49 protein-coding genes, 1 tRNA gene and 1 riboswitch (2 of these 51 only partly in view) are annotated in these 57671 nt (G+C 67.1%); of the genes, 28 read left to right on the top strand and 22 right to left on the bottom strand.

Annotation, left to right across the window (positions count from 1 at the left end):
- Together HF989_RS08205 and HF989_RS08200 are read right to left on the bottom strand one after the other, a co-directional pair.
- On the bottom strand, positions 1-131 hold the start of the coding sequence (locus HF989_RS08205) for a hypothetical protein (protein WP_084768318.1). 142 nt of this gene lie to the left of the window's left edge; only the first 131 of its 273 coding nucleotides appear in the window; it begins with the start codon at positions 129-131; the stop codon falls past the left edge of the window.
- On the bottom strand, positions 128-1792 hold the full coding sequence (locus HF989_RS08200) for a nitrite/sulfite reductase (protein ID WP_168685527.1): 1665 nt from the start codon (positions 1790-1792) through the stop codon (positions 128-130). Before HF989_RS08200 ends, HF989_RS08205 begins: the two co-directional genes overlap by 4 nt.
- 258 nt (positions 1793-2050) lie before the next feature.
- Between HF989_RS08200 and HF989_RS08195 the strand changes: the two genes are divergently transcribed.
- The 9 genes from HF989_RS08195 (at position 2051) to HF989_RS08155 (ending at position 12255) form a co-directional block, all read left to right on the top strand.
- Positions 2051-3418, top strand: a complete 1368-nt coding sequence (locus HF989_RS08195) for an FAD-dependent oxidoreductase (protein ID WP_168685524.1) — start codon at positions 2051-2053, stop codon at positions 3416-3418.
- A gap of 218 nt (positions 3419-3636) precedes the next feature.
- Positions 3637-5355: an ABC transporter transmembrane domain-containing protein gene (locus HF989_RS08190; protein ID WP_168685523.1), complete on the top strand. Its 1719-nt coding sequence runs from the start codon at positions 3637-3639 to the stop codon at positions 5353-5355.
- Positions 5352-7319 carry an ABC transporter ATP-binding protein gene (locus HF989_RS08185; protein ID WP_168685521.1) on the top strand — a complete coding sequence of 656 codons (1968 nt, stop codon included), beginning with the start codon at positions 5352-5354 and terminating at the stop codon, positions 7317-7319. The genes HF989_RS08190 and HF989_RS08185 overlap by 4 nt, the downstream gene beginning before the upstream one ends.
- Positions 7320-7431: 112 nt before the next feature.
- The gene (locus HF989_RS08180) at positions 7432-8727 is read left to right on the top strand and encodes a Na/Pi symporter (protein ID WP_168685519.1); all 1296 of its coding nucleotides are present in this window, start codon (positions 7432-7434) and stop codon (positions 8725-8727) included.
- Between the two features lie 12 nt (positions 8728-8739).
- Positions 8740-9114: a hypothetical protein gene (locus tag HF989_RS08175; RefSeq protein ID WP_168685517.1), complete on the top strand. Its 375-nt coding sequence runs from the start codon at positions 8740-8742 to the stop codon at positions 9112-9114.
- Positions 9107-10051, top strand: a complete 945-nt coding sequence (locus HF989_RS08170; RefSeq protein WP_168685515.1) for a substrate-binding domain-containing protein — start codon at positions 9107-9109, stop codon at positions 10049-10051. Before HF989_RS08175 ends, HF989_RS08170 begins: the two co-directional genes overlap by 8 nt.
- A gap of 14 nt (positions 10052-10065) precedes the next feature.
- Positions 10066-10326 (top strand): hypothetical protein, encoded by a 261-nt coding sequence (locus tag HF989_RS08165; protein ID WP_168685513.1) that lies wholly within the window; start codon positions 10066-10068, stop codon positions 10324-10326.
- Positions 10327-10386: 60 nt separating this feature from the next.
- Positions 10387-10992: a DUF1707 domain-containing protein gene (locus HF989_RS08160; protein WP_168685511.1), complete on the top strand. Its 606-nt coding sequence runs from the start codon at positions 10387-10389 to the stop codon at positions 10990-10992.
- A gap of 21 nt (positions 10993-11013) precedes the next feature.
- On the top strand, positions 11014-12255 hold the full coding sequence (locus HF989_RS08155; RefSeq protein WP_168685509.1) for a pyridoxal phosphate-dependent aminotransferase: 1242 nt from the start codon (positions 11014-11016) through the stop codon (positions 12253-12255).
- Between the two features lie 29 nt (positions 12256-12284).
- Here HF989_RS08155 and HF989_RS08150 read toward each other — a convergent pair whose 3' ends face one another.
- The 3 genes from HF989_RS08150 to dcd all read right to left on the bottom strand — a co-directional run bounded on the left by HF989_RS08150 (position 12285) and on the right by dcd (position 15962).
- Positions 12285-13823: an FMN-binding glutamate synthase family protein gene (locus HF989_RS08150; RefSeq protein ID WP_210729109.1), complete on the bottom strand. Its 1539-nt coding sequence runs from the start codon at positions 13821-13823 to the stop codon at positions 12285-12287.
- 37 nt (positions 13824-13860) lie between these two features.
- Entirely contained in the window at positions 13861-15201 is a 1341-nt protein-coding gene (locus tag HF989_RS08145) for a UDP-glucose dehydrogenase family protein (protein WP_168685505.1), read from the bottom strand.
- Between the two features lie 197 nt (positions 15202-15398).
- Positions 15399-15962 (bottom strand): dCTP deaminase, encoded by a 564-nt coding sequence (gene dcd, locus HF989_RS08140; protein WP_168685503.1) that lies wholly within the window; start codon positions 15960-15962, stop codon positions 15399-15401.
- A 62-nt stretch (positions 15963-16024) separates the two neighbouring features.
- On the opposite strand from dcd, the gene HF989_RS08135 reads away from it, so the two are divergent.
- Both HF989_RS08135 and HF989_RS08130 read left to right on the top strand, forming a co-directional pair.
- A tRNA-Gly gene (locus tag HF989_RS08135) sits at positions 16025-16095 on the top strand.
- Between the two features lie 181 nt (positions 16096-16276).
- On the top strand, positions 16277-16732 hold the full coding sequence (locus HF989_RS08130) for a hypothetical protein (RefSeq protein ID WP_168685369.1): 456 nt from the start codon (positions 16277-16279) through the stop codon (positions 16730-16732).
- Between the two features lie 22 nt (positions 16733-16754).
- Here the strand turns inward: HF989_RS08130 and HF989_RS08125 are convergent, their stop codons facing one another.
- Entirely contained in the window at positions 16755-17333 is a 579-nt protein-coding gene (locus HF989_RS08125) for a hypothetical protein (protein WP_168685501.1), read from the bottom strand.
- Between the two features lie 16 nt (positions 17334-17349).
- A riboswitch (SAM riboswitch) is annotated at positions 17350-17486 on the bottom strand.
- Between the two features lie 76 nt (positions 17487-17562).
- On the opposite strand from HF989_RS08125, the gene HF989_RS08120 reads away from it, so the two are divergent.
- A complete protein-coding gene (locus HF989_RS08120) occupies positions 17563-18390 on the top strand; it encodes an esterase/lipase family protein (RefSeq protein ID WP_168685499.1) in 828 nt (275 codons plus the stop codon).
- Positions 18391-18411: 21 nt separating this feature from the next.
- A complete protein-coding gene (locus tag HF989_RS08115; RefSeq protein ID WP_168685497.1) occupies positions 18412-19494 on the top strand; it encodes a hypothetical protein in 1083 nt (360 codons plus the stop codon).
- A 21-nt stretch (positions 19495-19515) separates the two neighbouring features.
- Here the strand turns inward: HF989_RS08115 and HF989_RS08110 are convergent, their stop codons facing one another.
- The 4 genes from HF989_RS08110 to HF989_RS08095 all read right to left on the bottom strand — a co-directional run bounded on the left by HF989_RS08110 (position 19516) and on the right by HF989_RS08095 (position 23563).
- The gene (locus tag HF989_RS08110; RefSeq protein ID WP_168685495.1) at positions 19516-20094 is read right to left on the bottom strand and encodes a hypothetical protein; all 579 of its coding nucleotides are present in this window, start codon (positions 20092-20094) and stop codon (positions 19516-19518) included.
- Between the two features lie 181 nt (positions 20095-20275).
- On the bottom strand, positions 20276-20461 hold the full coding sequence (locus HF989_RS08105) for a hypothetical protein (protein WP_168685493.1): 186 nt from the start codon (positions 20459-20461) through the stop codon (positions 20276-20278).
- Between the two features lie 105 nt (positions 20462-20566).
- Positions 20567-22222, bottom strand: coding sequence for a VanW family protein (locus tag HF989_RS08100; protein WP_168685556.1), 1656 nt, complete (start codon positions 22220-22222; stop codon positions 20567-20569).
- 138 nt (positions 22223-22360) lie between these two features.
- Complete coding sequence (locus tag HF989_RS08095) at positions 22361-23563, bottom strand: glycoside hydrolase family 3 N-terminal domain-containing protein (protein WP_168685490.1); 1203 nt, start codon at positions 23561-23563, stop codon at positions 22361-22363.
- A 67-nt stretch (positions 23564-23630) separates the two neighbouring features.
- Between HF989_RS08095 and HF989_RS08090 the strand changes: the two genes are divergently transcribed.
- The gene (locus tag HF989_RS08090; RefSeq protein WP_038614419.1) at positions 23631-23840 is read left to right on the top strand and encodes a DUF2613 family protein; all 210 of its coding nucleotides are present in this window, start codon (positions 23631-23633) and stop codon (positions 23838-23840) included.
- 15 nt (positions 23841-23855) lie between these two features.
- Positions 23856-26762, top strand: coding sequence for an alpha-(1->3)-arabinofuranosyltransferase domain-containing protein (locus tag HF989_RS08085; protein WP_168685488.1), 2907 nt, complete (start codon positions 23856-23858; stop codon positions 26760-26762).
- Here HF989_RS08085 and HF989_RS08080 read toward each other — a convergent pair.
- Positions 26669-27721 carry an acyltransferase family protein gene (locus tag HF989_RS08080; RefSeq protein ID WP_343033576.1) on the bottom strand — a complete coding sequence of 351 codons (1053 nt, stop codon included), beginning with the start codon at positions 27719-27721 and terminating at the stop codon, positions 26669-26671. The genes HF989_RS08085 and HF989_RS08080 overlap by 94 nt on opposite strands.
- A gap of 37 nt (positions 27722-27758) precedes the next feature.
- Between HF989_RS08080 and HF989_RS08075 the strand changes: the two genes are divergently transcribed.
- The 4 genes from HF989_RS08075 (at position 27759) to HF989_RS08060 (ending at position 31019) form a co-directional block, all read left to right on the top strand.
- Positions 27759-28424, top strand: a complete 666-nt coding sequence (locus tag HF989_RS08075; protein WP_168685486.1) for a porin PorA family protein — start codon at positions 27759-27761, stop codon at positions 28422-28424.
- Positions 28408-29817 carry an MmpA family trehalose lipid delivery protein gene (locus HF989_RS08070; RefSeq protein WP_168685484.1) on the top strand — a complete coding sequence of 470 codons (1410 nt, stop codon included), beginning with the start codon at positions 28408-28410 and terminating at the stop codon, positions 29815-29817. The genes HF989_RS08075 and HF989_RS08070 overlap by 17 nt, the downstream gene beginning before the upstream one ends.
- 175 nt (positions 29818-29992) lie before the next feature.
- Entirely contained in the window at positions 29993-30229 is a 237-nt protein-coding gene (locus HF989_RS08065; protein ID WP_168685482.1) for a three-helix bundle dimerization domain-containing protein, read from the top strand.
- A 337-nt stretch (positions 30230-30566) separates the two neighbouring features.
- Positions 30567-31019, top strand: coding sequence for a DIP1984 family protein (locus HF989_RS08060; RefSeq protein ID WP_168685480.1), 453 nt, complete (start codon positions 30567-30569; stop codon positions 31017-31019).
- On the opposite strand, the gene HF989_RS08055 is transcribed toward HF989_RS08060, so the two are convergent.
- The gene (locus tag HF989_RS08055) at positions 30994-32058 is read right to left on the bottom strand and encodes a glycosyltransferase family 4 protein (protein ID WP_168685478.1); all 1065 of its coding nucleotides are present in this window, start codon (positions 32056-32058) and stop codon (positions 30994-30996) included. The genes HF989_RS08060 and HF989_RS08055 overlap by 26 nt on opposite strands.
- A 4-nt stretch (positions 32059-32062) precedes the next feature.
- Between HF989_RS08055 and HF989_RS08050 the strand changes: the two genes are divergently transcribed.
- Positions 32063-32815: a class I SAM-dependent methyltransferase gene (locus HF989_RS08050; protein WP_168685476.1), complete on the top strand. Its 753-nt coding sequence runs from the start codon at positions 32063-32065 to the stop codon at positions 32813-32815.
- A 10-nt stretch (positions 32816-32825) separates the two neighbouring features.
- Here the strand turns inward: HF989_RS08050 and HF989_RS08045 are convergent, their stop codons facing one another.
- Both HF989_RS08045 and HF989_RS08040 read right to left on the bottom strand, forming a co-directional pair.
- On the bottom strand, positions 32826-33071 hold the full coding sequence (locus HF989_RS08045) for a hypothetical protein (protein ID WP_168685474.1): 246 nt from the start codon (positions 33069-33071) through the stop codon (positions 32826-32828).
- Positions 33072-33190: 119 nt separating this feature from the next.
- Entirely contained in the window at positions 33191-35017 is a 1827-nt protein-coding gene (locus HF989_RS08040; protein ID WP_168685472.1) for a phosphoenolpyruvate carboxykinase (GTP), read from the bottom strand.
- A gap of 271 nt (positions 35018-35288) precedes the next feature.
- Between HF989_RS08040 and trmB the strand changes: the two genes are divergently transcribed.
- The 8 genes from trmB (at position 35289) to HF989_RS08000 (ending at position 44399) form a co-directional block, all read left to right on the top strand.
- Positions 35289-36059, top strand: a complete 771-nt coding sequence (gene trmB / locus HF989_RS08035) for a tRNA (guanosine(46)-N7)-methyltransferase TrmB (RefSeq protein ID WP_168685470.1) — start codon at positions 35289-35291, stop codon at positions 36057-36059.
- Entirely contained in the window at positions 36059-36733 is a 675-nt protein-coding gene (locus HF989_RS08030; RefSeq protein ID WP_210729108.1) for an NYN domain-containing protein, read from the top strand. The genes trmB and HF989_RS08030 overlap by 1 nt, the downstream gene beginning before the upstream one ends.
- 10 nt (positions 36734-36743) lie before the next feature.
- Positions 36744-39044 carry an MMPL family transporter gene (locus HF989_RS08025; RefSeq protein WP_168685467.1) on the top strand — a complete coding sequence of 767 codons (2301 nt, stop codon included), beginning with the start codon at positions 36744-36746 and terminating at the stop codon, positions 39042-39044.
- On the top strand, positions 39034-40026 hold the full coding sequence (locus HF989_RS08020) for a lysylphosphatidylglycerol synthase transmembrane domain-containing protein (protein WP_168685465.1): 993 nt from the start codon (positions 39034-39036) through the stop codon (positions 40024-40026). Before HF989_RS08025 ends, HF989_RS08020 begins: the two co-directional genes overlap by 11 nt.
- Before the next feature lie 58 nt (positions 40027-40084).
- Complete coding sequence (locus HF989_RS08015) at positions 40085-41536, top strand: FAD-binding oxidoreductase (RefSeq protein ID WP_168685463.1); 1452 nt, start codon at positions 40085-40087, stop codon at positions 41534-41536.
- 16 nt (positions 41537-41552) lie between these two features.
- Positions 41553-42839 (top strand): SAM-dependent methyltransferase, encoded by a 1287-nt coding sequence (locus HF989_RS08010; protein WP_168685552.1) that lies wholly within the window; start codon positions 41553-41555, stop codon positions 42837-42839.
- 10 nt (positions 42840-42849) lie between these two features.
- Positions 42850-43200 carry a DUF3054 domain-containing protein gene (locus tag HF989_RS08005; protein WP_210729107.1) on the top strand — a complete coding sequence of 117 codons (351 nt, stop codon included), beginning with the start codon at positions 42850-42852 and terminating at the stop codon, positions 43198-43200.
- Positions 43201-43313: 113 nt separating this feature from the next.
- Positions 43314-44399, top strand: coding sequence for an HNH endonuclease (locus tag HF989_RS08000; protein ID WP_168685461.1), 1086 nt, complete (start codon positions 43314-43316; stop codon positions 44397-44399).
- Positions 44400-44527: 128 nt separating this feature from the next.
- Here HF989_RS08000 and HF989_RS07995 read toward each other — a convergent pair whose 3' ends face one another.
- From HF989_RS07995 to HF989_RS07960, 8 genes are all read right to left on the bottom strand, one after another.
- Positions 44528-46069 (bottom strand): acyl-CoA carboxylase subunit beta, encoded by a 1542-nt coding sequence (locus tag HF989_RS07995; protein WP_168685459.1) that lies wholly within the window; start codon positions 46067-46069, stop codon positions 44528-44530.
- Positions 46066-50775: a type I polyketide synthase gene (locus HF989_RS07990; protein WP_168685457.1), complete on the bottom strand. Its 4710-nt coding sequence runs from the start codon at positions 50773-50775 to the stop codon at positions 46066-46068. Before HF989_RS07990 ends, HF989_RS07995 begins: the two co-directional genes overlap by 4 nt.
- A 35-nt stretch (positions 50776-50810) precedes the next feature.
- Positions 50811-52628 (bottom strand): FadD32-like long-chain-fatty-acid--AMP ligase, encoded by a 1818-nt coding sequence (locus HF989_RS07985; protein WP_168685455.1) that lies wholly within the window; start codon positions 52626-52628, stop codon positions 50811-50813.
- Between the two features lie 11 nt (positions 52629-52639).
- Positions 52640-53590, bottom strand: coding sequence for a cutinase family protein (locus tag HF989_RS07980; RefSeq protein ID WP_168685453.1), 951 nt, complete (start codon positions 53588-53590; stop codon positions 52640-52642).
- A 24-nt stretch (positions 53591-53614) separates the two neighbouring features.
- Complete coding sequence (locus HF989_RS07975) at positions 53615-54103, bottom strand: hypothetical protein (protein ID WP_168685451.1); 489 nt, start codon at positions 54101-54103, stop codon at positions 53615-53617.
- Positions 54103-56046: an alpha/beta hydrolase-fold protein gene (locus HF989_RS07970; protein ID WP_168685449.1), complete on the bottom strand. Its 1944-nt coding sequence runs from the start codon at positions 56044-56046 to the stop codon at positions 54103-54105. The genes HF989_RS07975 and HF989_RS07970 overlap by 1 nt, the downstream gene beginning before the upstream one ends.
- Positions 56047-56212: 166 nt before the next feature.
- Complete coding sequence (locus HF989_RS07965; protein WP_168685447.1) at positions 56213-57226, bottom strand: alpha/beta hydrolase; 1014 nt, start codon at positions 57224-57226, stop codon at positions 56213-56215.
- A 67-nt stretch (positions 57227-57293) separates the two neighbouring features.
- On the bottom strand, positions 57294-57671 hold the final stretch of the coding sequence (locus HF989_RS07960; protein WP_168685445.1) for an arabinofuranosyltransferase AftB family protein. The gene runs 1434 nt beyond the window's last position; the window shows 378 of its 1812 coding nt (coding positions 1435-1812); the start codon falls outside the window, past its right edge — the gene reads right to left on this strand; its stop codon occupies positions 57294-57296.

The following is a 57671-nucleotide window of genomic DNA, read 5'->3' as shown; positions in this document are numbered from 1 at the left end:
AAGACACGCAGGCATTCGCCGCACTTCCAGGCAAAGTCCGTCTCCTCGTTGGGCCAGAGCTCCTCGCCGCCACAATAGGGGCAAAACGAGGGGAAATTGCGGTTCGGATTGGGCGTGCGGCGAAAGCTCATCGCAAATCGGCCTCATCCGCGCGCACAACCCACTGGCGGAAGGTTTCGCCCTCCTCGCGGTGGTCGACGTAGTGCTGCACCACGCGCGTGACGTAATCCGTCAGCTCCGTGGACAGCACCTTGTGGCCGCGTAGCTTGCGGCCGAAGTTCGCGCCCTCGCCGACCGTGCCGCCCAGGTGCACCTGGAAGCCCTCGACCTTCTCGCCTTCACCGTTCACCACCATCTGACCCTTGAAACCGATGTCGGAGACCTGGTGGCGGGCGCACGCGTTGGGGCAGCCGTTGAGCGAGATGGTGATCGGGGAGTCCAGGTCGCCGAAGCGCTCCTCCAGCTCATCTGCGAGCTCGATCGCGCGGGACTTCGTGGTCACGTGCGCGAGCTTGCAGTACTCCAGCCCGGTGCACGACAGCAGGCCGCGGCGGAACTCGGAGGGGTTGGAGTACAGGCCCATTTCCTCCAGATCGCCCTGCAGCTTCTCGACGTCCTCCGGTGCGACACCGAGCAGCAGCAGCTCCTTGAACGGGGTGAAGCGCAGATCGGTGACGCCGTAGCGCTCGGCCAGATCCGCCACGGCGATGAGCTGTTCGCCGGACATGTGCCCCAGCGTCGGCTTGACGCCAATGTAGCACTTGCCGTCCTTCTGCTCGTGCACGCCGATGTGGTCGCGGTCGATGAGGTTGTTGGGCGCCTTCGGGCCGTCCGGGAGCTTGTAGCCCAGGTAGTCGTCCTCGAGGACCTGGCGGAACTTCTCAATGCCCCATTCGGCCACCAAGAACTTCAGGCGCGCGCGGTTGCGCAGGCGGCGGTAGCCGTAGTCGCGGAAGATGCGCACCACGCCCGCCCACACGTCCGGCACCTGCTCGAGGGTGACAAACGCGCCGAGGGACTGCGCCAGCATCGGGTTCGTGGACAGGCCGCCGCCGACGTAGCACTCGAAGCCCGGTCCCAGTTCGGGGTGCTCGACGCCGATGAACGCGAGGTCGTTGATCTCGTGCACCACGTCCTGGCGCGCATTGCCGGAGATGGCGGTCTTGAACTTGCGCGGCAGGTTCTGGAACTCCTCCGCAGTGACGATCTCCTGGATCTTCCGGATCGCCGGGGTGGCGTCGATGATCTCGTCCTTGGCAATGCCAGCCACAGGCGAGCCCAGGATCACGCGCGGGACGTCGCCGCACGCGTCCCAGGTATTCAGGCCGTTTGCCTCGAGCTTCTCCCAGATTGCCGGGACGTCCTCGATGCGCACCCAGTGGAACTGGATGTTCTGGCGGTCCGTGAGGTCCACCGTGGAGCGGGCGTAATCGCGCGAGAGCTCACCCACCGCGCGGGCCTGCGCGGTGGAGCAGATGCCGCCGTCGAAGCGGATGCGCATCATGAAGTACTTGTCTTCCAGGACGCTGTTGTCCTCGCCCGTGAACTCTCCACCCAAGTTCTGCTTGCGCTGGGTGTACAGGCCGAGCCACTTAAAGCGCGGGTACAGGTCCTCGCGGTCGATGGAGTCGAAGCCGCCCTTGGAGTAGGTGTCGATCACGCGCTGCTTCACGTCCAGGACCGGAGACTCCTGCTTGATCTCCTCGTCGTGGTTGAGCGGAGCTTTGCCGTCGACAAGCCACTGCCCCTCCGGCTTCTTGGCGCGGGGTCGAGCTTTCGTGGGTGCGCCCATTGCGTCTCCTCACATAGACAGATTGGTTCATACCCGGGAGTTCCGGAGGTGTTGGCAGCTAAGTGTGCCGGACTACTTTGTCTAATACAACCGGCCCGGCAAAAGTGCCGGTAGAAGCGTTGAATGTAATGTTGCAGCGACGCCAGCGGGCCGTTTTGCGGTCAAACGAATGAAAATCGGCCGAAGTTTAAGACAGCTCTGTCTGTGCGCTATAGTGTCCTGCAACAACGAACCCATCCGCGAAAGGACTTTTGTCTTATGAGCTTGCGCGTCGCCGTAGTTGGCGCCGGCCCGGCCGGTATCTACGCCTCCGACCTGCTGATTCGCAACGAGGAACACGACATCCACGTGGACCTGTTCGAGCAAATGCCAGCCCCCTTCGGCCTTATCCGGTACGGCGTGGCCCCCGACCACCCGCGCATCAAGGGCATTGTGAAGTCCCTGCACAACGTGCTGGACAAGGACAAGCTGCGCCTGATCGCCAACGTCACCGTCGGGCGTGACGTCACCATCGACGACCTGCGGGACTACTACGACGCCGTGGTGCTCTCCACCGGCGCCGTGCGCGACCGCGAGCTGCTCATCCCGGGCGGCGACAAGTCCATCGGCGCCGGCGAGTTCGTCGGCTTCTACGACGGCAATCCCCGCTTCGAGCGCGACTGGAACCTTGAGGCCAAGGAAGTTGCCGTGGTGGGCGTAGGCAACGTGGCCCTGGACGTCTCCCGCATCCTGGCCAAGACCGGCGACGAACTGGCCGTGACCGAGATTCCGGACAACGTCTACGAGTCCCTGAAGAACAACAAGGCCGAGACGGTGCACATGTTCGGCCGCCGCGGCCCCGCCCAGGCGAAGTTCACGCCCAAGGAGCTGCGCGAGCTCGACGGCTCCGACACCATCCAGGTGCTGGTGGACCCGGAAGACATCGACTACGACGAGCTGTCCGAGCAGGTGCGCCGCTCCGACAAGTCCGTCGACCTAAACTGCCAGGTGCTGGAGCAGTACGCCATGCGCGAACCGGACGGCTCGCCGCACAAGATCTACATCCACTTCTTCGAGGAGCCGGTGGAGGTGCTCACCGAGGGCGACGCCATCGTGGGCATCCGCACCGAGCGCCAGGAGCTGGACGGCAACGGCGGCATCCGCGGCACCGGCAAGTTCACCGACTGGCCGGTCCAGCAGGTCTACCACGCTGTGGGCTACCGCTCCGAGCCCGTGGAGGGCGTGCCCTTCGACCTGCAGCGCCACGTGATCCCCAACGACGGCGGCCACGTCCTGGTCTCCGCCGACGAGGGCGCGGGTGTCGAGGACAAGCTCTACGTCACCGGCTGGATCAAGCGCGGCCCGATCGGCCTGATCGGCAACACCAAGTCCGACGCCAAGGAAACCACCGACATGCTCGTCGCCGACGCCGCGGCAGGCCGCCTCGCCGCCCCGTCGCACACCGGCGCGGACGACATCTTCGATCTGCTCCGCGAGCGCGGCGTGGACTACGCCACCTGGGAAGGCTGGTACAAGCTGGACGAGGCCGAGCGCGCCCTCGGCGCCGCCGACCCGAACTTCCCGCGCGAGCGCAAGAAGATCGTGGAGTGGGACGAAATGCTGGGCCACTCCCGCGCCGGCCAGTAGGACCTCGCGGCGGGGCACGGATCGTATAGTGCCCGGGCTCCGCCGCTAGACGATCCATCTCTTAACGGCAACAAGTTTCAACACCACCAGCGAAAACGCGCTCCGCTCGGGCGAATCGTCTAGCAGGCAGTCCGCACCGCTAGACGATCCGACTAACCCACTACTCGCGCCCCTCCCCTGTCTAGGATTGCCCCGGGCAACGAGAAGAAGGGGCATACGTGGATCTCATCCGTCTTACCGCGCGCTTCGGCAAACCCTACGCCGGCCAATTCGCATTGGTCATCGCGTTACAGCTGGTCACTACCCTGGCCACGCTGTATCTGCCGGACTTGAACGCGGACATCATCAACAACGGCGTCGCGCAAGCGGACGTGCCGTACATCTGGCGCGTGGGCCGCACGATGCTGCTGGTTGCGCTGGTCCAGATCGTGGCGGCCATCGGCGCGGTGTGGTTCGCCTCCCGGGTGGCCATGCAGACAGGCCGGGACATCAGGGCCGCCGTCTACGACCGGGTCTCCGGTTTCAGCAGCGAGGACATGGCCCGCTTCGGCACCGCCACCTTGGTCACCCGCGGTACGAACGACGTACAGCAGGTGCAGATGACGTTCCTGCTGTTCATGAACTTCATGGTCGCCGCCCCCATCATGGCAATCGGCGGCATCATCATGGCCCTGCGCCAGGATGCGGGGATGTCCTGGCTTGTGGTCACGGCCGTGGTCGTGCTCGCCGTCGTGGTGGGCATCATCGCGGCAATCCTGATGCCGCTGTTCAAGCAGATGCAAAAGCGGCTGGACGCAATCAACGGCCTGCTGCGAGAGCAGATCGCAGGCATCCGCGTGGTGCGCGCGTTCGCCCGCGAGGACTACGAGGCCGAGCGGTTCACGGACGCGAACCAGCAAATCACCAAACTCAGCCTGAACATCGGCCGTGTGTTCGTGACCATGTTCCCGGTGATCATGCTCATCCTCAACCTCGCCACCGCGGCCGTGCTGTGGTTCGGCGGCCACCGCGTGGACGACGGGCTGGTGGAGGTCGGCTCGCTCACCGCGTTTATGCAGTACCTCATGCAGATTCTCATGGCGGTGATGATGGGCGTGTTCATGCTCATGATGCTGCCGCGAGCGCTCGTCTGCGCGGACCGCGTCGAGGAGGTGCTCGCGGAGGAGCCGGCGGCGGAGGGGACCGAAGGGGCGTCGATAGGCAAGGGCATAGGCAGGGGCGTTGTGCGTTTCGACGGCGTCTCCTACACCTACCCAGGCGCCGAGCAGCCGGTGCTGGAAGACATCACGTTTGAGGCGCGCCCGGGCACGACGACGGCGATCATCGGCTCCACCGGCAGCGGCAAGACCACGCTTGTGGGGTTGTTGCCCAGGCTCTACTCCCCGACGGCGGGCAGCGTGCGTATCGACGACCATCCGGTCTCCCACATCCGGCGCGAGGACCTGGTCAAGGCCGTCGCGATGGTGCCGCAGAAGCCGTGGCTGTTCTCCGGCACGGTGGCGTCGAACCTGCGCATGGGCAAGCCGGGTGCCACAGATGAGGAGCTCTGGGCGGCGCTACGCACCGCGCAGGCCGACTTTGTCGAGGACCTGGAGATGCCAATCGCCCAGGGTGGCACCAACGTCTCCGGCGGCCAGCGCCAGCGCCTATGCATCGCGCGCATGCTGGTGGCGGACCCGAAGGTGTACGTCTTTGACGACTCGTTCAGCGCGCTCGACGCGACTACGGAAGCAAACCTCAACGCGGCAATGCGCGACACGGTGCGGGAACGCACCGTGATTGTGGTGGCGCAGAAGGTGTCCTCGATCCGGAACGCCAACCAGATTTTGGTGATGGAGGCCGGGCGCATCGTCGCCCGCGGCACCCACGAGGAACTGTTGCAGACGAGCGAGACGTACCAAGCAATCGAACGCAGCCAGGCGGAGGTCGACGCATGAGCGAAAAGCATGCAACCGAGCTGAGCGAAGAGCAGCTCGCCGAGTACGAAGAGAAGATGGCGGGAGACGACTACTCCAGCAGCGCTCCACGCAAGGCCAAGCAGTTCTGGCCCTCCGCGAAGCGCTTGCTGGGGCTCCTCGCCCCGTACAAGGTGGCGCTGACCACGGTGTTCCTCATGAACGCGGTGTCGGTGTTTCTGGCCGTCTACGCCCCGCGCGTGATGGGCCGGGCCATGGACGTGATCTTCTCCGGCGTGGTGTCCAAGCAGATGCCCCCGGGCACCACCAAAGAGCAGGCCGTGGAGGGGCTGCGCGCGGCGGGCCAGGACCGTTTTGCGGACATGGCCGGCGCCATGGACCTCAACCCGGGAAGCGGCATCGACTTCGACCGCCTGCGCGAGCTGATCGTGCTGGTGCTGGTGCTGTACGTGGCGGCGTCGCTACTCATGTGGGCCCAAGGCGCGATTCTGAACCGGCTGGTCATGAACGCCGTGTTCAACCTGCGCGAGCGCGTGGAGGCCAAGATCAATCGTTTGCCGCTGAGCTACTTCGACACCCGCCAGCGCGGCGACGTGATGAGCCGCACCACCAACGACGTCGACAACGTGCAGCAGGCGCTGCAGCAGTCCTTGTCGTCGCTGTTCAACGCCGTGCTCACCGTGATCGGCATCATCATCATGATGGTCGCGATCTCCTGGCAGCTCGCCCTGGTTGCGCTGCTGGCCATCCCGCTGACCGGGTTGGCGATGGGCCTGGTGGGCACGCGCTCGCAGAAGCAGTTCACCACCCAGTGGAAGGCCACGGGCGATGTCAACGGGCACGTGGAGGAGTCCTTCTCCGGCCACGACGTCGCCGTCATCTTCGGGCGCACGGACCAGCTGCGCGAGCAGTTCGACGAGCGCAACGAGGAGCTCGCCGGGGCTGCGCAGAAGGCGCAGTTCCTGGCCAACTCCATGCACCCGATCATGCAGTTCATCTCCTACCTGTCCTACGTGGCCATCGCGGTGCTCGGCGGGGTGAAGGTGGCCTCGGGCAAGCTCACGCTCGGCGACGCCACCGCGTTCATCCAGTACTCGCGCCAGTTCAACCAGCCGCTGGGTGAGATCGCCGGCATGATGCAGATGCTCCAGTCCGGCGTCGCCTCCGCCGAGCGCGTCTTCGAGCTTCTCGACGCCGAAGAGGAACGCGCCGATACGGCTCAGACGCGTCTCGCCGGCCGCGTGGACGGGCGCGTCGAGTTCAAGGACGTCTCCTTCGATTACGGGACGGAGCGCAGCGACGCTCCCCCGTTGATCCAGGACCTCAACCTGCGCGTCGAGCCGGGCCAGACCGCGGCCGTCGTCGGCCCCACCGGCGCTGGCAAGACCACGCTGGTCAACCTGCTCATGCGCTTTTACGACGTCGATTCCGGCTCGATCACCTTGGACGGCACGGACATCCGGGACCTCTCCCGCGGAGCGCTGCGCGGCCAGATTGGCATGGTGCTGCAAGACGCGGTGCTGTTCAAGGGCACGATCATGGACAACATCCGCTACGGTCGCCTGGACGCCACCGACGAGGAGGTCATCGAAGCGGCGAAGGCCACCTACGTGGACCGTTTCGTGCGCTCGCTTCCAGACGGCTACGACACCGAGGTCGACCAAGACGGCGGGTCAGTCTCCGCCGGCGAACGCCAGCTGATCACGATCGCGCGCGCATTCCTGTCCCAGCCGGCGTTGCTGATCTTGGACGAGGCGACGTCGTCGGTGGACACCCGCACCGAGGTCATGGTGCAGCAGGCTATGAACGCGCTGCGCTCCAACCGCACCTCCTTTGTCATCGCCCACCGGCTTTCCACCATCCGCGACGCGGACGTCATTGTGGTGATGGAGGACGGCCGGATTGTGGAGCAGGGTTCGCATGCGGAGCTCGTCGCTAAGCAGGGGGCGTATTGGCGCCTGCACCAGTCCCAGTTCGCCGGTTAACTGACAGCTTTTTCACACGTTTCCTAAATGTTTACTTTACGGACACCGATCCATTAACTCGGTGTCCATAGGTTGGGCGGTGCACCTGTGCCAGCCGACCGATTGGGAAACCATGAAACGAGAAGAAACCGGCGGTTCAACCGCCGTGGACGTAGCCGACAACACCGGCCGGACCGACGACACCGATGACACCAACCGCTCGGATAACGACGAGCTCGACGTAGACGACGATAACGAGCACAACGACCCCCTTGGCTTCCTGCCGCTGGAGGGCACGGCGAAGCAGATTGCCAACTGGGTGGCCGTGTTCCTGGGCATCTGGATCCTGCTCAACGGCGTGGGCATGATCGGCGACGGCTTCAAGGGCATCGCCGGCGACCGCGCGGAGGAGCTCTTCTCCTTCGCCGAAAACCCGTTTGTTGGCCTGGCCATCGGTATCGCCACCACGTCGATCATCCAGTCCTCCTCCACCACCACCTCCATCGTGGTGGGAATGATCGCCGGTGGCCTGCCGCTGAACATCGCGATTCCGATGCTCTTTGGCGCGAACATGGGCACGTCCGTGACCTCCACGCTGGTGGCTCTGGGCCTGGCGGGCAACAAGAAGCAGTTCCAGCGCGGTTTCTCTATGGCCACCGTGCACGACTTTTTCAACCTCACCGCCATCCTCATCTTCTTCCCCCTCGAGATGTTCACCGGCTTCCTGGGCAGGACCGCGACGGCTATCGCACCGTCCCTGTCTGGCTCGGGTGAAGGCGTGGTGGCAGGCATCTTCGAGTCCATCGGCGACTTCATCGACATGGTCACCGAGCCGCTCGTGGGCCTCGTAGGCAGCCTGGTAGAACCGCTGGGCGATGTCTGGGGCGGCGTGGTTTTGGCTGTGCTCGGCGTCGTGTTGATCCTGTTTTCGATCCAGTTCATCGGCAACATCCTCAACGCGCTGCTGGTCGGCAAGGCGCAGGACATCCTGTACGCGGCCTTGGGCAAAAACGCGTTCGCCGGGGTGCTGTCCGGCGCCGCGATTACCACCCTGGTGCAGTCCTCTTCCACCACCACCGCGCTGACGGTGCCGCTGGCCGCTTCCGGCAAGTTCAAGGTGCGCACCCTGTTCCCGTTCGTCGTGGGCGCAAACATCGGCACCACCTTCACCGGCCTCATCGCCGCGTTTTCCGCCTCCGGCGCCGAGGCCGAGGCCGCGATGGCTGGTGCGCTCGTACACACGCTGTTCAACACATGCGCGGCGATTCTGATCCTGAGCGTCCCGTTCCTGCGGAAGCTCCCGCCAGCCGGATCCGATTGGCTCGCCGGCCTAGCCACGAAGAACAAGATGTACGTCTTCGCCTGGATCGGCGGCGTGTTCTTCCTCATCCCGATCCTGGCCGTCTTCATCTCCAACGCGCTGACCTAAGGAGGTCCCCATATGACCACCCCAAACAACCCCACCAACCCCGAGAATCCGACCAACGGCGAGACCCCGGACCTGGCGCCGCTGGCCCAGGACCTGATCAAGCGCGAGGCTCCGGACGCGGAGCTGCACGCGCTGTTGGCCGAGCTGGAGGAGACGGCGCAGGAACTGCGCACGGAGCTGCAGGCCCGCCAGGGCGACCGCGCCCAGCTCGAGCACGAGGAGGCCAAGGCACGCCGCAAAACCAACCCCAACGTCACCCCGGAGCAGGAGGAAGAACTGAAGCACTTCCCCGAGTACTGGGCGAACGCGAAGGGCTCTTGGAGCAACCTGTTCAAGCTGCTGCGCGAGCTGCGCGCCGAGATGCGGGAGGGAAAGGGAAATGCGTAACCGCCTCACACTGACCGCCGCCGCGCTGACTGCGGTGGCCATGGCCGCCGCCGGCTGCAGCTCCGAGGACACCACCCCGGACGGCGACGCTATCCGCGTCACCGGCTCCTCCACCGTCGAGCCGATTACCTCCTACATGGCAAACCGCTACGACTTCAACGTGGACATCGACGCCGTCGGCTCCACCGACGGCTTCGACGCCTTCTGCGCCGGCGACGCCGACATCAATGACGCGTCCGTGGCAATCCCCGGCGCCGGCGCTGAGGTGGATTACCAGCAGCAGTGCGCCGACAACGGCGTGAACTTCGTGGAACTGCCCATCGCGCTCGACGCCATCACACTGGTTAAGCACCGCGACAACGACTGGGCGCAGGACCTCACCATCGAGCAACTGCACGACATCTGGGCGGAGGATTCCGCCGTGTCCAAGTGGTCCGACATCGACCCTTCCTGGCCGGACGAGGAGATCACGCTGTACGGCCGTCCGTCCGGCTCCGGCACCTTGGGCGTGTTTGAGCAGCTGGTGCTCGGCGGCGATCAGATCCGCGACGACTACCAGGCCACCGACGACGTCCAGGAACTGTCCGGCTGGGTCGCCGACGACGTCAACGCGTTGAGCTTCATGGGAATCGGCAACTACCTGTCCACCGAGGACCCCACCCGCAGCAGCATCGACAACGTGCTGGTGGACGGGGTGGCCCCCACGGCGGGGGAGACGAAAAACGGCAACTACCCGCTATCGCGCCCGCTGTTCATCTACGTCAACGAGGAATCCGCCGAGCGCGACGACGTCGACGAGTTTGTCACCACCTACCTGGACAACGTGGAGGCGGTACTGCCGCGCGTGTACTTCTACCAGTTGCCGGAAGACGAGTACACCGACGCGAAGCAGCGTTACGAGGACCGCGTAACCGGCGCCGATGAGCGCTGGCAGTAAGTAGGATCGGGCACATGACGACTGAAAACGAAGGCCTGTACACCAGCACCGGCAACGCGACTGATCCCAACGCCACCGAAGCCAGCAAGGACGGCGCGAACAACCCGAACCAGAGCATGGACACCCTGCCGCTCGGCGAGGGCGTGCACACCGTCGAGGAAGCCGAGCACCACGAGGAAGGCGCCCGCTGGAACGACGGCAACTTGCCGCGCGAGGAAAGCGAAAACGGCGACGGAACCGCCAGCGGAAACGACAGCCGCGAGCAGGAGCGCTAACCGCTCGCCCACCTTTCGCCCCGGCCGTGCGATCACGGCCGGGGCGTTACTATTAGCCACGTGAGCACCCCGTACGGCAATTTCAGGATCAGCGACCAGGAACGCATGCAGGCCATGGATACCCTCGGCGGCGCCCTCGGCGAGGGCCGTCTCAACATGGCGGAGTTCGACGAGCGTTGCCGCCGGGTGGCCGAGGCCCAGACGCACGCGGACCTCGCGCCGATTCTGGCGGATTTGCCGCCGCAGCCCGCTGCCGGTGCCGTGGCACAGCAGAACGCGGGCGCCGGCGACGTGTTCTACAGCGGCCGCGAGATCATGCAGACGCGGCGTTCCGGGCGGCGCATGCGCGCCGGTGTGTTCTGGCTGGGCACCGTGGGCGCGCTGGGGTTGACTGCGCTGCACCCGATCTTTCTGCTCGCCATTCCCACCTTGTTCATCCTGCTGTACGTGATGAAGGTGGGCCCGGACTCGTGGTACACCCCGAGCCTGCGCCAGCTTGAGTCGCAGCGCCGCAAGGAGATCAAGATGCGGCAGCTGGAAATCGAGTCGGCGAAGGCGCACCAGCAGGCGCTGATGCGCTCTCAGCGCAAGGACCAGATGAACCAGCTCAAGTCCGATGCGCTCGACGCGGCGCAAAACACCTTAAACCGTTTCCGCAAACCCTAAACGCGCCTACAGTGGTGTGGCATGAGCGAGCCACTAAAGGAGCACCGCCACTTCGACCAGGCGGAGAAGCTGAAGAACGTGTTCTACGACATCCGCGGGCCGGTGACGGCGACGGCGGAGAAGATGGAGCGCGACGGCCACACCATTTTGAAGCTGAACACCGGCAACCCCGCCATCTTCGGCTTCGAGGCGCCGGACGTGATTATGCGCGACATGATCGCCAACTTGCCCACGTCCCAGGGCTACACCACGTCGAAGGGCATCACGTCCGCGCGCCGCGCGGTGGTCACGCGCTACGAGATGATCGACGACTTCCCCTCGATCGACATCGACGACGTGTACCTGGGCAACGGCGTGTCCGAGCTGATCAGCATGACCACGCAGGCCCTGCTCAACGACGGCGACGAGATCCTCATCCCCGCCCCCGACTACCCGCTGTGGACCGCGGCCTCCACCCTGGCGGGCGGCAAGGTCGTGCACTACATGTGCGACGAGGAGGACGATTGGAACCCGTCTCTCGAGGACATCCGCTCCAAGATCACCGACCGCACCAAAGCGATCGTGGTGATTAACCCGAATAACCCCACCGGTGCGGTCTACTCGCGCGAGGTGCTCGAGGGCATCGCGAACATCGCCCGCGAGCATGAGCTCATGGTGCTTGCCGACGAGATCTACGATCGCGTGCTTTACGACGGCGCTTCGCACATCTCCATGGCCGAAATCGCCCCCGACCTCATCTGCATCACCTTCAACGGCCTGTCCAAGGCGTACCGCGTGTGCGGCTACCGCGCCGGCTGGATGGTGGTCACCGGGCCAAAGCGCCGCGCCACCGGCTTCATCGAGGGCCTCGACCTGCTCAGCGGCACGCGCCTGTGCGCAAACGTGCCGGGCCAGCACGCCATCCAGGTGGCCCTGGGCGGCCGCCAATCCATCTATCAGCTCACTGCCGAGGGCGGGCGCCTGCACAAGCAGCGCGACATTGCGGTGAAGAAGCTGCGCGAGATCCCGGGCGTGTCCGTGGTGGAGCCGAAGGGTGCACTGTACTGCTTCCCGAAAATCGACGCCGAGATGTACAATATCCACGACGACGAGAAGTTCATGCTGGACCTGCTCAAGTCAGAGAAGATCCTGATGGTTCAGGGCACCGGCTTCAACTACCCCACCCCGGACCACTTCCGCGTGGTCACGCTGCCGTGGGCTTCACAGTTGGAGAACGCGATCGAGCGTCTAGGCAACTTCCTGGTGGATTACCACCAGCACTAAAACCCAACCCCGCTGGGACGCAGTGGGCCCTACGCCACCGGGCGGAAGGTGTCTGGGGACGCGGCTTTCCAGTCGGGGGCCCAGGCCGAAGGGACGTCGTCAAGCAGCTGCCCCGGGCGGAGCCACTCGTAGATGGAGGCGTAGGAGCGGGACTCCGTGGGCGAGATGTTGCGGCGCAGCATGTCCGGGGTGAGCTGGGACGGGTCGGTAACGCCCATGGAGGCCATGAGCCGCACGGCGGTGTTCACCGTGGTCTTGTGGAAGTTGTAGACGGCCTTGGATTTGTCCTCCACCACGACGGCGCGGTTGCGGCGCGGGTCCTGCGTGGCCACGCCCGTGGGGCAGTCGCCGGTGTGGCAGCGTTGCGCCTGAATGCAGCCGGTGGCCATCAGTATCGCGCGGGCCGAGTTGGTGTAGTCCGCGCCCTGGATCATGCGCATGACGATGTCGGAGCCGCCCGAGACCTTGCCGGAAGCGCCGAGCTTGATCTGGTCGCGCAGGCCGGTGCCGACGAGGGCGTTATCCACAGTCATCAAACCGTGGGTGAGTGGCATGCCCACGTGGTCCTCGTAGTCGATGGGAGCTGCGCCGGTGCCGCCCTCGGAGCCGTCGACGACGATGAAGTCCGGCGCGGTGCCGACCTGTCGGATGGCCTTGCAAATGGCCAGCACTTCTCGACGGCTGCTCACGCACAACTTGAACCCCGCCGGCTTGCCGCCGGACAGCTCGCGCATCTCCGCGATGAACTCGATGAGCTCTACCGGTGTGCTGAACACCCGATGCGCGGCCGGGCTGACGCAGTCCTCGCCCATGGGCACGCTACGGATCTCGGAGACCTCTTTGGTGATCTTGCCCGCGGGCAGCACACCGCCGATCCCAGGCTTGGCGCCTTGGCTGAGCTTGAGCTCCACCATCTTCACCTGGTCGTCTTGGGCCTTGTCACGGAACTGCGCCGGGTCGAATTCGCCGTCCGGGGTGCGCGCTCCGAAGTAGCCGGTGCCCAACTGCCAGACCAGGTCGCCGCCGTGCTCCTGGTGGTACGGGGAAATGCCGCCTTCGCCAGTGTTGTGCGCGAACCCGCCCATCTTCGCGCCCTTATTCAGCGAGCGCACCGCATTCTTAGACAGGGAGCCGAAGCTCATGGATGACACGTTGAGCATCGAAATGGAGTACGGCTTCGTGCAGTCCTTGCCGCCCACGAGCACGCGCGGCGGCTCCTTCGGCGCCTCCACCGGCGCGATCGAGTGCACGAGGTGTTCGTGGTTGGTGCCGTAGACATCCAGCACCGTGCCGAAGGAGGTCTCGCTCTGCTTGCCCTTCGCACGCTCGTAGATCGCGTTGCGCTGGTCGCGGTTGAAGGGGCGGCCGTCCCAGTCGCGCTCGATGAAGTACTGGCGCAGCTCCGGGCCGATGTCGGTGAGGAAGTAGCGCATGTGCCCCAGGACGGGGTAGTTGCGCAGGATCGGGGACTTGGTCTGGGTGAGGTCGTGGATGGCGACCCCACCTAGAGCCGCGGCTGCCGCGCCAAGGGCTCCCTTGGCAATGTTTCCTCGCGTCTCCTTTGCCATGCGCCCCATCATGCCTCACCGGCCACCACTTGTGACGTTATTTGTCGCCCAGGCTGCGCCCCAGCGCGCGGAGCTGCCAGCCGGCGTTCTGCCACTCGGCGACGGGGAGGACGTTTCGTCCGTCGATAAGCACCTGCCTCTCGACGAGCTTCGCCGCCCACACCGGGTCCATCTCCTTGAATTCCTGCCACTCCGTGGCGAGGATGACCAGCTCGGCGCCGGTGAGCGCGTCCTCCAGCGAGGCGGCGTAGTCGAGGGTGGGGAAGACCTTGCGTGCGTTGTCCATGCCCTGCGGGTCGTACACGCGCACGGACGCGCCGGCGAGGTTGAGCTGGCCGGCCACGGCGAGAGCCGGCGAGTCGCGCACGTCGTCCGAGTTCGGCTTGAACGACGCGCCCAGCACGGTGATGTTGCGGCCGATAAGCGAGCCGAGCTCCTCGCGGGCGAGATCGATCACCCGCTGGCGGCGGCGCATGTTGATCGCGTCCACCTCGCGCAGGAACGTCAGCGCCTGGTCCGCGCCGACCTCGCCGGCGCGCGCCATGAACGCGCGGATGTCCTTGGGCAGGCATCCGCCGCCGAAGCCGAGGCCGGCGCCCAAGAACTTGCGGCCGATCCGGTCGTCGTAGCCGATGGCATCCGCCAGCTGCGTTACGTCTGCGCCGACGATCTCGCAGACCTCGCTAACGGCGTTGATGAAGGAGATCTTGGTGGCCAAGAATGCGTTGGCGGAGACTTTCACCAGCTCCGCGGTCTGCAGGTCCGTCACGATGAACGGGGTGTTGTTGGCCAGCGGGGTCGCGTACACCTCGCGCGCCACCTCCTCCGCGCGGGTGGCACCTGCACCGCGCACGCCCAGCACGATGCGGTCCGGCGCGATGGTGTCCTGCACCGCGTAGCCCTCGCGCAGGAACTCCGGGTTCCACGCGATCTCCACGGTTGCCTTGTTGCCGTGCTCCGCCACCAGCTTGTCGGCGCGCTTCTGCAACGCCGCGGCGGTGCCGACGGGGACAGTGGACTTACCCAGGATCAGGTGCTCGCCCTCGAGCTGGGGCACCAGGTCGTCGATAACCGCTTCGACGTAGCGGGTGTCAGCCGCGTAGGAGCCGCGCTGCTGCGGGGTGCCCACGCCGATGAAGTGCACGCCTGCGAAGGCGGCGGCCTCGGCGTAGTCCGTCGTAAAGCTGAGGCGCCCTGCGTCGATGTTGCGCTTGAGAACCTCGGGCAGGCCCGGCTCAAAGAACGGCACCTTCGAGTTTTTCAGTGCCTCGATCTTGTGTTCATCAACATCCACGCCCAGCACCTCGTGGCCGAGTTCAGCCATGCACGCCGCGTGCGTCGCGCCGAGGTAACCGGTACCAATCACAGTCATCCGCATAAGAGACCATTATGCCGTGGGAGGGCGGGCGCGGCAGCGCGGAGGGCGGGCTGGGAGGCTGATCGTATAGTGGCTCGACGTGGCCTGCTATACGGTCCGCGGATCGCGGTTGGGTTTTCCCTGTTGATATTGAACATGATTGGCGATAACGGGCGGACCGTCTAGCAGCTCGCCCGGACTACTAGACGATCCGCGGCTTACTGGAAGTTCAGGTACGCCTTCGAGGGGGTCGGGCCGCGCTGGCCCTGGTACTTCGAACCGAGCGCGCCGGAGCCGTACGGAGTGTCCGCGGGCGAGGTCATCTTGAACAGGGCGAGCTGTCCGACCTTCATGCCCGGCCACAGGGTGATGGGCAGGTTGGCCACGTTGGACAGTTCGAGGGTGATGTGGCCGGAAAAGCCTGGGTCGATGAACCCGGCGGTGGAGTGGGTGACCAGGCCCAGACGGCCGAGGGAGGATTTACCCTCGAGGCGGCCGGCCAGGTCGGCGGGAAGGGAGAAGCACTCCAGGGTGGAGGCGAGCACGAACTCGCCGGGGTGGAGGACGAAGGCGTCGCCCTCCGGCACCTCGACGAGCGTGGTCAGATCCGGCATCTCCTGCTTCGGGTCGATGTGCGTGTACTTCGAGTTGTTGAAAACCCGGAAGAACTTATCAATTCGCACGTCGACCGAACTCGGCTGAATCAGCTCTGCGTCGAACGGGTCGATGCCGAGGTGGCCTGAGTCGATTGCGTCGCGGATGTCGTGATCTGAAAGCAGCACGGACGCGAGTGTACTTCCCCGTTTTTGGAGACCTCTTCCGTGGTGCTAAAGTTATCCGAGCTGCCGGCGTAGTTTAGTGGTAGAACATCAGCTTCCCAAGCTGAGAGTGCGAGTTCGATTCTCGTCGCCGGCTCTCTAGATCGGTGCCCTGCGACTTACGTAAGTTGCAGGGCGCTTTTGTGCGTATATTGCGTGCGGCCCACTTACGAAAGGACCTTCACATGAACCGCACCGCCCCGCTACTGGCGACCTGTGTCCTTCCGCTGGCCTTGGTCGGCTGCGGGGAGACTAGATCAACTGCTGCCACAGAGTCGGTGACTCTAACCACCACCACGACGGTGACAACGACGGCGTCTTCCGCAACCCCCTCCCCTGCGGTTGAGTACTCGACTGCGCCAGCGCAGCAGACTGAGCCAGCCGCCGTGACGGGGCAGTCTGCCTCCCAGGAGCAGCCCTATGTTGTCGAATGTCTTGAAGGCACCCCCGGGCCAGCACTGTGGTCTGACGGAACGGTGGAGTACTCCGAAGATTGTTTCCAACAACTTGGCGGCCCCGCATACATGGAGGCTGAGCGGCAGTCTGGCTTGCACTCTGGTGGCGCCGCGGTTACCGGTTATGGGTACGCACCCAATGGTGCGCGCAACCCGTCGTCCGGCGAACTCCAGACGCAGTGGGGCTGCGAGCAAGGGACGGTGAACGATCCCGATTTATGCGCTGCGGTTGAGAGCGTCATCCGGGCCGCTGACCCAGACGGGACAACGTACCCGTAGCACCTCAACGATGGTTGCAGCGCTACGCGTGGCTGCAGGGGCCGATCGGGCGGGATGAGACGACGCTGACCGGGTATCCGTGGCCATTGAAGTCTCCGCGTAGCACCGGCCATTTGCGGTTGTAGTGCTTGGCGTTGGCGAGGCGTTCCGGGTCGTGGTTGTAGCAGGTGTGCACGCCGTCCTCGGTGGAAAAGATCAGCTTGGTGCCGTCGTGCTCGATGATGGTGATGGGCAACCAGTCCTCCTTGGGGCCGTTGCCGGCGCGCAGGACCGGAATCCAGTGGGCCTTGTGCCCGTCAGCGATCAGGTCGCACTCGTCGGGGCCGCACGGGATGCGTTCCGCGGGCGGCTCCGGCAGGGGGACGACGGTGCCGTTGGCGTCGCGGACGGCGGCCTCGATGGCGGAGTATTCGAACTTCGGCCCGGTGTGGCCCACGAAGTCAAAGGCCTCCATAGGCGAGGCGAATTCCGCAGTGACGGTCTCACCTGTGCCGTCGAGCCTGAACGTGACGGTGTTGACGTTGAGGCTGCCGAGGGTGGCTTGAACCCAGTCATCGGCGACGTCGAAGGGGTTGGACATTTCGGGCATGTCGGAAGACATGGTTGATCTCCTTTGAGAATCGCTCTTCCGGCGCGGCGGTTGCGCGTGCCGGCGGATCTTCTCCCGGGGGCACCGTGCGCGATGTGCGCGGTTGCCAGCCGACGAGCCGGAAGGCTTCGCCCCACCACAGTGGGGCCGTCGGACTTCGTGATCCACAAAGGACAATAACAGACCGCTTTGTCTATTGCAAGGGGGCCGGAGGACGTCGATAAGCAATATGCTCGAAGCGATGAAACTCAGCAGCGCGATGATGTCACTAGCAGCCGGTTACGGGGCGGTGCGCGGGCTGCAAAACCGCCCGCCGCTGCCCTTCAACGACCGGAAGTTCACGCCCTCCTACCCCACGCCCGTGCTGTACATCCACGGCATCAACTCCCGCACCGCGGCGTTTGAGGCGAACGCGCAGCGGCTCAAGCGGCAGGGGTTTTGGGTGTGGGGGTACGACTACGGCGACATGACAGCGCCGGGATTTTTCGGCGCGGGCGACCTCAACTCCATCGTCGCCGACGTGGAGGACCACGTGGCCCGGGTGCTGCGCAAAACCGGTGCGACGCAAGTGGACATTGTGGCGCATTCGCAGGGCGCGCTGATGACCAAGCTGTTTATCGCACGCGGCGGGGCCGAGACGGTGCGGCGCGTGGTGGCGATGGGCGGCAACTTCCACGGCACCGACTTCCGCGGGCTTGCGGGGCGCATGGGCGAGGTCGCGGCGAGGCACCCGCACCTCACTGCGCTTTTCGCGCCGGGGGCGGCGCAGCAGCTGGTCGGCTCCGAGTGGCTCCGCGAGTACGCCAGCGGGCCCGACACAGCCCCCGGCATCGTGTACACATCCATCTACTCCCCCACGGACGCGGTGGTCACGCCCGCGGCCGCGTCGACGTTGGTGGCCGGCGAGGGCGCCGACGTTGCCAACATCGACTCCGCGCGGTGGTACGACGGCTACACGCCGATGCACTCCCTCATGCCGCGCGACCCGCTGTACGCGGAGCTCACCGTGTGGGGGTTGCTGCGAGAAGTGGGCGACCACGTGCCGCCGCAGCTCGACGGGCTCGCGTAACTCGCGCGTAGCCTGGTCTGCATGAAAACCTCTTTTGTGCTGCTCGGCGGTACGAGCGATCTTGCGATGCGGCTTCTCCTCCCCGGCTTGGGCGAGTACGTCCGTGCGAGCGGCGCGGACGTCGAGGTCCTCGGCGCCGGGCGCGACGAGGTTGACGGGTACCAGGAACAGGTGCGCGAGGCCGGCGCCGATGTCCCCGCCCGCTACTTCGCCGTCGATGCGACATCGAGCGAAGATGTGCAGAAGCTTCTCGACGCCACCTCCGGCGACCGCACCATCATGTACATGGCCCTCGCGCCGGCCGTGGCCGTAAAGGTGGTGGACGCGCTGCGTGACGTGCGTCTGCCCGGAGACATCGTCATTGCCATGGAAAAGCCCTACGGAAACTCCGCGGACGAGGCAGACGCGCTGGACGAGGCGCTGCGCGCGGTTGTGAGCGAGGAGCAGATTTACCGCGTGGACCACTTCCTCTCTGAGCCCGCAGTGAACCGCGCGGCACTGGAGGTCTCGGCGAACGGTGGGTTGGAACGCATCGAGTTCGTCTACGAGGAGTCGCTGGGATTAGAGGGGCGCGCGGAGTTCTACGACTCGACGGGCGCCGCCAGGGACATGGTGCAGTCCCACATGCTGCAGTCGGCAGCCCGGATCCTGACGGGAAGCGCCTCCCCGGAGGCGTCGCTGGAAGCGCTGGAATCGTTGAAGGTGCGACCGGGCAGCGTCCGCAGGGCGCGCTACGAGGGGTACACGGAGGAGGACGGGGTTGACCCGGCGAACGACACCGAGACGCTGGTGCAGCTCGAGCTCGACGCGGTCTCCGGGGTTTCGGTGCTGCTGCGCACCGGCAAAGCGTTTGCTAAGGACCGTAAGTTCCTGCGGCTGGCGTTCGCGGGTGGTGCGGAGCGCGAGCTACAGCTTTACGACGGCCCGCTCTCCCCGTACGGCACCGTCATCCGCGGGTTATTCGAGGGCGATCGCTCTGTAAGCGTTCCCGCCGGCGGCGCGCAGAAGGGGTGGCGCGCCATGGAACCAGTGTTTGAGGCGATGGCGGCTACCGAGATGGAAGAGTACGCAGAGGGTTCCACCGGCCCGGAGGGGTGGGAGTAAACACTGTCACTCTCTAGGCATTCAGCTTCTCGCCATCTTCTCCACATCGCAGGCCGGAGCACTCCACCCCTCCGGGACAGGAAGATCGAAGTCCTCTATTAGCACTCGAACCGCCTCGTCTGGGCAGTCGCGCACAGCCGCCGCAGTTTGAATTCGGCGCCACTTCTCCCTGGCGGTACGAAGTTGCCGTTGCCAAGTGGCATTGTCTACGTCGAGGTCGAATTCGACCCTCAGCACCTCAAGAACGTCCTCGAGGCACGGCCGGAAACGAGGACCACCAGTGGGAAAATGGAAATCCGACAGGAGCGTACCACGCTTAAAATAGGTGTTCACCTGCGCTGACTTCTGCGTATCAAGCTTGGTTGCAAAGCCCAATAAGTGCGTGAATTCATCCCGGTGCGCGTGCACGTGGAAGTGAGAGGTCGGGCTATTCCGGCTACTACTCCGCAGATACTCAACACGAAAAAGCGGATCTAACCCTGGTTGAGCATACGGGTGAACGGCAAAACTCGAACTTTCAACCGCGAGAAACCGTTTAGTCGAATCCCATGTACAGCGATACTCAGGTTTAATTCCGATGACCGCTTTCCCCCTGGACATTAGGGGAAGAATACCTGGCCGCTCGCTCACTTGCTCGAATCGTATCGAGACCGATGTTCCGCGCCCTCCTTCGATCCAACTGTATTCAAACGGCGGACACGAACCAGCGAACGCGGAGAGCGACCTCGAAAGTTCACGGTCGAATTCTTCTACCGCGTTTTCGAGACTACGGCCTTCCACATTAGCCATCGAGCAGCCACCGAAGTTCCCGGATACGCTCCCACACTGCCTGTTCTCGGGGCGATAGGTCGTAGAACCGGGCACGTTCTTCGAAGTTCTCGATGCCGCCGTCCACGTTCCGCTCGAGTGTGTACAGTTCTCGACGCGCCTCTTCTGGTGTCAAGCGCCTCATCAATGGTGCCGACATGGCATCCTCCTTTCGTAACTTGTTATGCGGTTATTCTTCCATGACCACCCGTCGTGTGAACACGAACCACCGCCTATTATCGAACATGTATTCGATTGTCGCGCGCTAGCTGCAGCGCACGATCGGCTGCGGGTCGTAGACCGTGGTCTGCGTCTCGCGACTGAGCTCGTTGCCCGCCAAGTCGTAGATGACGCGGGTGTCCGAGGTGGTGAAGCCCGGTGTGCCTGACGACGGCACGCAGTTGGAGCCCGGCACGCTCATCGGCTCCGGCGCTGTCTCCGCCCAGCGGCCGCCGTTGATGGAATCGACGGTGACGGTCTTGACACCCATCAGGCTGACGGTCACCTCGCCGCCCCCGACGCTGGTGGCGATGCGCACCGGGTAGGGGCTGTCGTTCCTGAACTGCAGATCGATCGCACCCTCGTACACGGTGGCCTCGCGCCCGGCCGGGTAGCGGGAGATGTAGTACGAGTGCGGGGTGTGCGCCACGTCCGTCATGCCGGCGAAGTACGAGGCGTTGTACAAGGTGGTGGCGAACTGGGAGATACCGCCTCCGACCGCGGTGTCCGCGTGCCCGTCCAGGATGATGCCGGACTCCACGTAGCCCTGCGCGGTGCCGCGCGGGCCGGTGTAGCCGTTGAGGGAAAACGTCTCGCCCGGGTTCACAATCGCCCCGTTGACGGTGCTGGCCACCAACGCAATGTTGGTGCCGGACGCGCCCGAGTAACCGCCGGTGGTGAACGATCCCACCACGTCGTTAAACGTGGCGTTTTCCGCCTGCGCGGTGGTGAACTGCGCCGGCACGTCCTTGTACACCGCATCCCACGCGCGGGGCTTAGAGCCCAGCACGCGTTCGCTGAAGCCGTCCATGGTCGCGTCCCAGTCCACCACGGAGCCGTCCACAGACGGCTCAACCCCGCCGCCTTCGAGCACCCGGGCGTTCTGGCCCTCCACCTCAGTCTGCACGAGCTGCTCGCCCAGGATGGCGCGGGCGGCGTCCTGGTTCACGCTCGGCGCGATGCGGCCGTCCACCACGGGGAACTGCACGATCTCCCCGAGGCGGTCCTGCGGCACCGCGGCCGCGAACTCATCCTTGCCGGTGACGGTGACCGGGCCGTCCAGGGCCGCCCGGACGGGCCCGTCGAGCGCGGCCCGCATCGCGGCCTCGTCGACGGCGGGCTGCACCTGCGTCGGCTCGACCTCCACGCCGTCCGGGTTGAGCCAGCCGGTGGTGACCTCGTCGCGCAGCGCGGTGCGCTCCACGTCCTGGCCAGGCTTCGGGTCTTGCGTTTCAGCCTTTCCGCCTTCGATGCGGATGACGCCGTCGGCGGGGTCCACGTGCAGCTCGCCGACCAGCCGGTCCAGCTGGTGGTTCAGCGCGACGTCGTCCACGGTGGGCACGACGTCCACTTCGCGGGTGGTAAACAGCCTGCGCAGGCGCTCGACCGGGTTGGCGGACGCGATGCCGGCAGCGTCCACGGTCGCGTCGAAGTCGATGCCCAGGCCGGATTGCGCGGGCACGAACTCGGCGCGCTGCTCCCCCGCTCGCACCATGACCGCCTCGTCGGCAGTGCCGCCGAGCTCCGCCTTTAACTTCTCCTTCGCGTCCGCCGGCGCCATCGCGCCGATGTTGACGCCGCCGACGTGCGTGCCGCGGGGCACGTCGCCGCGGTGCATAGCCAAATCGGCCAGGTACAGCGCCAGCACAACCGCGAGGATGCCCAAAAAGGTGCCGAGCGCGATCTTGCTGCCGCGCCCCATCCCGCGTGGCCCGCCAGACGGGGTGCCCGTACGGCCCTTCCTATGCGAGGTTGCCTTCACCGTAGTCACCCGAACAACAGTATCGGAGATGCGCAGCACCGCATACCCTGGCCACGGCTTAATTGCTTAGACGGTCGCCTACACACCTGTGTCGATGAACTGCTGCTGCACTCGTGCGGCCGCCTCATCCACCCGCGCCTCCGGGATGTAGCCGCTGTGCACGCACCACACGACGTGGTCGATGATGCCGGCGACGTCCGCACCAGACGACCACAGTGCCTGGTCTGCACCCGCGCCGATCGCCCTGGCCACGGCGTCGCGGGTTGGCGCGTAATCCAGGATGCCGCGCATGCCCGACAGGTCGTCGGTGACCACGGCGCCCTCGAACGGCACCCCGCCCGGGTAGTCACCGCTGCGCAGCAGGCGGTAGGCCTCCGGATTCATGGAGCTGGGCACCCCGTCGGCACCCAAACCGGGCACGATCATGTGGCCCATCATCACGCTGGCCTGCGGGAACTGCTCGAGCAGCGGGCCGTACGGCTTGAGGTCCAGCGCCTTGAGGTCCCCCAGCGGCGGCGTGAGCGCAAGTTGGTGGTGCGTGTCCCCGGAGGCGCGGCCGTGGCCGGGGAAGTGTTTGAAGGTGGGCGTGACGCCGGCGTCGATCAGGCCCTGGGAAAACAGGCCCGCGATGCGCACGACCTCCTCGGGGTCGCCATTGAAGGAGCGGTCGCCCACGATGTCCAGCGCCGCGACGTCCAAGTCGAGCAAGGGCGCGTAATCCACGTTGATGCCGTGCGCGCGCAGCGAGCGGCCGATGTCGTAGCCGGTCCCGCGGATCACCTCTGGCGGCTGCCCGGCCAGCGCCCGCGGCGGCATGAATTCGCCCAGCACCTGGGTGTGGCGCTGCACGCGCCCGCCCTCGAAGTCGACGGCCACGCTGAACGGCCGGTCGTACTGCTCGCGCAACGCGTTGACGTTGCGGCCGTCTTCTGTCAGCAGCGCCGGGTCCGCCCAGCTCGGGATGATCAGCCCGCCGACGCCCTGGTCCAGCGCGGTGCGCGCCTGGTCGTAGTTGGACACGCCCACCACCATGAGGGAGGCCACCTTCTCCCGCAGGTCGGCCGGCACGCGTTGCTGCGCGGCGGAGAGCGTCGGGGACGCTTGGGTGGGGGTCGGGGTTGTGGTCGCGGTTTGCGTCTCGACGTCCTCACGGTCCACCGCCGCAGTCTCTGGCGCCGGCGATTCCGCTTCGGTGGGTTCTGACGGGGATGAGCACCCGGCGAAGCCGAACGTCGAGAGGCACGCGAGCGTGACCGCTGCCGCGCCTGCCCGAGCCCGCATGTGGTCGCCCCTTTACCGCCGTTTCAAACCTCCGCCACTGTACCTGCTGCTGGTACGCTTCTCCGACATGTCCCACCGAGTGCTCACGTTGCCGGCATCGCTCGCCCGTCGCGCTACCGCGCCCGTTCTGGCCAGCACCGTCGTGGGAGTGGTGCTCGGCGTGGTGGGGGTGCTCGGCATCGCCGCGGTTTCTGGGCAGTCCACGGTGCCGGAGGGCTCGGCCGTGTCGGCGGATGAGGCGGTGCTGGGCGGGCCGGAGTACGGCTCGAGGAAGTAGGCGCTGGTGCGGGCGATGCGCGCGCACATCGGGGGCTGGCTGTTTCTCCTGCTCGTCGTTCTCGCGCAGCCACCCGGCCAGGTCGCGGCGGACACGAAGTTCGACCTGGTTGCGGACCCTTTCCGGTTTCTGCAGCGCGCCACGCGGGCGTACACCGATGAGTTCCCCTTAGGCCAGGTGCAAAACCAGGCCTACGGCTACCTTTTTCCCCAGGGGCCGTTCTTCCTGGCCGGGCACCTGCTGCACGTTCCTGACTGGTTGGTGCAGCGAGCGTGGTGGCTGCTCCTGTTGTGCCTGGCGTACTCCGGCACGCTCACCTTGGCGCGGCGCATCGGTATCCAGGGCACGTTCCCGCAAGTCCTTGCAGCTGGGTGTTACGCGCTGAGCCCGCGCATCCTGACCACACTTACCGCCATCTCATCCGAGGCGTGGCCGGTCGCGCTCGTGCCGTGGACGCTCGTGCCGCTGGTCCGACGCACCCCGTTGGTGGCCCCGGCGGTTGTGGCCGTGGCGTGCATGGGTGCGGTCAACGCCACCGCCACCATCGCCGCCTGTCTGCCCGCGTTCGTCCTGCTTGTGGCCCGGCGCGCCTACGCCGCGGCGGGCAGGTTTGCGCTCGGCGCTGCGGCGGTGTCCGCGTGGTGGATCGGGCCGCTGCTGGTGTTGGGGCGGTACTCGCCGCCGTTCACGGACTTCATCGAGTCCGCCGGCGTGACCACCGCGTGGCTCAACCCGGTGGAGATCCTGCGGGGCACGACCAGCTGGACTCCGTTTGTGGATACCGAGCGCGCTGCCGGCCACCTGCTGGTCGCCGAACCTGCGTTTGTCATCGCCACCTGCCTCGTCGCCGCGGCGGGGCTCGCTGGCCTGGCGCGCCGGGACATGCCGTGGCGCGGGGCCCTGTTTGCGGTGTTCGCGGTGGGGTTTTGGATCCTGGGCTCGGCGCATATGGCGACCTCGCTGTACGACGGCGCTCTCGCCCCGTTCCGCAACCTGCACAAGTTCGACCCCCTGGTCCGCCTGCCGCTTGTCCTCGGCGTGGGGCACCTGGCCGCGACGGCCGCCGCGGTGAACCGGCCGAAGGCGGTGGGCGTGGCCCTTGCCGCGGCGGTGGCGGTGGCGCCGGCGTGGTCGCTGCGCCTGCTGCCGGAGGGCACGTGGCACGAGGTCTCCGACGACTGGGTCGCCGCCGGCCAGTGGCTGGATACGCACGCAGCCGGCACCCGCACCCTGGTGGTGCCGCCGGCGTCGTTTGCCCGGCAGACCTGGGGTTGGACGCGCGACGAGCCCATCCAGGCGCTCACCGGTTCCCGCTTCGCGTTCCGGGACGCGGTGCCCCTGGTGGATCCGGAGGCGATTCGCGGGCTCGAGGGGCAGGCGGAGCTCGTCGATAGGCACGCCCTGCGCGCCATCGGCGTGGGCGCTGTGGTGGTGCGGCGCGACCTGGAGCAGCAGCCGCGCACGCCGAACCTGGGTGAGCCGGACGCGAGCTTCGGCGAGGTGGACATCTTCCTGCTCGACCCGGACGCGGACGTGATGGAAACGGACCGCGAACCGGTTGCGGTGGACGGCGGTGGCGAGGTCCTGCCCCTGCTGTGGCGCGAGCTGGGGTATTTCCCGGCGCGCCTGACCGGCGGGGACGCGGATATCGTCACCGACACGCCCGCGCTTGCGGTGCGCAACTACGGCACGATCGACGGCCAGTCCGGCTACCTCGCCTCCGAGGCGGAGGACCCCACGGTGCGCAACCGGGTGAAGGATTACCCCTCGGCGGGCTCCCGCACCGGGGTGGCGATGGACGGGTTCGCCCGCGCGTCGTCGTCGGCCGCGGATGCTGGCGCGTTCGGCGGGCCGGACCCGTCGAAATCGCTCACCGCGGCCTTCGACGGGCTTGATGAAACCGCGTGGTGGCCCGCCCCCGGCGACGCGGACGCGTGGATTGAGTTCCAGTCCCAGCAGGACACCGTCACGGTCGCGGCGACCGCGGACACCACGGTGCGGCTGTGCGACGGCAACCGGCGCTGCCGCACCGTCACCCTCGTGAAAGACCAGCCGCGCAGGCTCACCCGCGGCAACGCCACGCTCCTTCGGCTCACCGAGCCCGTGGGTATCCGGGAGCTCGACGTCGGCGTGCGCCGCGTCGTAGAGGTGGACGGGACCGCGGACCGCTACTTCTTCCAGCGCCACTTCCCCGACAACACCGTGATCCAGCGTCGCTTCACCACCGCCGAGGACGCCACGTGGCACCTCTCCCGCCCCGCCACTATCGACGGCGAGCGCCGCGTGGGCAACGTCTTCCTGCCCGCCGGCACGCACGAGCTGTTCACCCGCGCCGACACCGTGATGCTCTCGCGCGCGCCGCTGCCCAACCACACCGGAGACCGGCTCATTGTGACCACCCGCGCGTTCAACGAGGGCTTGCGTGCCACCCTCGGCGGGACCGAACTCGAGCCCGTGCGTATCGACGCTGGCGCCCAAGCCTTCCGCGTCCCCGAGGGCGCGCACGGCGAGTTCCGGATGCGCTTCGCCGGCGACGGCGCGTACCGCTACTCGCTGATCTTCGGCGGGGCGTTCAGCCTGCTCGTGCTGGCGCTGTGTTTGTGGGTGCCGTGGCGGCGCGAAGACGATGCCCCGTACATTCCGAAGCCCAACGGGAACTGGGCGCCCACCGTCGCGGTCGTCGCCGCGTTTCCCCTCGAGGGCCTCGCCGCCGCGGTACTCGCGTGGGTGGTGCGCCGCTTTACGGTCCTGCCCATGCACCGGGTCGCGGCCGCCACCATGGCGGTCGCCGGCCTCGTGCTCGCGCGCGCCCCGTGGCCGGCGGCCAACTACGCGGGCTCCTCCACCTTCCTCATCGTCGCCGGCTGCTTCGCGGTGGCCTGCCTGACCAGCCGCCCGCCGGGCACCTCCACCAACTCGTAGGACATATACGCCACCGCGGTGCTGGCCAGCGCGGTGGCCGCGAACACCAGCATGAAGCGCCCGGAGAACACCTGCACGCCCAGTACCGGGAACACGAAGTACAGCACCGCCATGTGCCACAGGAACACGGAGTACGACCAGCGTCCCAAAGTGCGCATCACCGGCGACGACAGCACGGTGCCGACGAAACGCTGCCCCAGCGCGTACGGCGCCACCACCAGCGCCGCGAACACCGCGCCAAGCAGCACCCGCACGTTGAACTCCGCGGGCGAGGGGTGCTCCAGGCCGCGCGGGCCGATCACACCCGCCACCCACGCCACCGGCAGCGCCAGCACGGGAAACGGCCAGCGCGGGCCGGCGTAGCGCACCCCGGCGCGCTCCAGCTCCGCCAGCAGCAGCCCGACGGCGAACCACGGCGCGTAAGACGGCGGCCAGATCTGCATGTTCAGCACCGCCGGGTCGGAAATCCCGCTCACCGCCCAGGGCCACGCCAGACCCAGCACCACCGAACCCGCCAGCGCCGCACGGCGCCCCCGCCCGTCCAGCCTGAGGTACAGCGGCAGGACCACATAGAAGGCGGCTTCGATGCACAGCGACCACATCTGCGTCAGCCCGTCGATAAGCGAATGTGGCACGTAGACCTGCACCAGCAGCAGGTTCGCCGCCGCCTGGCCCCACGTGACCCCCGCGAGCGGCGGCAGTGCGAGCAGCACCACCGCCACACACACCACGTACGCCGGCGCGAGGCGGGCCACGCGCCGCGAGTAATACCCGCCGCGCAGCCCGCCGCGCGACAGCAGAAACGCCGACAGCGCGAAGAACACCGCCACGAAGTAGTCGAAGCGCTCCAGCACCGCCGAGCCGGTCGCGGTCTGGAACGCCACGTGCGTGGCCACGATGCCGTACGCGGCCACGGCGCGCAGGCCGTCGAGCTCGGGCAAAATGGCGGGTCTGTTCACGATGGCGCAAGTCTAGCCACCCGGTAGGGTGACACGGGTGAACCTGCGACGCCGACTTGCCACCTGCCTGGGCATCATCGTCGCCTGCGCCGCGCTCAACCTCGCCTCCCCCGTCGTGATAGCCAAGCAGCGCACCCTCACGCCAGGCGAGTACACCGTGCAATTCACGGCGCTTGGCGACGGCGCTTCGCCCCACACCCGCACCGTCACCCTCACCGAGGCCCCCAAGAGCCTGAACGCGGTGGTGACCGTGGACGGCGACGAGGTGGACAGTTTCCCCATCGACCCCTCCACCGCCTTCCCCGCCAAGGGGCGCGCCGGGCTGGGGCCGCTCATGCCCTACCGCCCGGAGCGGCGCACGTACCCGCTGTTCGACCCGGCGACAGGCAACGACGTTGCGCTGGACTACCTCGGGCCGGGCGCCGTGCGCGGGTTGGAGACGTACAAGTACGAGGCGGACATGTCCGACGGGTGCGTCCGCATCGTCGACGCTGAGCGCCACACCGGCCGCATCGTGGACGAGGTCTGGACCTGCGGCGAGGCCCAGTGGGTGCTTGCCGAGGCGACAAAGGCCGCGCAGGTGGAGGCCGCGCGCCGCGACGTGGCGTGGCTGCGCGGGCTGCAGGTGATGGCGGTGGTAACCCGCGCGATTGCCGCCGCAGCTTTCATCGCGGGCCTGGTGTTCTATGCCCGCCGGCGCTAGCCGCTGGTGGGCGCCGGCCTACGGCGCTGCGCTGGTGCTTGCGCTGACCTGGCCGTTTTTCGTCCCCGGCGAGGCGTTCGCGCTGCGCGACATGATGGTGTTCGACGCCATGGCGCTGACCCGCGCCTCGCTGGGCTGGGGCGATCTGCCCGCCCGCAACGTGCCCCAAGATGCGCTGCTGGGCATCCTGCCGTGGCCCGTGCTGTTCGTGCGCGTGTTCATGGTTGCCGCCGCCGCGGGCGCCGCGTGGGCCGGGCACAAGCTGGGGCGCACGCCGTTCGGGCAGGCCGCGGCGATGACCGTGGCGGTGTGGAACCCGTTCGTGGTGGAGCGCCTGTTGCAGGGCCAGTGGTCCCTCGCCGCCGCGGCGTGGCTGCTGCCGTTAGTGGCGCTTGGCGTGCACCCGGTGTCGACGTTTGCGCACTGGCTGGCCTCGCTCACCCCGACCGGGGCGCTGGCGGCGGCGATGTTCGCGCGCGGGTGGCGGGGCGTGGCGGTCGCGGTGCTGACCTGCCTGCCGTGGGTTGTCGCGGGGGTCGCCGCCTCCTCGCCGGGCACCTCGTCGGTGGCTGGGGCAGCCGCCTTCGCGCCGCGCGCGGAGGGGCACGTGGGCACGCTCGGCTCGCTGCTTGGCCTGGGCGGCATCTGGAACGGCCAGGCCGTTCCCCCGTCGCGCGCCGCCGGGTGGGCGCTGTTCGGCATCGCGCTCTTTGCGCTGCTCGCCCTGGGTTGGCGTGCGGTTCCCCGGCGCTGGCTGGTGCTTGCCGGGGTCGGTTTCGCGCTCGCCGTGGCGTCGTGGACGGGGCTGACCGCGCCCATTGTCTCGCACGTTCCCGGCGCGGGCTTGCTTCGCGACGGGCAAAAGTGGCTCATCCTGGCCATCCCCGCCTTCGTCGCTGCCGCTGGCGCGCTTGAGCCCCGACGTGCGCTGGCTGCGGCCGCGTTTGCGGTGCTGCAGGTTCCGGACGCGCCCGTCGCGCTCGCGGCACTTACCCCCACCACGGTGGACGTTCCCGCCGTCGACCACCGGGGCCGCGACGTTGTCTTCGAGTCGCGCCCCACGCTCACCACTATCGACGGCCATCCGGTTGTCGACCCCGCCCCCAAAGCCATGAACGTGGTCGAATCCGGCGCGCTGACCGTGGACGGGGTGCCCGTGGACGCGCCGTCGCCGCGTTGGGTGGCGGCCCAGGCGGCCATCTCCGACCCTGTCCGCCTGCGGGAGCTCGGCATCGGCGTGGTGGTGCGCGCGGACGGCACGGTGATGGAGGCCGGCGCGCCCGCGCGCCCGCTGCCGCCGGCGGGAATTGCCCTGTTCGCCATGTGGTGCGTGGTGCCGCTGATAACATGTGTCCGAGATCACACTCGCATTAAAGGCGCCGACGACCAGTAGGTTTACCTGTTTTAGTTGGCGCTAACCCATTAATGGCGCAAGCCAATCATTGATACCATTGCACGACCGTCACTCGATGTCGTAAGGTGAACGCAAGATGAACAAAAGGTTACGCCCAATGCGTAGCCCCGAGCCGAATGAAGGAGCAGATAGCACTTCTGCAAGGAGGAACACCATGACTAACAACATCGATTTCAGCATCATCCGCGAGCGCGCCCTGCGAAACATCCGCGAGGACCTGCTCACCGAGTTCGCCGGCCAGTTCGACGCCCTCGAGATCAACGACGCGTTCGATGCTGTCCTGCGCACCCACCGCAAGACCGCCAACATCGAGGACTTCATCCCCGTCCTCGTCGAGGCTGAAATGCGCGACCGTTTCCGCGACGGCGAGCTGTTCCCCTCCGCGGCATAAAACCGCATAACGCTTAACGCTCAGCCCTTTTCAGCGGCTGGGCGTTTTGCTATGTTCGAATGAAACTGTCGGTAGCGGAAGACCCGCCGGCACCCAGCGAACGTCAACCCCACGCGCCCGGGGAAATGGACGCACTCATGGCGCCTTGTGGCCGTATCAGGGCTGAAGCGGTTCGATTCCGCTCGCACGCACAACGCATGCGGCCTGCACGACGCACACGGGCACGACCCCCACCACAGGGTTGCACTGAGCACCATTTACTACCGCGACGTTGGGGGTGTCCCGGAGGCATTCGCGAGGGTTGGGAACGGGGACAGAAACGCACAAGGAGGCACAGATGCTGCTCGCAGAAGCGCTAGCGCGACGCGCCGAGGCGCAGGACCGCCTGAACAAGCTGCAGGAACGCCTGGTGCAGGGCGCGATGATCCAGGAGGGCGACTCTCCCATCGAGGACCCGGCAGACATGCTCGAAGAAGCCGCCGCGCTGCTGCAGGAAATTGAGACGCTCGTGCGCCGCATCAACCACACCAATGCGCAGACGGAGTTCGAAGGCGCCACGCTCACAGACGCCATCGCGCGCCGCGACGCGCTGCTGCGCTCCCGCCGCCTCTACGCCGCCGTCGCCGACGCGGGCACCATGACCGGCTCCCGCTACTCCCGCTCCGAGGTGCGCTTCTTGCCCGCCGTGGACGTGAAAGCACTGCGCGACATGGCCGACAGCGCCGCCAAGGCCTACCGCGAGCTGGACACGAAAATCCAGCAGCTCAACTGGACAACACAGCTGCAATAACCCGCGCGAACCTCCGCCCGGTTTCCTCCCAGGAGAACCGCGCCGCCCACGCCCGCGCCGCAGGGGCCATCGCTTCTCGACGCCCAAGGGTCTCCCCCACAACCCGCCCAAACTCCTCACCAGGTTGCACCAGCCTGCCGGTCTCGCGGTCTCGGATGGAGTCGGCCACCCCGCCCGCGGTCGAGTACGCCACGGTGGGCACCCCGTGCTGCGCCGCCTCAATCACCGCAATCCCCCAGCCTTCTTTCCGCGAGGGCAGAAGGTGCACCGCGGCACGCTCCAGCAGGGCGTGCTTGTACGGCTCAGAAACATGCCCGTGAAAGACCACCGTGTCGCCGTACGGGGCCGCATACTCGCGCAGCTCGTCCTCCCACCAGCCGGAACCCACCACGTCGAGCACTGCGCCATCTATCTGCGCCACCGCGTCGATGGCCTCCTCGATGCGCTTATGCGGCACCAGGCGCGACAGGGTGACCAGGTGCACCCTGTGGTCGTCCGGAAGCGTGGGCACCTCCTGCGGCACCGGATCCACGCCGTTTTCCACGATCTCGATGTCGCCTTCGCGCACCCCCAGCGCCACCAGGTCGCGTTTCGAGGCCTCCGAGACCGTCACGTACCGCGCACCCCTGTAGACGCGCGGCGCCACGCGCGACTCCAAAAACCACCCCAGCCGCCCGATCACCGGACCCGCCACCGGCCACTGCTCCTTGTGGCAGTGGTGGGTGAGCAGCACCACGGGTGTGCGGGTGAACAACCGTGCAAAGAACGGGATGCCGTTTTGCGTGTCCACCACCACGTCCGGGCGGTTGCGCCAGATCGACAGCGGCGCGGCCAGGTACACGCCGAACTTGCCGCCGGCACGCTCGTAGCGCACCCCGTCGCGCCGCGTCCGGCGCGCCGCACCGGTGTGTTTCGCGGTGCGGTAGACCACCTCGTGGCCCTGCGCGGCGAGATACTCCCCGACACGCTCGAGGTAGCGCTCGGAGCCGCCGCCCTGCGGGTGGGTTGAATCGCGCCAGCACATAAGCAGTATCTTCATCGCTATGCACCGTACCCGCCGGATGGCCACCCTCCGCCGCACCCTCCGGTTGCTGCGCACGTTTTCCTACGAACAGTTCCGGCCGCGCATCTTCTACTCACTACTTGCCCGCGATACACGCTTGCTTCTCGACGCCATATCGCACGACCTCTCCTTCTCCCCTGCTCCGAGCTTGCGAGGTGCATCGGTGCTCGACGTCGGTGGCGGCCCGGGCTACTTCGCCGACGCGTTCGCGGACTGCTTCTACGTCGGCCTCGAGCCGAGCGTCTCCGAGCTCTCCGCGGCGGGGCTCACCGGCTTCAGCGCGGTGCGCGGCGACGGTGCGGCGCTGCCCTTCGCCACCGACTCCTTCGACGTGGTGTACTCCTCCAACGTCGCCGAGCACATCCCCAATTGGCGGGACATGGGCGACGAGATGATGCGCGTGGCCAAGCCCGGCGGGCTGGTGGTGCTCAGCTACACGGTGTGGCTCGGGCCGTTCGGCGGCCACGAGACAGGGCTATGGCAGCACTACGTGGGCGGGGACTACGCGCGCCGTCGATACGCGAAAGTGCACGGCCGCGACCCCAAGAACGTCTTCGGCGAGAACCTGTTCGCCGTCTCTGCCCGCGAGGGCCTGGAGTGGGCCGAGTCGACCGGGCAACTCGCCGCCGCCTTCCCGCGCTACCACCCGCGGTGGGCGTGGTGGGTCACGCGGGTGCCGGTGCTCCGCGAGTTTGCGGTGTCCAACCTCGTGCTTGTCCTGCGGAAGAGTTAGCACCGCAGTTTCAACGCCAGGGTTCGTTGCACTCGGTCAAGCCGCAGATCTCACCCAGACGTGCCGCGTGATCCACATAAAGGATTTGCTCCTGGTGGCTCACACGATTACGAAGTTTGGAAAAGGCATTCAAGCTGTGTCCGACAGCGTAGGCAGCTTCAACCTCTAGAGGGACCGTAAAGCTACGAGCAACAACATCAGCCTCGTAGGCTTGAATACGAGCACCGCTAAGACTCATCACGAGTTCCCCCGCCATACCGGCGAGAATAGCGAAAGGCCTGCCATACGGCAGGCCTTAAGCTTTATTAACAACAGATCCTGTCTGAAGTTTTCCAGGTGTGATGGTAGAGCACCACCGCAGTCCTCCGCAAGCGCTTACTTCGCCGCGGCGTGGATGCGCTCGTCGAGCTGCTTCAGCTGGTCGAAGATCTCCTGCGGCACCCGGGGGCCAAGACCCTCAAGGTAGCGGCGGGAGTCCGCGACGTCTTCCTTCCACAGCTCCGGTTCGGCGGTGAGCGCCTCGCGCACGTCCTCGATCGGGGTGTCTAGGCCGGTCAGGTCTAGATCCTCCGCGCGGGCGGTGTGGCCGACAACAGTGTCGTCGGCGCCGACCTTGCCCTCGATGCGGTCCACGACCCACTTGAGCACGCGGGAGTTGTCGCCGAAGCCCGGCCACAGGAAGCGGTCGTCGTCGCCGCGGCGGAACCAGTTGACCAGGAAGATCTCTGGCATGCGGTCGCCACCCTTGGCGCCCATGTCCAGCCAGTGCTGGAAGTAGTCGCCCACGTTGTAGCCCATGAACGGCAGCATCGCCATCGGGTCGTGGCGCAGGGAACCGACCTTGGCCTCCACGGACGCCGCGGTCTGGCCGGAAGAGAGCATCGCGCCGATCATGGTGCCGTGCTCCCAGCTGTGGGCCTGAGTCACCAGTGGCACGGTGTCGGGGCGACGGCCGCCGAAGAGGATCGCGTCGATCTTCACGCCCTGCCAGTCGTTGAACTCCGGCGCCGCAGCCGGGCACTGCTCGATGGCCACGCAGTAGCGGGAGTTCGGGTGGGCGGCCTTCGAGGAGGAATCGGGGGTCCAGTCCTCCCCGCGCCAGTCGATCAGGTGGGCGGGCTTCTCGCCGTCCATGCCTTCCCACCACACGTCGCCGTCGTCAGTAAGCGCAACGTTTGTGAACAAGACGTTGCCCGGCTCCATGCTCTGCATGGCAATCGGGTTGGAGGCGTAGTTGGTGCCCGGCGCCACGCCGAAGAAGCCGTTTTCCGGGTTCACGGCGTACAGGCCGTCCTCGCGCAGGTGCATCCAGGCGATGTCGTCGCCCACGACCTCGGCCTTCCAGCCTTCAAGCGTCGGGGTGATCATGGCCAGGTTGGTCTTGCCGCACGCGGACGGGAAGGCGGCCGCGATGTGGTACGCCTTGCCCTCCGGGGAGGTGAGTTTGAGGATGAGCATGTGCTCGGCCATCCAGCCCTCCTCCTTCGCCATCACGGACGCGATGCGCAGCGCGAAGCACTTCTTGGCCAGGATGGCGTTGCCGCCGTAGCCGGAGCCGAAGGACCAGATCTCCTTCGTCTCCGGGAACTGGGAGATGTACTTCGTGTCGTTGCACGGCCACGCCACGTCCTCCTGGCCGGGCTCGAGCGGGGCACCCACGGAGTGGAGGCAGTGCACGAAGTTGTCGCCTTCGATCTTCTCCAACGCCTGGGTGCCCATTCGAGTCATGATGCGCATGGAGAGCACGACGTAGGCGGAGTCCGTCAACTGCACGCCCAGCTTCGGGTTCGGGTCAGCGATCGGACCCATGCAGAACGGCACCACGTACATGGTGCGCCCGCGCATGGAGCCCTTGAAGTGCTCCAGCATCTCCTCTTTCAGCGCGGCGGGCTTCATCCAGTTGTTGGTCGGGCCCGCGTCCTCTTCGTTCTCGGTGGAGATGAAGGTGCGGGACTCCACGCGTGCGACGTCGGAGGGGTGGGAACGCGCGAGGAACGAGTTGGGGCGCTTGTCCTCGTTGAGCTTGATCAGCGTGCCGGCGTCCACGAGCTCGGCGGTGAGGCGGTCCCATTCTTCGCGCGAGCCGTCGGCGAAGACCACCTTGTCCGGCTCGAAGAGGTCGACCGCCTCGTTGATCCAAGCAATGAGCTGCTCGTTGTCCGTGGGGTTGTGCCCCTCCAGGCGCGTGATTTCGGCGGTCATCGGTACTCCTTGTTCAACTGGTTATGGCCAGTGCGCGTACGAAATTCATCGTTGTTGTGGTCTCAGAGTATCGAAACGGGCGTTCATCTGGCTAAAAGTTTCCACCGTTTGGGCCCTGCCGGATATAACCAGTATGGCCAAGCATGACCTTTAGCGGGCGCGGGGGTGAGCCCCTACCCCCGGCACCCGTTCTCGCACACCCGCTTGACGACGCCTTCGGGGGTAACGCCCGGCGCTTGCGTTTGCCCAGTTCATGTGGACAATAAACCTGATGAATAATACTGAAAACCAGCGCCCGGGAACGGGCGAATTGCCGGCGGGGCGCCCGCTGCAAACCGAGTTCGACACCGGATTGGACTACCCGCGGCTGGGGTCGGTGACCTTCCGCCGCGGCACGCTCACCGAGAACCAGGAAGCGCTGTTCGACGAGCACTGGCCGCGCCTCGGCCGCGTCCTCGCCGAGGGCTCGGACGAGCGCATCGACATCGACGAGTGGTTCGGCCGCTCCGGCCACCCCACCATTGTGGAGATCGGTTCGGGCACCGGCACCTCTACCGCCGCGATGGCGCCGCTGGAGGCGGACACCAACATCGTCGCCGTGGAGCTGTACAAACCGGGCCTGGCCAAGCTGCTCGGCGCTGTGGTGCGCGGCGGCATCGACAACATCCGCATGGTGCGAGGCGACGGCGTGGAAGTCTTGGCCCGCATGTTCGGGGAGGAATCCCTAGACGGCGTGCGCATCTTCTTCCCGGACCCGTGGCCGAAGGCGCGTCACCACAAGCGCCGCATCATCCAGTCCGGCACGCTGAACCTCATCGCCACCCGCCTGAAGCCCGGCGGGGTGCTGCACGTGGCCACAGACCACGCGGACTACGCGGCGTGGATCGACGAGCTGGTTGGCGTCGAGCCGTCGCTCGAGTACAAGGGCTGGCCGTGGGCGGAGGCACCGCTTCTGACGGACCGCCAAGTCATCACCAAGTTCGAGGGCAAGGGCCTGGGCAAAGACCACGTCATCCGCGAGTACCTCTGGGAGAAGAAGTGATGGACCTGCAAACGCTGACGCACCCGTACACCCCCGGAGCGGCCGCCGGCCCGGAGAGCTACTTGCTGGTTTGGGACGCGCCGAACCTGGACATGGGCCTCGGCGCCATCCTGGGCGGGCGGCCCACTGCCACGCACCGCCCGCGCTTCGACGCCATCGGCCGCTGGCTCATCGACGAAGCCGAGGCCCGTTCGGACGAGCTCGGCCGCGACGTCGAGCCGGAGGCGACGGTCTTCACCAATGTCGCAGCGGCCAGCGCGGACGCGATCCGCCCGTGGGTGGAGGCGCTGCGCAACGTCGGTTTCGCCGTCTTTGCCAAGCCGAAGAGCGACGAGGACTCTGACGTGGACCAGGACATGCTCGCCCACATCGAGCGCCGCCGCGACGAGGGCGTGCTCCAGGGCGTGGTGGTGGCCTCCGCAGACGGGCAGAACTTCCAGGAGCCCCTGCTCGAGCTGGTTCGCGACGGCATCCCGGTCACCGTCCTCGGCTTCCACGAGCACGCCTCGTGGGCTGTGAACTCACCGGACGTGGAGTTCGTGGATCTGGAGGACATCCCCGGCGTGTTCCAGAACCCGCTGCCCCGCGTGAACCTGGACAAGCTGCCGGAGGGCGGCGCCTGGCTGCAGCCGTTCCGCCCGCTGAAATCCCTGCTGCACAACACCCGCGACTAGGAGGCCGTCTGTGTTTTACAAGTGGGGCCATTTCGCCTACCGCCACCGCCGGGTCATTCCGGTGCTGGTAATCGCCCTCATTGTGGCCATGCAGGTGCTGTTCGGCTCCAAGCTGGGCGAGCGCCTCTCCCAGGAGGGCTGGGAAGACCCGGGCGCGGACTCGACCGCCGCCGCGGCGATCGAACAGGAGACGTTCGGCCGCGACAACTCGGGCGATGTGATTGTGCTGGTGTCGTCGCCGGAGGGCGTCGACAGGCAGGAGCTTATCGACGCAGCGAACGCCCACACCACCTCCCTGCGCGAGCAATACCCGGACCAGATCGACCACATCACCAGCTACTTCGAGCGCCCGAACCCGCAGCTAGTCAACGACGACCACACCAAGGCGTTCGCCGCCATCGGGCTCAAGGGCGACGGGGAGCAGACGCTGAAGGACATGCGCACCATCAAGCCCGCGCTCGAGGATATGGAGCTGCCGGGCGCCACCGTGCAGATCGCCGGCGCCACAGCCGTGGCCGACGCGCTGGACGAGGGCATGGCCGGCGACATCGCCCGCGCTGAGAAAGTCGGCCTCATCTTCGTGGCCGTGATCCTGCTGTTCGTCTTCGGCGGCGTGGTGGCCGCAGGCATGCCACTGATCGTGGGCATCCTCTCCATCCTGGGCTCGCTGTCGCTGCTGGCGGTGTTGGCGAAGTACCAGCAGGTGAACATCTTCTCCCAGTCCATCATCACGCTACTCGGGTTGGGCCTGGCCATCGATTACGGCCTGTTCATGGTCTCCCGCTTCCGCGAGGAACTGGACCGCGGCCGCGAGGTGGAGGAGGCCGTGGCGGTGACCACCAACACCGCCGGCAAGACCGTGTTCTTCTCCGCGCTCATGGTGGGCGTGGCGCTGTCCGGGCTGCTGATGTTCCCGCAGGCGTTTTTGAAGTCCGTGGCGTACGGCGCGATGAGCGCGGTGGTGCTCGCCGCCGTGATCTCCGTGGCGGTGCTGCCGGCGCTGTTCGGCATGCTGGGACCGCGCATCGACATGTGGTCGGTCCGTCGTCGCTCCTCGCGTCGCGACGACGAGATAGAGAACAATGCCTGGTACAAGATCCCCCGGTGGGCAATGCGCCACGCCAAGGCCGTCGTGGTCGGTTGCACGGCGCTTTTGCTCCTGCTCACCGTGCCGATCGTGGGCATTTCCTTCGGCGGCATCAACGAGACCTACCTGCCTCCCACCCAGGAAACCCGCCAGGCGCAGGACGAGTTCAACGAGGAGTTCCCCGCCTTCCGCACCGACCCGGTCAAGCTCGTGGTCACCGGCGCCAACAACGAGCAGCTGGTGGACATCGTGGTGCAGGCCCGCCAGGTCGAGGGCCTTGCCGCCCCGTTGAAGCCCGCGCACGCCACGCAGGACGGCACGACGGTGCTCTCGGCGCCGCTGGCGGACAGGACCGAAGGTGCGGACGTCGTCAAGCAGCTGCGCAACATCGACGCCCCCGACGGCGTGCAGACGTACGTGTCCGGCACCCCGGCGATGGAGGTGGAATCCATCGAAGCGCTGCTGAAGCGCCTGCCGTGGATGGCGCTGTACATGGTCATCGCCACATTCCTGCTCATGGCGCTGGTCTTCGGCTCCGTGATCCTGCCAGCTAAGGCCGTGATCATGAACGTCCTCGGCATCGGCGCCACGCTCGGCTTCCTCACCTCCGTGTTTGTCGACGGCATCGGCGCCGGCGCGCTGAACTTCACGCCGGGGCCGCTGATGAGCCCGATTCTGGTGCTGATCATCTCCATCCTCTACGGGCTGTCCACGGACTACGAGGTCTTCCTGGTCTCGCGCATGGTGGAAGCGCGCCAGAACGGCGAAAGCACCGACGAAGCCATCGCCCGCGGCACCGCGCGCACCGGCGGCATCATCACCGCCGCCGCCGCGATCATGATCGTGGTCGCCGCCGCATTCGCGCTCTCCGAGATTGTGATGATGAAGTACATCGCCTACGGCATGATCTTCTCGCTTGCCCTCGACGCCACCCTGATCCGCCTCCTGTTCGTGCCAGCCGTGATGCACCTGCTGCGCGAGGACAACTGGTGGGCGCCGCAGTGGGTCAAGCGCGCCGCGGGTGCGCTGGGCGAGGGCTCGCGCCTGCCCGAGCCCGCCGCGGGAGAGACCCCGATCACCGGCGTGGTCCCCGACATCCAGCCCGGCCGCGCGGGGGTCAGCGTGTCCGAGGACGCCTCCCTGGTGCCGTTCCAGCAACTCATGCGCGACCTGGAAGAGCGCCGCGCCTTGGAGCAGCTGAAGAAGAAGGAACTTGAGCGCTAACTCGCGCCAGTGGCTGCGCTGGCTCGCGCCGGTCGCCCTCTTGGCGGTCGTGCTGGTGGTGCTGCGCGACCAGCTGCCGTTTTTCGGGGAGGCCTGGGGGGCGGTGCGGGCGGCGCAGCTCGGGCCTCTGCTCTGGGCGGTTGCGGCGGCGGTGCTGTCGCTTGTGGCCATGTCCGGGGTCATGCAGATCCTGCTCAACGTGGAAGGCCGCATCGCGGGTGTTGCGGGCACGAACGCGATTGTGTTCGCCTCTAACGCGTGGTCCACGACGGTGCCGGGCGGGCCGGCGATCTCCGCGTGGCTCACGTACCGCGTGCACCGCTCCTGGGGCGCGTCGGTGGGGCTGTGTGGCTGGTTCTTCGTGGTCTCCGGGGCGCTGTCCACGGTGTGGATGGTGCTCATCGGCGTTGTCGCCGTCGCCCTGCTGGGGGCAGAGCTGTCCGTGTGGGCGCTGGCGGCGTCGTTGGCTGCGGCCGCGGCGACGATCGGCGCAGTGTTCTGGGCCACGGGCCACCCCGCCGCGTTGAAGCGGTGGGTGCGGCACGTGCCGGAGAAGGTGCGCGGGCGCCTCGTCGACGTGATCGACCAGGTCGCCGCTATCCGGATCTCGGCTCCGTCGTTTGCCGCGGCCGCGGGGCTGTCGCTCGCGAACCGGCTGCTTGATCTGGCCACGATGATGTGTTCCGTGTGGGCGGTTGCCGGCGCGGATGTGCCGGTTGCGGGCGTGTGCCTGGCGTTCATCATGACCAAACTCGCCGGCTCCGCCCAGATCACCCCCGGGGGCGTGGGCACCGTGGAGCCGGTCGCGGTGGGCATGCTCGTGGCTGGCGGGTTGCCGCTTGCGCAAGCGACCGCGGCGACGGTGGTCTACCGGGCGGTGTCGTTTGCGCTCATCACGGCAATTGGGTGGGTGGTCTACGCCGCGGTGTACGCCGGGCGCGGCTTCATGGTCGGGCGCCCGTCTGCAGGCGACGCCGTCTGAGCTGGCGTGACGTTTTATCTTGCGCGCGGTGCGCAACTTGGGTCTATGGTGGCCCTACATGAGCGTTTCCAGCATGTTTTCCGGTCGCAGCGTGGATTTTGAACGCGTCGTGCCCATTGGCTGGCACGCGCACGAGGAAGGGGTTGCCGCGCTCCTGGACAGCTTTCGGAGGGTGCCGGACGGCCAGCGGGTGCGCCTGGCCAAAAAGACGTCGAACCTCTTTCGCTCCCGCGACGACGGCAGCGCCGGGCTCGACGTGGAGGGCCTGCGTGGCGTCATCGCCGTCGACCCAGTGACGAAAACCGCCGACGTGCAGGGCATGTGCACCTATGAAGACCTCGTCGACGCGACCCTGCCGTACGGCCTCGCGCCGCTGGTGGTGCCGCAGTTGAAAACCATCACACTCGGTGGCGCCGTCTCCGGCATGGGTGTGGAGTCCACCTCCTTCCGCAACGGCCTGCCGCACGAGTCCGTGCTCGAGATGGACGTGCTCGTGGGCACCGGCGACATCGTCACCTGCTCGCGCGAGGACAACGTCGCGCTCTTCCGCGCGTTCCCGAACTCGTACGGCTCACTCGGCTACGCGGTGCGCCTCACCATCGAGCTCGAGGAGGTCGAGCCATTCATCGAACTCCAGCACGTGCGTTACGACGACCTCACGGCTTTCCAGGACGCCCTGGCCGATGCCGCCGCCACCGGCGAGTGGGGCGGACGCGCCCTGCACGGCCTCGACGCCGTCGCGTTCTCCCCCGCCGAGCAGTACATCGTCTGCGCCTTCCAGGTGGGCGAGGCGCCGGGAACCTCCGACTACACGCGCGACGCCGTGTACTACCGCTCGCTGCAGCACCCGTCCGGCGTGCTCCACGACTTTCTCACTATCCGTGACTACATCTGGCGCTGGGACACCGACTGGTTCTGGTGCTCCCGCGCCTTCGGCACCCAGAACCCCAAAGTGCGCACGATCTGGCCGCGCGAGCTGCGCCGCAGCGCGTTCTACTGGAAACTCGTGGGCCTGGACAAGAAGTACGACCTGGAGTACCGGTTCCTGAAGAAGCCGAAGGGCCTGCCGCGCACCGAGCGCGTCGTGCAAGACATTGAGGTGCGCGACACGCAGGTCGCCGTGTTCCTCGACTGGTTTTTCAGGGCCAGCGACATCGAGCCGGTCTGGCTGTGCCCGATCCGGCTGCGCGACGGCGTCGACACGCTCGCTGGCGTCGGGCTCGACGAGGAGGCGCCCTGGCCGCTCTACCCCCTCGAGCCGGCGACAACATGGGTGAACGTCGGCTTCTGGTCCGGCGTCCCGGAGGTGGAGCCGGGGGCCTTCAACAAGGTCATCGAACGAAAGGTCTCGGACCTCGGCGGGCACAAGTCCCTGTACTCGGAGGCGTTCTACGACCGCGCCGAATTCGAGCGCCTCTACGGCGGGGACCTGCCGGAGCGGATGAAGGCCCAGTACGACCCAGACCGGCGCTTCCCGGGCCTGTACGAAAAGACAGTGGAAAACGCGTAGGAGAATGACCATGCAGATGACCGTGGCGGATATCGTCGATACCCTCTTCCCCGCTGGCACCCCGTTCAAGTGGGAAGCCTTCGACGGCTCATCGACGGGCCCGGCGGACGCCAAGCACACCGTGAAGGTAAACAGCCCCGAGGGCCTGTCCTACATTGTCACCCACCCCGGCGACGTCGGCCTCGCCCGCGCCTGGGTCACCGACGGCCTGGCGGTTGAAGGCGCGCACCTGGCGCACCCCTACGACGTCTTCGACGACATGCGCACCCTCTATAACAACTACAAGCGGCCCAACCCGCGTGAACTCGTCCGCATCGCGCGCTCCCTGCGCTCCATGGGCGCACTGCAGATCCAGCCCATCCCGGAGGCGGAGCAGGCCTCCTGGCTCGAGCGCACCATCCGCCAGGGCCTCGCCCCGCACTCGAAGGAACGCGACGCCCAGGTCATCTCGTCCCACTACGACGTGGGCAACGACTTCTACGAGCTGTTCCTCGGCGACTCCATGGCCTACACCTGCGCCTACTACCCCACCCCGGACGCCACGCTCGACGAGGCGCAGGAAAACAAGTTCCGCCTCGTCTTTGAAAAGATGAACCTCAAGCCAGGCGACAAGCACCTCGACGTCGGCTGTGGCTGGGGCTCCATGGTGCGTTACGCCGCCCGCCAGGGCGTGAAGTCCCTCGGCGTCACCCTGTCGAAGGAGCAGGCCGAGTGGGCGCAGGCAAAGATCAAGGAAGAGGGCCTCGAGGACCTCGCGGAGGTGCGCTTCCTGGATTACCGCGACGTCACCGAGACCGGATTCGACGGCATCTCCTCGATCGGCCTGCTCGAGCACATCGGGGTGAAAAACTACGCCTCGTACTTCGAGTTCCTCGCCGGCAAGCTGCGCCCGGGCGGCGTGATGGTCAACCACTGCATCACCTACCCGGACAACCACAAGACACCGCAAGGCGACTTCATCAACCGCTACATCTTCCCGGACGGCGAGCTCACCGGCTCCGGCACGATCATCCGCGAGATGCAGGACCACGGCTTCGAGGTCTTCCACGAGGAGAACATCCGCTTCGACTACATGCGCACGCTGCACGACTGGTGCGAGAACCTCAAGGCCAATTGGGACGAGGCGGTCGCGCTCGTCGGCGAGAACACCGCCAAGCTGTGGGGCATGTACATGGCGGGCTCCGAATGGGGGTTCGAGCACGACGTCGTGGAGCTGCACCAGGTCGTGGGCATCAAGCTTGCTAGCGACGGCTCCCGCGCCGGCACGCCTGAGCGCCGGTGGTGGAACGACTCGGTGTTCTAGAGTGGCTGGCATGCGTAACACCATCTCGAAGCCCTCCGCCATCGCCGCCGACTACGTCGCCATCGCCGCCTTCGCCCTCCTAGCGCGTGCGGCGCACCAGTCCGACGAGATGCCCTTCAATTTCTCCGGCTGGCTGTCCACCCTGTGGCCGTTCGCCCTCGGCGTGACGCTCGGCTGGCTGATCACCCGCGAGAACAAGGGCGGGCTCATCTGGATCATCACCGTGGTCACCGGGCTGGTGATCTGGGGCATCCGCAACGGCGACGTCCCCCACTGGTCCTTCATCGTCGTCGCCACCACCATGAGCGCGCTGCTCATGCTCGGCTGGCGCGGCGTGGCCAAGCTGGTGAAGAAGGGATAGCCGGTTCCCACACACCGGATCTGTGGATGATCCGCCGCGCCATTCGCGTGAGTTATCCACAGGTCGGGCCGGGAGGGATTGACCGGCCAAATTTCGGCCGTAAGTTGACGGCCATGACATCGTTTACTGACCTCGTGGACACCCTGGCTGGCGCCGTCGACGCGCTGGCCGAGTTCGACGACCAGTACGCGATCCGCGCCGGCCTCGACCCCAACCAGGTGTCGGCGTGGGCTGGCGTGCGCGAGGTGTACTTCGGTGCAACCTCCTACACGCGGAAGCAGGCCCGCGCGCTGCAGCTGGCGCGGAGGTTCTCACTGCACCAGCTGGTCCTCATCGAGCGCCGGCTCAAGCGCCTCCCGGTGAACGAGCGCTGGGCGCCACGGCTGGAGCTGCTGCAGGTGAGCGGGAACTACCGCGCGCTCGAGCAGGCGGCGCGCGACTTGCTTCCCGACGATAACCGCACCCCCGAAGACGGCGTCCGGTTCTCAAAGTCGAAGAACGGGAAGCGCAAGTTCTCCGGCTCAGGGGACGAACACGTGCTGGCTGCGCTGGAACAGCGCCTGCGCGATGGTCTGGACACGTCCCGCCCCGCGGGCCCGCAGATGTTCTCCCGGCTGACGGAGATCCTCGAGGGCGACGCAGGGGTACAGGTCCCGGTGCCGCGCCCCATCGTGGCGGTGGCCGCCGAACAGCACGTCGCAATCCTCGCCGACAGCGGCGACGACGTGCTGCTCGGGCTCACCGACGGCACGACCATCACGGGCACGGAGTACGTCGCCGCACTCATGGGCGAGATGTTCCCGTCGGAGGTTGCGCTCGTGCACCCCGAGGCAGGGCCGGTGAACCTGTACAGAACTCAGCGCGTGGCCAACTCGAAACAGCGCGACTTGGCGCGCATTGCCACCCCGATGTGCCCCGTGCCGGGCTGCCGGGTGAGCGCTGACCTGTGCGAATTCCACCACATCCAGGCTTGGTCGCAGGGCGGTGAAACGAACCTGGCCAACCTGGTGCCGCTGTGCAGGTACCACAACCGGGTCAACCACGACGACCCGCGCCACACAAACCGGCGCGGGCGGATCGAGCGCATCCGGGGCAGACCCGTGTGGGTCTCACCCCGCGGGCACCCGGTAGCGAACACCGTCCATCCGTACGGCGTGATGGAACTCCTTTTCCCCTCTGGCTCGGCTCCTAGAAGGTGATGCCCCAGTTGTACAGCGGGTCCTGGTTGTTGGCGAGCAGGCCGTTGACGAACCAGACCAGGTAGCTAATCACGTCGCCGACGATGTCAAGGGTGGAAGAGAGCATGGAAATCACTTCTTTCTGTGAGTTAGAGGGGACTGATGGTGTGCTTCTTCGGCAGGTCGAACTCCTGCTTGGAGGCTAGTTGGCGAAGCGCCCGTCGTAAAGCGACGCGCGTTTCGCTGGGCGCGATCATCTGGTCGATGTACCCGCGCTCGGCGGCGACGTACGGGGAGGTCATCTCGGCGTCGTAGAAATCCATGAACATCTTCTTCATGGCCTCGCGCTGCGCCGGGTCCTCGATGGCCGCGAGCTGCTTACCTTGCAGCATCACCACCGCCGCCGCCGAGCCCATCACCGCGATTTGGGCGGTGGGCCACGCCAGGTTGATGTCGCCGTTGAGGTTCTTCGACCCCATGACCGCGTACGCGCCGCCGTAGGCTTTGCGCACCACGAGCGTCACCTTCGGCACGGTGGCCTCCACGCCCGCGAACGCGAACTTCGCGCCGCGGTGGATCAGGCCCTCGCGCTCCTGGTCCACGCCGGGCAGGTAGCCGGGCGTGTCCACGACGTAGACGATCGGGATGTTGTACGCGTCGCAGGTGCGGATGAAGCGCGCGCCCTTGTCGGCGGCGTCCGCGTCGATGCAGCCGGCCAGATGCATCGGGTTGTTGGCCACGAAGCCGACGGCGCGGCCGTCGATGCGCCCGAACGCGCAGATGAGATTTTCGGCGTAACCGGCCTGGACCTCCACGAGGTCCTCGTCGTCGCCGAGCTGGACCAGCAGGTCCATCATGTCGTAGCCAGCGTTGGTGTCGTCCGGCATGAAGGTGTCAAGCGCGGCGTCGTCGAGCTCCTCGTCCGGCTGCGCGGCCACAACGGGCGCGGCGTCGAACGCGGACGTGGGCAGGTGCGCGAGCAGGTCCTTGACGTAGTCGAAGGCGTCCTCCTCGGCGGCGACAACCGCCTGGATGTTGCCGGCCTGTTCTTGCACGCGGGCGCCGCCGAGCTCGGCGGAGGTGATGTCCTCGCCCGTGACCTCGCGGATCACGTTCGGGCCGGTGACGTACATCTCGCTCTCACCGTCGACGGCGACAACAAAGTCCGTGGTCACAGGCGCGTACACGGCGCCGCCAGCGGACTTGCCCAGCATGATGGAAATCTGCGGCACGCGCCCGGAAAGCGGCAGTTGGCGCTTGGCAATCTCGGAATACATGGCCAGCGACGTCACCGCGTCCTGGATGCGCGCGCCGCCGGAGTCCTGGATGCCAATCACCGGGCAGGAGATCTTGATGGCGAACTCCATCACCTCCGTGACCTTGCGGCCGAACGTCACGCCGACGGACCCGCCGTAGACGGTCTTGTCGTGTGCGTAGACCGCCACGGGGCGTCCGTCGATGCGCCCGTAGCCGGTGACCACGCCGTCCGAGTAAACCGCGTCCGGGTCGCCGGGGGTGCGGGCGAGGGCACCGATTTCCACGAAGGAGCCCTCGTCCAGCAGGGCGTCGATGCGCTGGCGTGGGGTGGTTCGCCCGGCCTCGTCGCGGCGGGCCCGCGAGCGCTCGGACCCGGGGTCCTGCGCCTTGTCCAGGCGCGCGCGCAGGTCCGCGAGCTTGTCAGCTGTGGTCATCGCTTCCCCTCAATCCATGCGTTCATGTGCTTACCGACGATCCCCACCGCCGGCTCATCCACCACCGCGAGGTGGTCGCCGGGCAGGTGGACGATGGTCAGGTCGCTCACGATAGCGCCCCAGCCGCCGTCCTCGTCGATGTGGGCGTAGTTCGGCTCGAGCTGGATCGCGCCGTCGTGCATGCGCTCGGAGCGGAACAGCAGCACCGGCACGTTCACGTCATCCCAGCGGGTGAAGTCCAAGTGGTTGAGAATCTGGTTGTCCACGAAGGACGCGCGCTGGTGCTCCAGCACACCGGCGGCCAGGCCGTGCTCGGACGCGTCGGTGGTGGCCAGAAACTCGGTTAGCATCTCAAGCAGCGCGTCCTCGCCGGCGGTTTCGAGCAGCTCGTACGGCACGTCGAACTCGAGGCCGTAGGTCTCCTTCGCAAACGCGGCGTAGCGCCCCCACCGGGCCTTTGTCTCGTCCAGCGTGTCGGGGATCGGCTCCGACGGCTGCGTGGTGTCCAGCAGCGCGATGAAGTCGATCCGGTCGTTGCCCAGCTGGTGCGCGACCTCGTAGGCCAGCGCGCCGCCAAAGGACCAGCCGGCCAGGACCACCTTGCGCCCGTCCGCAATGCGCTCGATGTCTTTGACGTACTCCGCCGCGCGCTCTTTCAGCGAGCCTTCGAGGCGCTCGACGCCGTAGACCGGCACGTTTTCGTCCAAACGCCGCGCGAGCGGGGAGTACACCGACGAGGACCCGCCCGCCGGGTGGAACACGAACACCGGGTTGGCGGTGCCGTCGCGGAAGACGCGGATGTTGCCGTCCACCGGCGTCTCCAGCCCCTCGCGCACCAGGTTCGCCAGCGGCTCGAGTGTCTCGGCAGCCAGCACGTCGTCCGCGGTGACGTCGATGCCGGAGCGCTCCGTGAGGTGGGCGGCGATCTCGGCCGCTTGCTCGTTGCTAATCGACGGCAATGCCGACGTCACACCGGCAGCCGCGGCACCCGCGTACTTTGCCCACGCGCCGAAGACCATGCGCTCGGACGCGTCTCGCGGTGCGATGCCGACGCCTTTGGCCTTTTCGGCGGCCGCTGCCGGGTCGCGTGCCTCGTCGTTGTAGGGCAGCGGCTGCGGCGCGTCGCTCTCGCCGGCGACTGCGTCTTCGACGATGCGGATCACGTCGGCGACGGATGCGTCGCGAAGCGTCTGCACCTGCAGCGGCGGGATCTGGAAGTCGTTTTCCACGCGGTTTTTGATGCGCATGCCCATGAGGGAGTCCAAGCCGAGGTCGATCAGCGGCAGCTCATCAGGGAGGTCTTCGGCGTCGTAGCCCATGGATTCGGAGACGATGTCGCGCAGGCGCTCGGCCACGGTTTCGCCGGACTCCGGGTCCCAGCGCACGGCGTCGTCCGCATCCTCGTCGACGGCGGTGGTGGCGACAGCCTCGTCGTCAAGCGGACGCTCCATCACACCTTGCACCGGGGCGCGGTCGATGGTGGAGGCGAAGCCCTCCGCGATGAGCTTGCCGCCGTCGTAGACCTTGACGGACACGCCGCCCAGCGACGACGCGGCGATGGTGGTGACCTCGCCGTCCGCCGGGAGGTAGCCGTGCTCCTCGGTGGCCACGACGCGCGCGTCGGGCGAGATCTCGGCGGCCGCGGACTCGATGAGCTGGTGCGGGCTGAACACCTGGTCCGCGGCGGTGGCGAAAGCGACCTCCCCGCCGGGAAGCGTCACGCGCGAGCCGAGCAGCGACGCGCGCGAGGACGACGGGCGCGCCGGCGTCCAGTGGTCCACCTGCCGGAACACCGTCTTCGGCGCGTCGATGACCTCGCCGGCGCCGTAGAACGTGCCGAAGTCCACCGGCATGCCGTTCACGTACAGCTTCGCGGCCAGGTCCAGCAGCGATTCCAGCTCGTCCACCTTGCGCTTGGTGGTGTAGAGCAGCTGCGCGTCGGCCTTGCCGGAGGCGAACGCGGTGTTCATCATGCCCATCAGCGCCACCGGGTTCGGGGTGACCTCCACGAGCGTGGTGTGCCCGGCGGCGAACGCGGCCGCGGTGGCGTCCTCGAAGTACACGGGCTGGCGGGTCATGCGCAGGAAGTACTGGTCATCGTGGACGGCCTGACCCGGCTGGTACACCTCGCCGCGATCCACGGAGGAAAACAGCGGCACGCGCAAAGGCCGCGCTTCGACGCCCGCGATCTCACCGGCGAGGTCGCCCATGATCGGGTCGAGCGCGCTGGTGTGGCCGGCGCCGCGCACGTTGAGCTTGCGCGCGAACTTCTCCTCGGCCGTCAGCGCCTCCACGAGGTAGTCCACGGCGTGCGACGGGCCGCCAACGGTGGTCATGCCGGGTCCTGCGTACACAGCAGGTTCGACGCCAGCTGCCTGCTCATGCTTCTCGACGAACTCCGCCAAGCCCTCCCTGGACAATTCCACGACCGCCATGGCGCCTTCCTGGTCGGTGCCCGCAATCATGGCCTCGCCCTCGCCCATGAGGCGCGCGCGTGCGGTGGCGATAAGGATGCAATCCTCAGCGCTTAAGCCCCCCGCCCCGTACGCGGCGGCGATCTCGCCCATGGACATGCCCATCGTGGCCGCCGGGGTGATGCCCGCCGCGGCGAGGAGGTCGGTCTGCGCGATCTGGATGGCGGTGATGGTGACCTGGCCGTTTTCGGTGTCGTAGGTCAGCTCGTCGTTCTCGATGATCTCCAGCATGGACCACCCCGCCTGGAACTGGACCATCTCGTCCAGCTCACGCATGCGGCGCGCAAACAGCGGCGAGCGCGCCATGAGCTCCTTGGCCATCTTGCGGTGCTGGGAGCCGAAGCCGGAGTACACGAAGACTGGCCCCATCGGGGTGGGCGCGTCGGCAACCGCGATGCCCGGGCCGATCTTGCCGCCGGCCACCTGGCGCAGGCGCTTGACCGCCTCCTCCACGCTCGCCGCCTGCACCACGGCGGCGGAGCGCCCGTGGTTGCGCGCGGCCAGGGAGCGGGCCACGGGGATCAAGTCGGCGTCGTCGCGCCCCTCGAGGAAGTCCGCGAGCACGCCGGCCGCCTCCTTGCGGCGCGACGGCAGCAGGCCCGACACTGGCAGCGCGGCCACGGAAACGCCCTCGAACGCCGGCTGCGTCTCAGGCACGTTGATGGTGTAGTCCGCCGGGTCGAAGTCTGCGACGACAACGTGCGCGTTCGTGCCGCCGAAGCCGAATCCGGAGATGCCGGCCACGCGGCGCCCGGAGTAGCGCGGCCACTCGCGCGGGTCCTGGACGACCTCGATGCGCTCCGCGTCGAAATCCACGTAGCGGTTGGGCTCCGTGAAGTTGATGGTCTGCGGGATCGTGTCGTGTTTGAGCGCTTCGAGCACCTTGATCATCGCCACCACGCCAGCGGCGGATTCGGAGTGGCCGATGTTGGACTTCGCCGAGCCCAAAAGCAGCGGCGACGCCACGTCGCGCCCGCGGCCGAGCACTTCGCCCAGCGCGGTGGCCTCGATCGGGTCGCCCAAGATGGTGCCCGTGCCGTGCGCCTCCACCAGGTCCACCTCGTGCGGGTCCACGCCCGCGTCGGCGTAGGCGCGGCGCAGCACATCCACCTGCGCCTCCGGGTTCGGCGCGGTCAGGCCGTTGGAGTGGCCGTCGGAATTCGTCGCTGAGCCCTTGATCACGGCCAGCACGCGGTCGCCGTCGCGCACCGCGTCCTCCACGCGCTTGAGCACCACGAAGCCCGCGGCGTCGGCGCGGACAATGCCGTCGGCGTCGTCGGAGAACGCGTGGATGCGCCCGGTCGGCGAAATCACGCCAAGCTCGGAAAACGCCAGCGACGCAAACGGGTTGGCCAGGATGTTCACGCCGCCGGCAAGGGCGAAGTCCGCCTCGCCGTCGCGAAGCGCGCGCACCGCGTGGTGCACCGACACGAGCGACGAGGAGCACGCCGTGTCCACGTTCATCGAGGGCCCGCGGAAGTCGAACGCGTAGGAAATGCGGTTCGGGATCACGGCCGAAGACGCGCCGGTCAGCGCGTACGGGTGCGCCTCGTTCGGGTCGGCGGCGATGAGCATGCCGTAGTCGTTGTTGGAGGAGCCCACGAACACGCCCACGGGCTCCCCGCGCAGCTCGCTCGGCGCCAGGCCTGCGTCTTCGAGCGCCTCCCACGCCACCTCGAGCATGATGCGCTGCTGCGGGTCCATGTTCTGCGCCTCTAACGGAGAGACGCCGAAGAACTCGTGATCGAAGGACGCGATGCCGTCCATGTACCCGCCGTCGGTGTTCTCCTCCGCCATCTTGGTGCGCACGACCGGGTCGCCCAGGTACTCGTCCCAGCGCATCGGGGGAAGGGGGCGGGTGGCGGAGCGGCCGCTGATAAGCAGCTGCCAGAACGCGTCGTTATTGGGTGCGCCCGGGAAGCGGCCGGCGGAACCCACGATCGCGATGTCGTGGGTGGCGGGAGAGCTCGCTGCCTCTCGACGCTCAACCTTCGGCACCACCCGCTCCTGCGTGAGCAGCGCCTTGGCCAGTGCCGCGATGGTCGGGTACTGGTAGGCCACGGTGGGGTCCACCCGGCGGCCGAGCAGCTTCTCCAGCTCGCCGGTGAGGATCACCGCGTCGCGGGAGGCAAGGCCGTACGTCTCGAGCGGGGTGGTGGGATCCACCGAGTCCACACCCGTGGCTCGCTCGACCCACGAGGTGAGCCACTGGATCAGTTCATGCTCATTCATAACAGTCCAGACTATCGGCCAGCCCGGCCAATCCGTTACTGCGTCGCAGTGTGTTCGCGCTCGGTGAACTGCTTCGCGTTGACGCGGCGGGCGATCTTTCCAGCGGTGGAGCGGGCGATGCCGCCCGGCGCGCGGAACTCCACGACCTCGGGGGAAATGCCGTGGTTGTTAGTCACGGCGGAGCGGATGGCGTCCTCGGCCGCGGCGTCCCCGTCTTCGGTTGCGCCGTCGGCGCGCTCGGCGAGGATGATCAGGCGCTCCACGTCGTCGCCCGGCAGCGCGAAGGCGGCGACGGAGTCCTTGCGCACGTGGTCGGTGGCCTCCATCGTGGTGGCCTCGATGTCCTGCGGGTAGTGATTGCGGCCCGCCACGACGACCAGGTCCTTCACGCGGCCGGTGATGTAGAGGTGGCCGTCCATCACGGTGCCCAGGTCGCCGGTGGCGCACCAGTTGTCCTCCGGCAAGCCGTCCTGGAGGGTGGCGCCGATGGTGTTGCGGAACGTCGCCTCGGTCTCGTCCGGGCGGTCCAGGTAGCCGGCCGCGACGTTGTTGCCGTGGACCCAGATCTCGCCGATCTCGCCCTCCGGCAGCTCGCTGCTGGTGTCCGTGTCCACGATGGCAAGGTGCAGCCACTTCACCGGCTGGCCGTTCGACGCCATGGGCACCCCGCCCTCGGCCGGCACGGCCTTGCCCTGGGCCAGCACCGCGCGGTCGAATTCCACGAACTTCGGGCGCTCCTCGGTGCGGTCCGTGGCCACCAAGAGCGTGGTCTCCGCCAGGCCGTAGGAGGGGCGCAGCACCGTGCGGTCAAGGCCGGACTCGCCGAACGCGCCGACAAACGCTTCGACGCCCGGCTTGGTCACGGACTCGGAGCCCACGATGATGCAATCCACCGCGGAGAAGTCGTACTCCTCCGGGCGCTCCGGTGCCGCGTAGCGGGCGGCCAGGTCGAGCGCGAAGTTAGGGATGCAGGAGTAGATGTGGACGTCCGAAGGGTCGTCGTCACGCCGCGAAAGCAGATCCACCCAGCGCTTCGGGTTCTGCAGAAAATCGCGCGGGCCGAAGATGTCGAGGACCTGGCCGAGCACCACGCCCAGCACGGCGACGATGACGCCCATGTCGTGGTGCTGCGGCAGCCACGTGGGAAGGCGCATCGGAGCTTCGAAGCGCAGCGCCTCGTTGATCTGCAGCACGTCGGTGACGAGGGCCTCGTTGGTGATCATCACGCCGGCCGGGTTGCGGGTGGAGCCGGAGGTGTACTGCAGGAAGCAGATCGCGCCCGCCGTGTCCTCGCCCTCGGACGGCGCGACGGGCTCCCACGCGGCGGCCATGGTGTCCGGCAGGGAGTCCACGGCCAAGATGCGGGGACGCTCCCGGGCGGGCAGGTCAGCGAAGAAAGCGCGCACGGCGGGCGCACCGGTGGAGTTGGTCACCACGAGGCGCGCGTTGGCGTCTGCAAGCACGGCGCGCAGGTGCGCCTCGTGGCCAGGCTCGTTCGGGTCGTACAGCGGCACCGGCACGAGGCCGGCGTACAGCGCGCCCATGAACGCGAAGAGGTACTCCGCGGAGTTCGGCGCCATGATGGCCACGCGCTCCCCCGGCTGCCCGATCTGGCTCAGGCGGGCCGCCACCGCCTTGATGCGGGTGTTAACTTCGGTGCGAGTAAATTCACGGGCCACGCCGTCGGGGTCGTCGGTGAAGTCCCAGTCGCGGATGTTCACCGCATCCCCGCCGCCCGCGGCCAGGTGGGCCTGGTAAATCGTCTCGCTCAGGCGCGGGAGGGTGAAGTGCTCCGGTAGCGCGATGTTGCCGTTGTCGTCGAAAAACTGCGCGATGAGCTGCTGCAAATCCATACCCATGCTCCTTAGCTACGTTCTATCTGGTCACGGATCCACGCTACCGTCCACTCCGGCACCGTGGTCCCCGGAATCACAGCCGGGTTAGTGGCGTACATCGCGTGGTTGCCGTTGGCCACAACCAGGTCGCGCGCCCGCCCGATGGCGTTGCCCACGCCCTGAGGCGCGTCGCACACGGCGTCGTCCGGGGCGCAGATCTCAATTGCCCGGTCTGCCACCGTGCCGAACCCGCCGGGGCGCGGACCGGTCATGGTGGCCCCCGGCGTCGCCGCGCTGACCACGCGCTGCAGGGGCTGCATCGCAATCTCGGCGCCCACGCCGGTGACGTCCGCCCCCGGGTTCACGCCCACGCCGTTTTCGCGCCGGCCGTCCGCGATCATCACCGCGCCGAGCAACCGCTCTGGGTCGATGGGCCCGGCGTTGTTGCCAATCCGGGACGCGACGTCGCCGACAATCACCGCGCCCTGGGAGAACCCGGCGATGACAAACTTCGTCGACGGGCACGTCTCCGCCACGAAGCGCAGCTCCCCCGACAGCTTTGCGGTGCCCTCGGCGCGCGAGTCGTCGTACGTCATCTCGGCGCGCCCGCGGGAAGTCTGGATGTTCCGGAACTGCGCGGTGTACGGCACCGTGAACACGCGCACCTCGTCGATGTCGTACATCTGCTGCAGCGGTGTGGTGATGGAGAGCATGAAGCTCGCCGGGTTGGCCTGCGGGTTAAACGGGTCGTCGTCTGCCGCGGACTCCCACGTCCCCGGCACGGAGGCGACCTCCACCGCCGGGCACCAGTCAGGCTCCGCGGGCGCGTCCTCCTCCGAGGACGCCGAGGTGTCGTCGGGCCGCTGCGCCGACGGCAGCGCTCCCCCGTCCCCGGTGCGCCACTGGTAGACGCCCAAGCCGATCAAGGCCAGCACCACGATGGCGGCAGCGACGACGATGATGTTGCGAGACGAGCGCATTGCCCGCGGCTCCCTTCTGTACTGCTAGGAGCAGAGGTTGGCGCGTGCGGTGTCGTCGATGAGCGTCGCCACGCCCGCCGCGTCCATGTCGGTGCGGCGCTGCTCCACAAGTTGTCCTGCCACCGCGTCGCGGGTGATCAGGTCGTCCTCGCATACCGTAGCCCCGGTTGCTGTGAGCTGGTCTTCAACCCCGTCGATGTTGACTCCGTTTTCCCTGAGTCCGGCCAGGTAGGCCTCCTCTGCGGGGGTGAAGGCGCTCGCCTGCTGCGGCACCTCGGTCACCTCGCGCGCGGGCTGGTCTGCGGCGCCGCCGCTTGCCGACGAGCTCCGCTCCACCGCCGGTGCCGTCGCGGTTTCCGGCGTCGTCGACGACGACGCCGTCTCGGTGGTCTCCGACGTGGACGTCGCGGTAGCGGTCTCAGTCACGTCGTCGGATTCCACGGTGGCGCCGCCGCAGCCGGCGAGGGCGGCGACGCTGGCGATCGTCGCTAAGCAGCCTGCAATCTTGCGCACTACCGCGTCCTCACGTTGACGCGGCCGTTGACCTGCTCAATGGTGCCGCGCTGGAAGTCGATGGTTTGACCGCCCGCGGGAATCTCCGTCATGTCCGACACCGGCCAGCCCAGCTCGCCCTGCTCCCAGCCACGCTTGCCCCACTCGTCGAAGATCGCGCCGGTGAGGATGGTGTGCGCGCCGGTGGATGCGGACCAGTAGATGTTGCCGTGCTCGAACGGCTGGAAGAATCCGCCCTTGACCGCGACTTCGTTACCCGTCGGGTACCCGAGCTGCGAGGTCGCGGTGCCGATCTGTCCGTACTTCTCACCGATGGCGCCGTGGACGATGAAGTGCGTGCCGTCGGGGTTGCGGGTGAGGTAGCCGCCCTGGAACTTCTGCACGTAGCCGTCGCCCACCTGGTTGGCCTCTGCCACCGGGTACTTTAGGTCGCCGCGCTCGTAGCCGTTTTTGCCCCACGCGTCGAACATGTCGCGCGGGATGGCGTACGCGCCGGTTGCCGGGGTCCAGTACACCGAGCCGTGCTGGAAGTGCACGAAGCGGCCCACACCGTCCGGGGTCTTGGTCTCGCCGGTGAGCGGGAAGCCCAGCCAGCCGGAAGGCCCGCCGAGCCCGTTGTACTTGGCCAAGATCGCGCCGTAGAGGGCGTGCGCGCCAGTCTCCGGGGACCAGTATGCGGTGCCGCCGCGGAAGTCCTCGGCCTTGCCCTTGGTGTCCTTGCCGGTGTCGTACTCGTCGTTGACGCAGGAGCCGATGATCCCGGACTTCGTCGCCTCCGCGATCGCACCGATGGGTGTGCACTTGGAGCCGCGGTCTTCCTCCGGCACGTTGAGCGCGTCGGCGATGTAAGGCCATGCCTGCGCCATCTCAAACTGCCAGTACTCCCACGAGTGCACGCCGGACGGGCGGAATCGCACGATCGGCTTCACGGAGGTGCGGGAAGCGTAATCCACGAACGTCTGGGTGGACAGGCGCGAGATCACCTCTAGGCCAACGCCCGCCGGGTTTGCCTGGCCCTTCGCCACCGAGTCGGGGTTGCCGAAGTCGTCGCGGCCGGAGCCTGCGGAGACGTAGACCATCATGTCCTTGAGGTTCTCAATGCCCAGCTTCGGGTCGTGGTCGATCCAGTCCTGCGAGCCGAGCGGGCCCCACATCGCCTCCGCGCTGTAGCCGCCCGCATCCAGCTGCGCCGCCTTGATCGCGGTGGGCATGCCCGTGGTGGTGGTGTCCAGGTAGCCGGAGAAGGAGCCCACGAACTTGAACAGGTTCGGGTTGCGCTCAGCCAGGTTCACCGCGGCCGTGCCGCCCATGGAGAGACCAACCACGGCGCGGTTGCCGTTGGAGCGGAACTCGTTGTTCAGCACCGGGATGAGCTCCTTGGTCAGGAACGTCTCCCACATGTAGTGCTTGCCGTTGCTCTCGCGCTGCCAGTCGGAGTAGAAGGAGGACTCGCCGCCGACCGGGAGGATGACGTTGACGTTCTTGTCGGCGTAGAACTGCTCGATGTTCGTCTCGATGGTCCAGCCGTTTTCGTCGTCTCGCGCGCGCAGGCCGTCAAGCGCCCACACCTCCGGGAACTTCGCGGACGGGTTGGAGTGCCAGTCGCGCGCCAGGAGGATCTGCACCTGGATCGGCTCCTGCGGCATGGAGGGGGAGTTGATGAAGACGGCGACGCGGCGGCTGGTGATCCACTCGATGCGGTCCACGCTGACGCCTGCGGGCAGGCCCGGAATCTGCGGGTCGTTCTCCACCTCGATCGGGGTACGCTGCGGCGGGTCGTGCGGGCGCAGGCCGTCGGAAATGCCGCTGCGGGAGGACAGCTGCGAGGACAGGCCGCCCGGCAGGCTGGACTGTGCGTGCGTGGCGGGCACCAGCGTCACGGCTAGTGCGGCGGGCAGCACCGCGGCGGCGATCCGGGTGGCGGTGGTTCGGTTTACTCGCATGAGTCTCCTACCTCGTCTGGCTACTGGTGTCACAAGAATAACTAGCAAAAGCTTAAGTTTCACTTGAAGGTTTAGTCGTGCGCGACACGCGCAGCGTTACACCCAGGCCGCACAAAACGCGAACACCGGCTACCAGTCAGCGGTAGCCGGTGTGGGAAACGAGGGTTTACCAGGCGTTCATCACATTCAGAATGCGCGGCTTGGTGGCCTCGAGCTGAGAGCCAAACTGATCCCAGTTGTGCAGGCCGGTCGGGGTGAACACCGCGGTGTGGCGCACGCCGGTGGCGTTCGCCTTCGCGGACCATGCGCGGGTGGTCGCGTTTGCAACCCCCTCCAACGCGATGCCGGCCGCCTGGTGCTCAGGCTTGTACTTCGCGTCGGCTGGGCCAGGCACTGCCGAGCCGGCGGAGACGTAGACGTCCCTGCCGCGGAGGTTACCCATGTTCAAGAACGGGTCGTTCTCGTAACGCCGCGGGTTAAACGTGCCGCCCCACATGGCGTTGACGTTGTACATCCCGCCGTCGAGCAGCGCGGCGCGCAGTGCGGTCTGACCACCCGGGATGGTGGTAGCCAGGTAGCCGGAGAAAGACAGCACCTGGCGGAACTGGTTCGGGTGCTGCGCCGCCAAGTTGATCGCGGCGGTGCCGCCCATGGACAGGCCCAGGATAGAGTTGTTGGTGGGCGAGACACCGAAGTGCCGCTGCAGGTAGGGCGGCAGCTCCTTGGTCAGGAAGGTGTCCCACTTGTAGGTCACCGGGTTGTTGAAGTCGTAGGTGGCGGGGGCGTTCCAGTCGGTGTAGAAGGAAGATTCGCCGCCGACCGGCATGACCAGCGTGATGTTGTTGTGCACGAACGTGCGGGCCGCGTTGACGTCGTTGACCCAGGCGTTGGTGATCTCGGTCGCGCGCAGGCCGTCCAGCATGTACAGACCCGCGTTGCCGCCGTTCTTGGCGGGCTGGATCTGCATGGTGATGTGACGGTTCATCGCGGGGGACCACACGGTGCAGCGCTGCACCCAGTAGGCCACCCGGTCCCACTCGCACATGCCGGTGGAGTCGGGGCGCAGCCAGTCGCGGTTCGCCGCCGAGGCCTGCGGCGCGCCGACCACCACTGCAAGGGCGCTGGCCAAGGCCACGAGAAGCGCGGTGAGCTTACCGCGCACAGAGTTCTTGAAGTTCATACTTCCCCTCGAAACGAATTTTCAGGCAAAAGTGACGTTATCGTTATCGGAATAACAACTCAAGGCGTTACAACTCCGCGCGAACCTGCACAGGCCAGGCGATGCGTTCGCCGCCCAACCCTGGGTCCTCCCCGCGGCTGATGGCGCGCTGCGTCTCTTCGTCGAGGTACACCGCCGGGTCTTCGGAGAGCTGCAGCGTGCGCCCCGGGCCCAGGGAGTAGCGCACGTTCTTCCAGAACCGGTCCCGGCTCATCGGCTCGCGCGAGGTGGCGAGCAGCTCCGCGATCTCAGGGCTGCGCAGCGCAGCGCGGGCTTGCTTCGCCTGCACGGCGTCGATGAATGGCGGCAGCCTGTCCAGGTCGGTGTCAGTGTCGGCCGCCTGCCACGTCAGGTCGAGCTGCTTGTCGTGCCCCACGCGCCCGCCCGGGTCGCGGGGCATCCGCGC

It is taken from the genome of Corynebacterium mucifaciens (assembly GCF_012396315.1).
GTDB lineage: Bacteria > Actinomycetota > Actinomycetes > Mycobacteriales > Mycobacteriaceae > Corynebacterium > Corynebacterium mucifaciens.
This window is presented reverse-complemented; position numbering and strand designations above follow the sequence as displayed.

Excerpts from the sequence above, each read along its gene's own strand:
- HF989_RS08195 (WP_168685524.1), top strand. The coding sequence starts at position 2,051 with ATGAGCTTGCGCGTCGCCGTAGTTGGCGCCGGCCCGGCCGGTATCTAC.
- HF989_RS08200 (WP_168685527.1), bottom strand. The coding sequence starts at position 1,792 with ATGGGCGCACCCACGAAAGCTCGACCCCGCGCCAAGAAGCCGGAGGGG.
- HF989_RS08065 (WP_168685482.1), top strand. The coding sequence starts at position 29,993 with ATGACTAACAACATCGATTTCAGCATCATCCGCGAGCGCGCCCTGCGA.
- HF989_RS08120 (WP_168685499.1), top strand. The coding sequence starts at position 17,563 with ATGAAACTCAGCAGCGCGATGATGTCACTAGCAGCCGGTTACGGGGCG.
- HF989_RS08090 (WP_038614419.1), top strand. The coding sequence starts at position 23,631 with ATGTCCCACCGAGTGCTCACGTTGCCGGCATCGCTCGCCCGTCGCGCT.
- HF989_RS08125 (WP_168685501.1), bottom strand. The coding sequence starts at position 17,333 with ATGTCTTCCGACATGCCCGAAATGTCCAACCCCTTCGACGTCGCCGAT.
- HF989_RS08085 (WP_168685488.1), top strand. The coding sequence starts at position 23,856 with ATGCGCGCGCACATCGGGGGCTGGCTGTTTCTCCTGCTCGTCGTTCTC.
- HF989_RS08145 (WP_168685505.1), bottom strand. The coding sequence starts at position 15,201 with ATGCGGATGACTGTGATTGGTACCGGTTACCTCGGCGCGACGCACGCG.
- HF989_RS08095 (WP_168685490.1), bottom strand. The coding sequence starts at position 23,563 with ATGCGGGCTCGGGCAGGCGCGGCAGCGGTCACGCTCGCGTGCCTCTCG.
- HF989_RS07985 (WP_168685455.1), bottom strand. The coding sequence starts at position 52,628 with ATGGATTTGCAGCAGCTCATCGCGCAGTTTTTCGACGACAACGGCAAC.
- HF989_RS08170 (WP_168685515.1), top strand. The coding sequence starts at position 9,107 with ATGCGTAACCGCCTCACACTGACCGCCGCCGCGCTGACTGCGGTGGCC.
- HF989_RS08045 (WP_168685474.1), bottom strand. The coding sequence starts at position 33,071 with ATGGCGGGGGAACTCGTGATGAGTCTTAGCGGTGCTCGTATTCAAGCC.
- HF989_RS08070 (WP_168685484.1), top strand. The coding sequence starts at position 28,408 with ATGCCCGCCGGCGCTAGCCGCTGGTGGGCGCCGGCCTACGGCGCTGCG.
- HF989_RS07990 (WP_168685457.1), bottom strand. The coding sequence starts at position 50,775 with ATGAATGAGCATGAACTGATCCAGTGGCTCACCTCGTGGGTCGAGCGA.
- HF989_RS07980 (WP_168685453.1), bottom strand. The coding sequence starts at position 53,590 with ATGCGCTCGTCTCGCAACATCATCGTCGTCGCTGCCGCCATCGTGGTG.
- HF989_RS08155 (WP_168685509.1), top strand. The coding sequence starts at position 11,014 with ATGAGCGAGCCACTAAAGGAGCACCGCCACTTCGACCAGGCGGAGAAG.
- HF989_RS08100 (WP_168685556.1), bottom strand. The coding sequence starts at position 22,222 with ATGGGGCGCGGCAGCAAGATCGCGCTCGGCACCTTTTTGGGCATCCTC.
- HF989_RS08175 (WP_168685517.1), top strand. The coding sequence starts at position 8,740 with ATGACCACCCCAAACAACCCCACCAACCCCGAGAATCCGACCAACGGC.
- HF989_RS08030 (WP_210729108.1), top strand. The coding sequence starts at position 36,059 with ATGGACCTGCAAACGCTGACGCACCCGTACACCCCCGGAGCGGCCGCC.
- HF989_RS08165 (WP_168685513.1), top strand. The coding sequence starts at position 10,066 with ATGACGACTGAAAACGAAGGCCTGTACACCAGCACCGGCAACGCGACT.
- HF989_RS08180 (WP_168685519.1), top strand. The coding sequence starts at position 7,432 with ATGAAACGAGAAGAAACCGGCGGTTCAACCGCCGTGGACGTAGCCGAC.
- HF989_RS08150 (WP_210729109.1), bottom strand. The coding sequence starts at position 13,823 with ATGGCAAAGGAGACGCGAGGAAACATTGCCAAGGGAGCCCTTGGCGCG.
- HF989_RS08110 (WP_168685495.1), bottom strand. The coding sequence starts at position 20,094 with ATGTCCAGGGGGAAAGCGGTCATCGGAATTAAACCTGAGTATCGCTGT.
- HF989_RS07970 (WP_168685449.1), bottom strand. The coding sequence starts at position 56,046 with ATGCGAGTAAACCGAACCACCGCCACCCGGATCGCCGCCGCGGTGCTG.
- HF989_RS08040 (WP_168685472.1), bottom strand. The coding sequence starts at position 35,017 with ATGACCGCCGAAATCACGCGCCTGGAGGGGCACAACCCCACGGACAAC.
- HF989_RS08185 (WP_168685521.1), top strand. The coding sequence starts at position 5,352 with ATGAGCGAAAAGCATGCAACCGAGCTGAGCGAAGAGCAGCTCGCCGAG.
- HF989_RS08005 (WP_210729107.1), top strand. The coding sequence starts at position 42,850 with ATGCGTAACACCATCTCGAAGCCCTCCGCCATCGCCGCCGACTACGTC.
- HF989_RS08115 (WP_168685497.1), top strand. The coding sequence starts at position 18,412 with ATGAAAACCTCTTTTGTGCTGCTCGGCGGTACGAGCGATCTTGCGATG.
- HF989_RS08105 (WP_168685493.1), bottom strand. The coding sequence starts at position 20,461 with ATGTCGGCACCATTGATGAGGCGCTTGACACCAGAAGAGGCGCGTCGA.
- HF989_RS07995 (WP_168685459.1), bottom strand. The coding sequence starts at position 46,069 with ATGACCACAGCTGACAAGCTCGCGGACCTGCGCGCGCGCCTGGACAAG.
- HF989_RS08010 (WP_168685552.1), top strand. The coding sequence starts at position 41,553 with ATGACCGTGGCGGATATCGTCGATACCCTCTTCCCCGCTGGCACCCCG.
- HF989_RS08015 (WP_168685463.1), top strand. The coding sequence starts at position 40,085 with ATGAGCGTTTCCAGCATGTTTTCCGGTCGCAGCGTGGATTTTGAACGC.
- HF989_RS08050 (WP_168685476.1), top strand. The coding sequence starts at position 32,063 with ATGCACCGTACCCGCCGGATGGCCACCCTCCGCCGCACCCTCCGGTTG.
- HF989_RS08060 (WP_168685480.1), top strand. The coding sequence starts at position 30,567 with ATGCTGCTCGCAGAAGCGCTAGCGCGACGCGCCGAGGCGCAGGACCGC.
- HF989_RS08055 (WP_168685478.1), bottom strand. The coding sequence starts at position 32,058 with ATGAAGATACTGCTTATGTGCTGGCGCGATTCAACCCACCCGCAGGGC.
- trmB (WP_168685470.1), top strand. The coding sequence starts at position 35,289 with ATGAATAATACTGAAAACCAGCGCCCGGGAACGGGCGAATTGCCGGCG.
- HF989_RS07965 (WP_168685447.1), bottom strand. The coding sequence starts at position 57,226 with ATGAACTTCAAGAACTCTGTGCGCGGTAAGCTCACCGCGCTTCTCGTG.
- HF989_RS08000 (WP_168685461.1), top strand. The coding sequence starts at position 43,314 with ATGACATCGTTTACTGACCTCGTGGACACCCTGGCTGGCGCCGTCGAC.